The 56,561-nt window shown below is 72.4% G+C and carries 46 protein-coding genes and 1 tRNA gene (1 of these 47 running past the window's edge); 17 read left to right on the top strand and 30 right to left on the bottom strand.

The features are described from left to right. On the top strand, positions 1–2,724 hold the 3' portion of the coding sequence (uvrA, locus tag ACFWI8_RS23530; protein WP_387094853.1) for an excinuclease ABC subunit UvrA. It extends 228 nt beyond the left edge of the window; 2,724 of the gene's 2,952 nt are visible here — the last part of the coding sequence; its start codon lies beyond the left edge, outside the window; it ends in the stop codon at positions 2,722–2,724. A 145-nt stretch (positions 2,725–2,869) separates the two neighbouring features. Then, positions 2,870–6,319, top strand: coding sequence for a phosphodiester glycosidase family protein (locus ACFWI8_RS23525; RefSeq protein ID WP_387094851.1), 3,450 nt, complete (start codon positions 2,870–2,872; stop codon positions 6,317–6,319). A 51-nt stretch (positions 6,320–6,370) separates the two neighbouring features. Here the strand turns inward: ACFWI8_RS23525 and uvrB are convergent, their stop codons facing one another. Continuing rightward, positions 6,371–8,482: an excinuclease ABC subunit UvrB gene (gene uvrB / locus ACFWI8_RS23520; RefSeq protein ID WP_387094849.1), complete on the bottom strand. Its 2,112-nt coding sequence runs from the start codon at positions 8,480–8,482 to the stop codon at positions 6,371–6,373. A 183-nt stretch (positions 8,483–8,665) separates the two neighbouring features. On the opposite strand from uvrB, the gene ACFWI8_RS23515 reads away from it, so the two are divergent. After that, the gene (locus ACFWI8_RS23515; protein ID WP_387094847.1) at positions 8,666–9,643 is read left to right on the top strand and encodes a glycerophosphodiester phosphodiesterase; all 978 of its coding nucleotides are present in this window, start codon (positions 8,666–8,668) and stop codon (positions 9,641–9,643) included. Between the two features lie 38 nt (positions 9,644–9,681). Next, on the top strand, positions 9,682–10,275 hold the full coding sequence (locus tag ACFWI8_RS23510) for a methylated-DNA--[protein]-cysteine S-methyltransferase (RefSeq protein WP_387094845.1): 594 nt from the start codon (positions 9,682–9,684) through the stop codon (positions 10,273–10,275). Between the two features lie 117 nt (positions 10,276–10,392). Here ACFWI8_RS23510 and ACFWI8_RS23505 read toward each other — a convergent pair whose 3' ends face one another. From ACFWI8_RS23505 to ACFWI8_RS23485, 5 genes are all read right to left on the bottom strand, one after another. After that, positions 10,393–11,133, bottom strand: a complete 741-nt coding sequence (locus tag ACFWI8_RS23505; protein WP_387094844.1) for a M23 family metallopeptidase — start codon at positions 11,131–11,133, stop codon at positions 10,393–10,395. Positions 11,134–11,532: 399 nt separating this feature from the next. Further along, positions 11,533–12,285, bottom strand: a complete 753-nt coding sequence (locus tag ACFWI8_RS23500; RefSeq protein WP_387094842.1) for a PIG-L deacetylase family protein — start codon at positions 12,283–12,285, stop codon at positions 11,533–11,535. Positions 12,286–12,319: 34 nt separating this feature from the next. Beyond that, positions 12,320–12,775, bottom strand: a complete 456-nt coding sequence (locus ACFWI8_RS23495; RefSeq protein WP_387094840.1) for a type II toxin-antitoxin system PemK/MazF family toxin — start codon at positions 12,773–12,775, stop codon at positions 12,320–12,322. An 84-nt stretch (positions 12,776–12,859) separates the two neighbouring features. Next, positions 12,860–13,648, bottom strand: coding sequence for a hypothetical protein (locus tag ACFWI8_RS23490; RefSeq protein ID WP_387094838.1), 789 nt, complete (start codon positions 13,646–13,648; stop codon positions 12,860–12,862). After that, positions 13,648–14,937, bottom strand: a complete 1,290-nt coding sequence (locus ACFWI8_RS23485; RefSeq protein WP_387094836.1) for a VWA domain-containing protein — start codon at positions 14,935–14,937, stop codon at positions 13,648–13,650. Before ACFWI8_RS23485 ends, ACFWI8_RS23490 begins: the two co-directional genes overlap by 1 nt. Before the next feature lie 108 nt (positions 14,938–15,045). Between ACFWI8_RS23485 and ACFWI8_RS23480 the strand changes: the two genes are divergently transcribed. Further along, entirely contained in the window at positions 15,046–16,041 is a 996-nt protein-coding gene (locus tag ACFWI8_RS23480; RefSeq protein WP_387094878.1) for a zinc-dependent alcohol dehydrogenase family protein, read from the top strand. A gap of 13 nt (positions 16,042–16,054) precedes the next feature. Here ACFWI8_RS23480 and ACFWI8_RS23475 read toward each other — a convergent pair whose 3' ends face one another. Both ACFWI8_RS23475 and ACFWI8_RS23470 read right to left on the bottom strand, forming a co-directional pair. Further along, positions 16,055–16,495 carry a DUF6224 family protein gene (locus ACFWI8_RS23475; RefSeq protein WP_387094834.1) on the bottom strand — a complete coding sequence of 147 codons (441 nt, stop codon included), beginning with the start codon at positions 16,493–16,495 and terminating at the stop codon, positions 16,055–16,057. A 111-nt stretch (positions 16,496–16,606) separates the two neighbouring features. Then, a complete protein-coding gene (locus ACFWI8_RS23470) occupies positions 16,607–17,248 on the bottom strand; it encodes a uridine kinase (protein ID WP_387094832.1) in 642 nt (213 codons plus the stop codon). 28 nt (positions 17,249–17,276) lie between these two features. Here ACFWI8_RS23470 and ACFWI8_RS23465 point away from each other — a divergent pair, with 28 nt between their 5' ends. After that, positions 17,277–17,645: a VOC family protein gene (locus tag ACFWI8_RS23465; RefSeq protein ID WP_387094830.1), complete on the top strand. Its 369-nt coding sequence runs from the start codon at positions 17,277–17,279 to the stop codon at positions 17,643–17,645. 60 nt (positions 17,646–17,705) lie between these two features. Next, entirely contained in the window at positions 17,706–18,167 is a 462-nt protein-coding gene (locus tag ACFWI8_RS23460) for a hypothetical protein (RefSeq protein WP_387094829.1), read from the top strand. Here ACFWI8_RS23460 and ACFWI8_RS23455 read toward each other — a convergent pair. Beyond that, positions 18,164–18,535, bottom strand: a complete 372-nt coding sequence (locus ACFWI8_RS23455; protein ID WP_387094827.1) for a 6-pyruvoyl tetrahydropterin synthase family protein — start codon at positions 18,533–18,535, stop codon at positions 18,164–18,166. The two genes, ACFWI8_RS23460 and ACFWI8_RS23455, sit on opposite strands and share 4 nt — an antisense overlap. Positions 18,536–18,574: 39 nt before the next feature. After that, a complete protein-coding gene (locus ACFWI8_RS23450; RefSeq protein ID WP_387094825.1) occupies positions 18,575–21,229 on the bottom strand; it encodes an AAA family ATPase in 2,655 nt (884 codons plus the stop codon). Positions 21,230–21,475: 246 nt separating this feature from the next. Between ACFWI8_RS23450 and ACFWI8_RS23445 the strand changes: the two genes are divergently transcribed. The 4 genes from ACFWI8_RS23445 to ACFWI8_RS23430 all read left to right on the top strand — a co-directional run bounded on the left by ACFWI8_RS23445 (position 21,476) and on the right by ACFWI8_RS23430 (position 25,951). Then, a complete protein-coding gene (locus tag ACFWI8_RS23445) occupies positions 21,476–22,729 on the top strand; it encodes an aromatic acid exporter family protein (RefSeq protein ID WP_387094823.1) in 1,254 nt (417 codons plus the stop codon). Positions 22,730–22,873: 144 nt separating this feature from the next. Next, positions 22,874–24,361 (top strand): toxin glutamine deamidase domain-containing protein, encoded by a 1,488-nt coding sequence (locus ACFWI8_RS23440; RefSeq protein ID WP_387094822.1) that lies wholly within the window; start codon positions 22,874–22,876, stop codon positions 24,359–24,361. A gap of 29 nt (positions 24,362–24,390) precedes the next feature. After that, positions 24,391–24,675 (top strand): YrhB domain-containing protein, encoded by a 285-nt coding sequence (locus ACFWI8_RS23435; protein WP_387094820.1) that lies wholly within the window; start codon positions 24,391–24,393, stop codon positions 24,673–24,675. Beyond that, positions 24,668–25,951 carry a YrhB domain-containing protein gene (locus ACFWI8_RS23430; protein WP_387094818.1) on the top strand — a complete coding sequence of 428 codons (1,284 nt, stop codon included), beginning with the start codon at positions 24,668–24,670 and terminating at the stop codon, positions 25,949–25,951. Before ACFWI8_RS23435 ends, ACFWI8_RS23430 begins: the two co-directional genes overlap by 8 nt. Before the next feature lie 81 nt (positions 25,952–26,032). Here ACFWI8_RS23430 and coaE read toward each other — a convergent pair whose 3' ends face one another. From coaE to polA, 5 genes are all read right to left on the bottom strand, one after another. After that, positions 26,033–26,626 (bottom strand): dephospho-CoA kinase, encoded by a 594-nt coding sequence (gene coaE, locus ACFWI8_RS23425; protein WP_387094816.1) that lies wholly within the window; start codon positions 26,624–26,626, stop codon positions 26,033–26,035. A gap of 9 nt (positions 26,627–26,635) precedes the next feature. Then, complete coding sequence (locus tag ACFWI8_RS23420) at positions 26,636–27,589, bottom strand: PAC2 family protein (RefSeq protein ID WP_387094814.1); 954 nt, start codon at positions 27,587–27,589, stop codon at positions 26,636–26,638. A gap of 150 nt (positions 27,590–27,739) precedes the next feature. Further along, positions 27,740–29,242, bottom strand: a complete 1,503-nt coding sequence (rpsA, locus tag ACFWI8_RS23415) for a 30S ribosomal protein S1 (protein WP_387094812.1) — start codon at positions 29,240–29,242, stop codon at positions 27,740–27,742. A 533-nt stretch (positions 29,243–29,775) separates the two neighbouring features. Beyond that, the gene (locus ACFWI8_RS23410) at positions 29,776–31,200 is read right to left on the bottom strand and encodes a lytic transglycosylase domain-containing protein (protein ID WP_387094810.1); all 1,425 of its coding nucleotides are present in this window, start codon (positions 31,198–31,200) and stop codon (positions 29,776–29,778) included. A 117-nt stretch (positions 31,201–31,317) separates the two neighbouring features. After that, entirely contained in the window at positions 31,318–34,032 is a 2,715-nt protein-coding gene (gene polA / locus ACFWI8_RS23405; protein WP_387094876.1) for a DNA polymerase I, read from the bottom strand. A gap of 133 nt (positions 34,033–34,165) precedes the next feature. Here polA and ACFWI8_RS23400 point away from each other — a divergent pair, with 133 nt between their 5' ends. Together ACFWI8_RS23400 and ACFWI8_RS23395 are read left to right on the top strand one after the other, a co-directional pair. Continuing rightward, complete coding sequence (locus tag ACFWI8_RS23400) at positions 34,166–36,475, top strand: FdhF/YdeP family oxidoreductase (RefSeq protein WP_387094808.1); 2,310 nt, start codon at positions 34,166–34,168, stop codon at positions 36,473–36,475. A gap of 13 nt (positions 36,476–36,488) precedes the next feature. Next, positions 36,489–36,986, top strand: coding sequence for a PaaI family thioesterase (locus ACFWI8_RS23395; RefSeq protein ID WP_387094806.1), 498 nt, complete (start codon positions 36,489–36,491; stop codon positions 36,984–36,986). 7 nt (positions 36,987–36,993) lie between these two features. Here ACFWI8_RS23395 and ACFWI8_RS23390 read toward each other — a convergent pair whose 3' ends face one another. The 6 genes from ACFWI8_RS23390 to ACFWI8_RS23365 all read right to left on the bottom strand — a co-directional run bounded on the left by ACFWI8_RS23390 (position 36,994) and on the right by ACFWI8_RS23365 (position 43,299). After that, entirely contained in the window at positions 36,994–37,752 is a 759-nt protein-coding gene (locus ACFWI8_RS23390) for an ABC transporter ATP-binding protein (protein WP_387094875.1), read from the bottom strand. 8 nt (positions 37,753–37,760) lie between these two features. Beyond that, positions 37,761–38,729 (bottom strand): ABC transporter ATP-binding protein, encoded by a 969-nt coding sequence (locus tag ACFWI8_RS23385; RefSeq protein WP_387094804.1) that lies wholly within the window; start codon positions 38,727–38,729, stop codon positions 37,761–37,763. Further along, entirely contained in the window at positions 38,726–40,096 is a 1,371-nt protein-coding gene (locus ACFWI8_RS23380) for a branched-chain amino acid ABC transporter permease (protein WP_387094802.1), read from the bottom strand. Before ACFWI8_RS23380 ends, ACFWI8_RS23385 begins: the two co-directional genes overlap by 4 nt. Further along, positions 40,093–41,016 carry a branched-chain amino acid ABC transporter permease gene (locus ACFWI8_RS23375; protein ID WP_387094800.1) on the bottom strand — a complete coding sequence of 308 codons (924 nt, stop codon included), beginning with the start codon at positions 41,014–41,016 and terminating at the stop codon, positions 40,093–40,095. Before ACFWI8_RS23375 ends, ACFWI8_RS23380 begins: the two co-directional genes overlap by 4 nt. A 111-nt stretch (positions 41,017–41,127) precedes the next feature. Further along, complete coding sequence (locus ACFWI8_RS23370; RefSeq protein WP_387094798.1) at positions 41,128–42,294, bottom strand: branched-chain amino acid ABC transporter substrate-binding protein; 1,167 nt, start codon at positions 42,292–42,294, stop codon at positions 41,128–41,130. A gap of 327 nt (positions 42,295–42,621) precedes the next feature. Beyond that, a complete protein-coding gene (locus ACFWI8_RS23365) occupies positions 42,622–43,299 on the bottom strand; it encodes a response regulator (RefSeq protein WP_311598135.1) in 678 nt (225 codons plus the stop codon). Positions 43,300–43,392: 93 nt separating this feature from the next. Between ACFWI8_RS23365 and ACFWI8_RS23360 the strand changes: the two genes are divergently transcribed. Next, positions 43,393–43,475: transfer RNA gene (locus tag ACFWI8_RS23360), tRNA-Leu, on the top strand. A 54-nt stretch (positions 43,476–43,529) separates the two neighbouring features. Here the strand turns inward: ACFWI8_RS23360 and pyk are convergent. From pyk to ACFWI8_RS23340, 4 genes are all read right to left on the bottom strand, one after another. Then, positions 43,530–44,963 carry a pyruvate kinase gene (pyk, locus tag ACFWI8_RS23355; RefSeq protein ID WP_387094796.1) on the bottom strand — a complete coding sequence of 478 codons (1,434 nt, stop codon included), beginning with the start codon at positions 44,961–44,963 and terminating at the stop codon, positions 43,530–43,532. Between the two features lie 145 nt (positions 44,964–45,108). After that, a complete protein-coding gene (locus ACFWI8_RS23350; RefSeq protein WP_311598132.1) occupies positions 45,109–46,512 on the bottom strand; it encodes a SidA/IucD/PvdA family monooxygenase in 1,404 nt (467 codons plus the stop codon). Continuing rightward, on the bottom strand, positions 46,499–48,028 hold the full coding sequence (locus tag ACFWI8_RS23345) for a pyridoxal phosphate-dependent decarboxylase family protein (RefSeq protein ID WP_387094794.1): 1,530 nt from the start codon (positions 48,026–48,028) through the stop codon (positions 46,499–46,501). The genes ACFWI8_RS23350 and ACFWI8_RS23345 overlap by 14 nt, the downstream gene beginning before the upstream one ends. A gap of 143 nt (positions 48,029–48,171) precedes the next feature. Then, positions 48,172–48,555: a helix-turn-helix domain-containing protein gene (locus ACFWI8_RS23340; RefSeq protein WP_311598129.1), complete on the bottom strand. Its 384-nt coding sequence runs from the start codon at positions 48,553–48,555 to the stop codon at positions 48,172–48,174. 66 nt (positions 48,556–48,621) lie between these two features. Between ACFWI8_RS23340 and ACFWI8_RS23335 the strand changes: the two genes are divergently transcribed. Continuing rightward, the gene (locus ACFWI8_RS23335) at positions 48,622–49,269 is read left to right on the top strand and encodes an NAD(P)-dependent oxidoreductase (RefSeq protein ID WP_387094792.1); all 648 of its coding nucleotides are present in this window, start codon (positions 48,622–48,624) and stop codon (positions 49,267–49,269) included. Here the strand turns inward: ACFWI8_RS23335 and pepN are convergent. Then, positions 49,266–51,770: an aminopeptidase N gene (pepN, locus tag ACFWI8_RS23330; protein WP_387094790.1), complete on the bottom strand. Its 2,505-nt coding sequence runs from the start codon at positions 51,768–51,770 to the stop codon at positions 49,266–49,268. The two genes, ACFWI8_RS23335 and pepN, sit on opposite strands and share 4 nt — an antisense overlap. 191 nt (positions 51,771–51,961) lie before the next feature. Between pepN and ACFWI8_RS23325 the strand changes: the two genes are divergently transcribed. Then, complete coding sequence (locus ACFWI8_RS23325; RefSeq protein WP_387094788.1) at positions 51,962–52,171, top strand: hypothetical protein; 210 nt, start codon at positions 51,962–51,964, stop codon at positions 52,169–52,171. Positions 52,172–52,213: 42 nt separating this feature from the next. Here the strand turns inward: ACFWI8_RS23325 and ACFWI8_RS23320 are convergent, their stop codons facing one another. Further along, positions 52,214–52,552 carry a chorismate mutase gene (locus ACFWI8_RS23320; RefSeq protein WP_311598122.1) on the bottom strand — a complete coding sequence of 113 codons (339 nt, stop codon included), beginning with the start codon at positions 52,550–52,552 and terminating at the stop codon, positions 52,214–52,216. Positions 52,553–52,574: 22 nt separating this feature from the next. On the opposite strand from ACFWI8_RS23320, the gene ACFWI8_RS23315 reads away from it, so the two are divergent. After that, the gene (locus ACFWI8_RS23315) at positions 52,575–52,958 is read left to right on the top strand and encodes a VOC family protein (protein ID WP_311598121.1); all 384 of its coding nucleotides are present in this window, start codon (positions 52,575–52,577) and stop codon (positions 52,956–52,958) included. Between the two features lie 10 nt (positions 52,959–52,968). Here the strand turns inward: ACFWI8_RS23315 and ACFWI8_RS23310 are convergent, their stop codons facing one another. The 3 genes from ACFWI8_RS23310 to ACFWI8_RS23300 are packed head-to-tail and all read right to left on the bottom strand — an operon-like array spanning position 52,969 to position 56,085. After that, complete coding sequence (locus tag ACFWI8_RS23310; protein WP_387094785.1) at positions 52,969–53,793, bottom strand: carbohydrate ABC transporter permease; 825 nt, start codon at positions 53,791–53,793, stop codon at positions 52,969–52,971. Beyond that, positions 53,790–54,779: a carbohydrate ABC transporter permease gene (locus ACFWI8_RS23305; protein ID WP_387094783.1), complete on the bottom strand. Its 990-nt coding sequence runs from the start codon at positions 54,777–54,779 to the stop codon at positions 53,790–53,792. Before ACFWI8_RS23305 ends, ACFWI8_RS23310 begins: the two co-directional genes overlap by 4 nt. Then, complete coding sequence (locus ACFWI8_RS23300; RefSeq protein WP_387094782.1) at positions 54,769–56,085, bottom strand: extracellular solute-binding protein; 1,317 nt, start codon at positions 56,083–56,085, stop codon at positions 54,769–54,771. The genes ACFWI8_RS23305 and ACFWI8_RS23300 overlap by 11 nt, the downstream gene beginning before the upstream one ends. Between the last annotated feature and the right edge of the window lie 476 nt (positions 56,086–56,561).

Raw genomic sequence — 56,561 nt, 5'->3', positions numbered from 1 at the left:
ATCGAGGGTCTCTCCCCCGCGGTCTCCATCGACCAGAAGTCGACCTCGCGCAACCCGCGCTCCACGGTGGGCACGATCACCGAGGTCTACGACTACCTGCGGCTGCTCTTCGCCCGTATCGGGCGACCGCACTGTCCCGAGTGCGGCCGTCCGATCGCCAGGCAGTCGCCGCAGGCGATCGTGGACAAGGTGCTCACGCTCGAGGAGGGCAGCCGCTTCCAGGTGCTGTCGCCGCTGGTGCGGGAGCGCAAGGGCGAGTTCGTCGACCTCTTCTCCGACCTGCAGACCAAGGGCTACAGCCGCGCCAGGGTGGACGGCGCGACGGTCCAGCTGACCGACCCGCCGAAGCTGAAGAAGCAGGAGAAGCACACCATCGAGGTGGTCGTGGACCGCCTCACGGTGAAGGAGAGCGCCAAGCGCCGGCTGACGGACTCGGTGGAGACCGCCCTCGGCCTCTCCGGCGGCATGGTCGTGCTGGACTTCGTCGACCTGCCCGCGGACGACCCGCAGCGCGAGCGGATGTTCTCCGAGCACCTGTACTGCCCCTACGACGACCTGTCCTTCGAGGAGCTCGAGCCGCGCTCCTTCTCCTTCAACTCCCCGTTCGGCGCGTGCCCCGAGTGCAGCGGCCTCGGCAGCCGGATGGAGGTCGATCCCGAGCTGATCGTGCCCGACCCGGAGAAGACCCTGGAGGAGGGCGCCATCCACCCGTGGTCGCACGGGCAGACCAGGGGGTACTTCAACCTGCTGCTCGGCGCCCTCGGCAAGGCGTTGAACTTCCGCACGGACATCCCGTGGGAGGGGCTGCCGCAGCGCGCCCGCAAGGCGATCCTGCACGGCCACAAGTCCAAGATCGAGGTGCGCTACGAGAACCGGCACGGCCAGGAGCGCGCCTACACCACGGCCTTCGAGGGCGTGATCCCGTTCGTCCAGCGCCGGTACGCCGAGGCCGAGACGGACAACAGCAGGGAGCGCTTCGAGGGCTACATGCGCGAGGCACCCTGCCCCGGCTGCCGGGGCACCCGGCTGAAGCCTCTGGTCCTCGCGGTCACGGTGCAGGGCAGGTCCATCGCGGACGTGGCGGGCATGTCGATCAGCGCCTGCGCCGACTTCCTGCGCGAGATGACGCTCACCGACCGCGAGAAGACCATCGCCGAGCGGGTCCTCAAGGAGGTCAACGAGCGGCTCCGCTTCCTGGTCGACGTCGGCCTCGACTACCTGTCGCTCGACCGCGCCGCCGGCACCCTGTCGGGCGGCGAGGCCCAGCGCATCCGTCTCGCGACCCAGATCGGCTCCGGCCTGGTGGGCGTCCTGTACGTGCTGGACGAGCCGTCGATCGGCCTGCACCAGCGGGACAACCACCGGCTGATCGAGACCCTGGTCCGCCTGCGGAACCTGGGCAACACGCTGATCGTCGTCGAGCACGACGAGGACACCATCCGCACCTCCGACTGGGTGGTGGACATCGGCCCGGGCGCCGGCGAGCACGGCGGCAAGGTGGTGCACAGCGGGCCGCTGGCCGAGCTGCTGGCCAACGAGGAGTCGCTGACCGGCCAGTACCTGTCAGGGAAGCGCTCGATCCCCACCCCCGCCGAGCGGCGCCCGGTGGACCGCAAGCGGCAGCTCACCGTGCACGGCGCCCGCGAGCACAACCTCAAGAACGTCGACGTCAGCTTCCCGCTCGGCGTGCTGACGGCCGTCACCGGCGTGTCGGGGTCGGGCAAGTCCACCCTGGTCAACGACATCCTCTACACCCACCTGGCACGCGAGCTCAACCGCGCCAGGGCGGTCCCCGGCCGGCACACCCGGATCACCGGCGACGACCTGGTGGACAAGGTGGTGCACGTCGACCAGTCGCCGATCGGCCGCACCCCGAGGTCGAATCCGGCCACCTACACGGGCGTCTTCGACCACGTCCGCCGGCTCTTCGCGGAGACCACGGAGGCCAAGGTCCGCGGGTACCAGCCGGGCCGCTTCTCGTTCAACGTCAAGGGCGGCCGCTGCGAGAACTGCTCGGGCGACGGCACCATCAAGATCGAGATGAACTTCCTGCCCGACGTGTACGTGCCCTGTGAGGTCTGCCACGGCGCCCGGTACAACCGGGAGACCCTGGAGGTGCACTACAAGGGCAAGTCCATCGCCGAGGTGCTGGACATGCCGATCGAGGAGGCCCTCGACTTCTTCGAGGCCGTCCCCGGCATCGCCCGCCACCTGCGCACCCTGCGGGACGTCGGCCTGGGGTACGTCAGGCTCGGCCAGCCGGCGCCCACCCTCTCCGGCGGTGAGGCCCAGCGGGTCAAGCTGGCGGCCGAGCTCCAGCGACGCTCCACCGGATCCACGGTCTACGTGCTGGACGAGCCCACAACCGGGCTGCACTTCGAGGACATCCGCAAGCTGATCTCGGTGCTGTCGGGGCTGGTCGACAAGGGCAACACGGTGATCGTCATCGAGCACAACCTCGACGTGATCAAGACCGCGGACTGGGTGGTGGACATGGGTCCCGAGGGCGGCTCGGGCGGCGGCCAGGTCGTCGCCCAGGGCACCCCCGAGCAGGTGGCCGCCGAGCCGGCCAGCCACACCGGCAAGTTCCTCCGGGACCTGCTCGGCGACCTGCCGTCCGCCGGATCCCCGGCCGACGACGGGACCACCTCCGGAAAGGCTCCCACCGGCAGGACCTCCACGGGCAGGGGCCGCGCGAAGCGGGCGGCCACCAAGCGGAGCTGACACGCCGTGAGGCTCCTTCGGGACCGGTGGGGTTGTTCCCCCGGAGTTCTCGTCGGCCCTCTGGTATAGACCGGTTCTCCTTGGAACGCTGAGCCGTTGTCGGCGCGGTGCGCGCCGACAACGGCACGCGTCCTAGGGAGTTCCTGTGTCAGGAATCGCCGCGCGCTTCAGACCGCGCGCCCGTTCACTGCTCGTGCTGGGGGTGGCCTCGGCGCTCGCGGTCCTGTCCACGCCACCGCCGGCCATGGCCGCCCCGGCGCCGGCCCTCGTCCGCGTCGTCCCCGCGTCGGTGGCCGACGGCGACGGCATCGAGCTGTCCCGCACCGAGCAACCGGTCGCGCCCGGCGCCGAGCTGACGACCTACCGGCGCCTGGAGTCCGACAAGTGGCTGAGCGCCCAGGCGCTCACCGTCGACCTGACCAGCGAGCTGCGCGTCGACTACCTCGCGGCCGACGAGGTGGCGGAGGCGGCCACGGTCGAGGAGCTGGTCGCGGGCCACGACCCGGGCGAGGGGCGCACCACCGTGGCCGCCATCAACGGCGACTTCTTCGACATCAACGGTTCGAGCGCCCCGCTCGGCCCCGGCGTCGCCGACGGCGAGCTGCGCCACTCGGGCTCCGGCAGCGCCGTCCAGACCGCCGCCATCGGCCCCGACGGCGCGGGCCGCGTCCTGGACCTCTACTTCGACGGCACCCTCACCCTGCCGGCCGGCGAACTCGACCTCACCGGCTTCAACGCGGCCACGGTCCCCGCCGGCGGCATCGGCCTCTACACCCCCCTGTGGGGCGAGGCCGACCGGGCGCTGCCGGTCGCCGGGGCGGCCGACGTCACCGAGGTCGTGGTGGTGGACGACCGCGTGGCCTCGGTGTCCGAGAAGCCGGGCGCGGGCCCGATCCCGGACGGCTCCTACGTGCTGCTCGGCCGGGACGCCGGGGCCCGGGCCCTCGGCGGGCTGGCCGCCGGCGACCCGGTCACCACCGAGTACGCGCCCCGCACCGGCGACGGAGGGCCGCTGCCGCGCACCGCGGTCGGCGGCCGCGGCGTGCTGGTCTCCGAGGGCGAGCCGGTGAACTGGGAGGGGCTGCCGAACAACGCGACCGCCCCGCGCACCGCGGTGGGCTTCTCGCGGGACGGCCAGGAGATGTACGTGCTGACCGTGGACGGCCGGCAGGCGCACTCCGGCGGGGTCACCCTGACCGAGCTCGCGCTGCTGATGGCCGACCTCGGCGCCTACAGCGCGCTCAACCTGGACGGCGGCGGCTCCACCACGCTGCTCGCCCGGGCACCGGGCGACGCCGCGCCCACCGTGGTCAACAGCCCCTCGGACGGTCGGCAGCGCGAGGTGCCCAACGGCCTGGCCGTCACCGCCCCCGAGGGCAGCGGCGCGGTGGCCGGCTACCGGGTCTACACCACCGTCGACCCGGACCTGGCCCCCACCGCCGACCCGGTGCCGGGCGGCCACCCCGAGCGGGTCTTCCCCGGACTCACCCGCCGGCTGACCGCCACCGGGCACGACGAGACCCACGGCCCGGCCGACGACGCCGAGGGCCCGCGCTGGCGCTCATCCCGCCCGTCGGTGGGCGTCGTGGACGGCGACGGCGTGTTCACGGCCCGGCGCCCGGGCACGGTCGAGGTCACCGCCTCCCGGCACCGGGCCGCGGGATCGACGGAGCTGACCGTGCTCGGCGAGCTGACCAGGATCACCCCCACCACCCGACGCGTCGGCCTCGCCGATCCGGACGCCGCCGGCTCCTTCGGGGTGCTCGGCCACGACGCCGCCGGCGGCTCGGCGCCCGTCGAGCCGGCCGACGTCGCCCTCGACTACGACGCCTCGCTGTTCCGGATCGAGCCCGACCCGGCGGCCGGCGGCTTCACGGTGACCGCGGCCTCCGACGCCGCCACCGCCTCGGGACTGATCAGCGCGACGGTGGCCGGGGTCACCACCACCGTGGCGGTGACCGTCGGCCTCCGGGACACCGTGGTGGCCGACTTCGAGGACGCCGACCGCTGGGTCTTCAGCCACGCGCGGGCCGGCGGCTCGCTCACCCCCGAGCCGGCCGGGCGGGAGGGCGCCGGGGTGCGGATGGCCTACGACTTCACGCTCTCCACCGCGACCCGCGCCGCCTACGCGACCCCACCGGCCGACATCCCCGTCCCCGGCCAGCCGCAGAGCTTCACCCTGTGGGTGGAGGGCGACGGCCGCGGCTCCTGGCCCTCGCTGCAGCTGGTCGACGCCCAGGGCGTCGGCCAGGTGCTGCGCGGCCCCCACATCACCTGGGAGGGGTGGCGCCAGATCACCTTCCAGGTGCCGCAGGGCGTGGCCTACCCGGTGTCCGTGCGCCGCTTCTACGTCGCCGAGACCCGGCCCGACACCCGGTACGCCGACGAGATCGTCTTCGACGAGCTGCGCGCCCAGACCCCGCCCGAGGTGGCGCTTCCCGAGACCGCCCGTTCGACCGACCCGCTGATCGGCTCCGCCGCGGACACGGCGGCCAGGGACTGGCGGTTCGCCGTGGTCTCGGACGCCCAGTTCGTGGCGCGGGACCCGGACAGCGACATCGTGGCCCTTGCCAGGCGGACGCTGCGCGAGGCCAGGGCCGCCGACCCCGACTTCGTGGTGCTCAACGGCGACTGGGTGGACGAGGGCTCGCCGGCCGACCTGGCGTTCGCCCGCCAGGTGATCGAGGAGGAGCTGGGCGACGCCCTCCCCTGGTACTACGTGCCGGGCAACCACGAGGTGATGGGCGGCTCCATCGACGGCTTCGAGGAGGAGTTCGGCCCGGCCCAGCTGACGTTCGACCACCGGGGCACCCGCTTCGTCACGCTGGACAGCTCCTCGCTGACCCTGCGCGGCGGCGGCTTCGCCCAGTTGCGCGAGCTGCGGGCGCAGCTCGACGCGGCGGCGCGGGACCGCTCGGTCGACTCCGTGGTCGTGATGTCGCACGTGCCGCCGCGGGACACCACGGTGCGGCCGGCCAGCCAGCTGACGGACCGTCTCGAGGCCGCGCTGCTCGAGCGGTGGCTGGCGGAGTTCCGGCGGGAGACCGGCAAGGGCGCCGCGTTCTTCGGCGCGCACGTGGGCGTCTTCGACGGCTACCGGACGGACGGGGTGCCGTACTTCATCGGCGGCGACGCGGGCAAGGCGCCGGCCGCCGCGCCGGACGAGGGGGGCTTCACCGGCTGGGCGCTGGTGGGCGTGGACCGGGTCCCACCGCACGAGCAGGCCGAGGCCAGGCGGTCGCCCGAGACCCTGCTGCCGGACTGGCTGACCGTGCAGACCAGGCCGCACGTGGACGCGCTCGACCTGTCCGCGCCCGCCACGCTGCGGACCGGCGAGACGGCGACGGCGGGCGCCACGCTCACCCAGCGCCTCGCCACGGGGGACCGTGAGGTCCCGGTGGCCTTCCCGGTCAGCGCCGACTGGGCCGGCTCACGCGGCCTCCACCTGGGCCAGGCCGAGGAGGCCGGACGCGGTGACGTGGCGGCCTTCGATCCGGCCACCGGGCGGCTGACCGCCCTGCGCCCCGGCGCCGTCACCCTCACGGTGACGGTCGGCGGCGTGCGCCGGGCCGCGGAGATCCGCGTCACCCGCTGAGCCGGCCGGGGGGGGGCCGCCGGCGCGGCGGCCCCCACCCCGCCTCGGGCGCTACTTGAGGCCCACCTCCCGCATCTGGCGCAGCTCCTTCTTGAGGTCGGAGACCTGGTCCCGCAACCGGGCCGCGATCTCGAACTGGAGCTCGGCGGCGGCGGCCCGCATCCGGGCGGTCAGCTCCTCGATGGTCTCGGCCAGCTCGGCGGCCGGCCGGTCGGTGAGCTCCTTCTCGCCCCTGCCTCCGGCCCGCGAGGCGGCGGGCAGCGGCGCCTTGCCCTTCTTGGCCCCCTCGGACTTCCGGTAGCCGGTGTCGAGCAGCTCCTGGGTGTCCACGTCCTCGCGGGCGATGGTGGCCACGATGTCGTTGATCTTCTTGCGCAGCGGCTGCGGGTCGATGCCGTTGGCCTCGTTGTAGGCGACCTGCTTGGCGCGGCGCCGGTTGGTCTCGTCGATGGCGCGCTCCATGGCCGGCGTCACCCGGTCGGCGTACATGTGGACCTGGCCCGACACGTTCCGCGCGGCACGGCCGATGGTCTGGATCAGTGAGGTGCCGGAGCGCAGGAAGCCCTCCTTGTCCGCGTCCAGGATGGCCACCAGCGACACCTCGGGAAGGTCGAGGCCCTCCCGGAGCAGGTTGATACCGACCAGCACGTCGTACTCGCCGCTGCGCAGCTCGCGCAGCAGCTCGACGCGGCGCAGGGTGTCCACGTCGCTGTGCAGGTAGCGGACCCGGATACCCAGCTCCAGGAAGTAGTCCGTGAGGTCCTCGGCCATCTTCTTGGTCAGCGTGGTGACCAGGACGCGCTCGTCCTTCTCGACCCGGGTCCGGATCTCGTGCACGAGGTCGTCGATCTGGCCCTCCGTGGGCTTCACGACCACCTCGGGGTCGACGAGCCCGGTGGGGCGGATGATCTGCTCGACCACCCCGTCGGAGCGGGAGAGCTCGTAGGCGCCCGGGGTCGCGGACAGGTAGACGGTCTGCCCGACCCGCTCCAGGAACTCCTCCCACTTCAGCGGCCGGTTGTCCATCGCCGAGGGCAGCCGGAAGCCGTGGTCGACCAGGGTGCGCTTGCGCGAGGCGTCCCCCTCGTACATGGCACCGATCTGCGGGACCGTGTTGTGCGACTCGTCGATGACCAGCAGGAAGTCCTCGGGGAAGTAGTCGAGGAGGGTGTGCGGCGGGGAGCCGGACTCCCGGCCGTCGACGTGCAGCGAGTAGTTCTCGATGCCGGAGCAGGTGCCGATCTGCCGCATCATCTCGATGTCGTAGGTGGTGCGCATGCGCAGCCGCTGGGCCTCGAGCAGCTTGCCCTGCCGCTCCAGGGTGCCGAGGCGGTCGGCCAGCTCCGCCTCGATGCCGGAGATGGCGCGCTCCATCCGCTCGGGCCCCGCCACGTAGTGCGAGGCGGGGAACACGTAGAGGTGGTCGTCCTCCGAGATCACCTCACCCGTGAGCGGGTGCAGGGTGGACAGCGCCTCGATCTCGTCGCCGAACATCTCGATGCGGACGGCCAGCTCCTCGTAGACCGGGAAGATCTCGATGGTGTCGCCGCGGACCCGGAAGGTGCCGCGGGTGAACGCCAGGTCGTTGCGCGTGTACTGGATGTCCACGAAGCGCCGCAGCAGCGCGTCCCTGTCGATCTCCTGACCGAGCTTGAGCGGCACCATCCGGTCCACGTACTCCTGGGGGGTGCCCAGGCCGTAGATGCAGGAGACGGAGGCGACGACCACCACGTCACGCCGGGTGAGCAGCGAGTTCGTCGCGCTGTGCCGGAGCCGCTCGACCTCCTCGTTGATCGAGGAGTCCTTCTCGATGTACGTGTCCGTCTGCGGGACGTACGCCTCGGGCTGGTAGTAGTCGTAGTACGAGACGAAGTACTCCACCGCGTTGTTCGGCAGGAGCTCGCGGAACTCGTTGGCCAGCTGGGCCGCCAGCGTCTTGTTGGGCGCCATGACCAGGGTGGGGCGCTGCAGCCGCTCGATCATCCACGCCGTGGTGGCCGACTTGCCGGTGCCGGTGGCGCCGAGCAGGACGACGTCCTTCTCCCCTCCGCTCACCCGCTTCTCCAGCTCGGAGATGGCCGAAGGCTGGTCGCCGCTTGGCTGATAAGGGCTGACGACCTCGAAGGGCGCCACCGTACGTTCGATGTGAGAAACGGGCCGCATGGCACCAACCGTACGACCAGGCACTGACAACGCGGGCGGGCTGACCGGTCGTCCCCCCGGGTTCAACTCTCGGTAACCGTCGTTCTCCCTCCTCGTTTCCAGGAACGGGGAGGCTCCCCGCGTCCCACCCCGCCCGGGTGCACGGCGTCGCCCGGGTTTCGCCCCGAAGTCAGGAGTCCCCCCATGCCGAAGTTGCGTAAGCCCGCCCCGAAGGGGCGGATCAGCGTGCTCGTCACGGTCGGCGCGCTCGCGCTCCTCGTCCCCGGCGGGGCACTCGCGGTGTCGGCGTCCTCGCTGGCCGCCGAGTCCCCCGAGTCCCCGCCCGCCACCGGGGCGTCGGCGGCGTCCGCGGCCGTGGTCGCGGAGGGCGCGGCGGCCGACCAGGAGCGGGGCCCGCGGCTCGTGGCGCACCGGGGGGCCTCCGGGTACGCGCCGGAGAACACCCTGGCCGCGGCGGACGTCGCCCACGAACTGGACACCGAGTGGGTCGAGACCGACGTGCAGCAGACCGCGGACGGCGAGCTGGTGCTGCTGCACGACACCACGCTCAGCCGCACCACCGACGTCGAGGAGGTCTTCCCGGACCGCGCCCCGTGGAACGTCTCGGACTTCACGGCCGAGGAGATCGCCCAGCTGGACGCCGGCAGCTGGTTCGGCCCCGAGTTCGCCGGTGAGCCGGTGCCCACGCTGGGCGACTACCTGGACCTGCTCGAGGAGAACGGGCAGAGCCTGCTGCTCGAGATCAAGTCCCCGGAGCTCTACCCGGGCATCGAGGAGGACATCGTCGCCGAGCTGCGGGAGGAGGGGTGGCTGCGCGGCCGTCCCGGCGACCGCCTCGTGGTGCAGAGCTTCAACGCCGACTCGGTGCGCACGGTGCACGAGCTCGTGCCCCGGGTGGTCACCGGCTTCCTCGGTACCCCGGCGCTGGCCGACGTGCCCGAATACGCCGAGTTCGTCGACCAGGTCAACCCCCGGTACCGGGACCTGACCGCCGAGTACGTGGCGGGCATCCAGGCCGTCCGTGGCGCGCACGGCAGGCCGCTCGAGGTGTACTCCTGGACGATCAACGACGCCGCCACGGCGACCACGGTCGCCGGACTCGGGGTGGACGGGATCATCACCGACTTCCCGGACCGGGTCAGGGCGGGCCTGGGCGACTGAGCGACCGACTGTCAGTGGGGCGGCCTAGGCTGCCCCACATGAGTCGTGACACGCGCGAGGGGCCCGCGGGGCCCGAGCAGGATCCCCGGCCCACCTGCGCCTGGTCGGTGCGGGAGACGCCCATCGGGCCCCTGCTGCTCGCCGCCACCGAGCGCGGCCTGGTGCTCGTGGTCTTCCACGCGGACGACCGCGCGTCCAGGCGGGCGCTCGCCCGTCTGGAGGGGGTCCTGGGGCGTCGCCCCGTACCGGCGGCGGAGGAGCCGGTGGCCGGCCCGCTCATCGAGGGGGCGTGGTCCGAGCTCGACGCGTACTTCGCGGGGCGGCTGCGGTCCTTCGACACGGCTCTCGACTGGTCGCTCGCGCCCGGCTTCACCGGGCAGGTGCTGCGGGAGCTCGCGGCCTCGGTGCCGTTCGGCGGCGTCGTCGGGTACGGCGAGCTGGCCGACCGGGTCGGCGATCCGGGCGCGGCGCGAGCGGTGGGCGCCGCGATGGGGGCGAATCCGCTGCCGGTGATCGTGCCCTGTCACCGGGTGCTCGCGGCGGACGGCGGGATAGGCGGCTTCGGCGGCGGCCTGGAGACCAAGCGGGCGCTGCTCGCGCTCGAGGGGGTGCTCCCGGCGCCACTGTTCTGAGCGGGGGCCGGAGGCGGCGGAGCCACGGCCGCCCGGCCCCGTCACACCGCGCTGACCCCCCGGGCCTACGGGGGGCCGGGGGGTCAGCGCGTGGTTCGACGGTGGTTCTTCGCCGGCTCAGATGTCCAGGTCGTGCTTCTTGAGGAAGGCGACCGGGTCGACGGCCGAGCCGTAGTTCGCCGTGCTCCGCACCTCGAAGTGCAGGTGCGGGCCGCTCGAGTTTCCGGTGTTGCCGGACTCGGCGATGAGGTCACCGGTCGACACCCGCTCACCCACCCGGACCTCGATCTTCGAGAGGTGGGCGTACTGGGTGTAGACACCGTCGGAGTGCTTGATCACGACGGCGTTGCCGTAGGCGGGGCCGTCGCCGGCGCCGTTGCCGCCGGCCTTGACGACGGTGCCGCCGTGCACGGCGTGGACGTCGGTGCCGACCGGCACCGCGAAGTCCTGGCCGCTGTGCTTGTGGGCCCAGCGGTCACCGCTGTTGCCGAACGTGGCGGTCAGCGAGTAGTCGTCGGATATCGGCGACACCCAGGACTTCTCCGCCTTCTCCTTGGCGGCGGCCTGCGCGGCGGCCTGGGCGGCGGCGGCCTGGGCGGCCTCCTCGGCCTTCGCCTTGGCGGCGGCCTGGGCCTCGGCGGCCTTGGCGGCCGTCTGCTGGGCGTGCGCCTGGCTCTGCGTCGTGTCGGCCAGCTGGCTGGCGGTGTGCGAGGCGAATACGTCGGCGTGGCCGCCCTCGGCCGCCGCCGCCACGCCCGTAAGAGCCACGGAACCGCACACGGCGGCCGTCACGACGGCGGCGACTCGCTTGCGGACACCGAAGATCTTGCGGGGCTGGTTCGCGGTGGTGTTCGGCATGGGGGACCTACCTCTGCGATTCGGGGGGACATCCGGCCAGACCCGAGCGAGAAGCATCAAATCAGCCGGTCGAATCTCATTGATAACGACCGGTTTGCCCGTTTTCAAGGACCGTTGTTACTAGACGACCGCGTAGTGAAAACGAGGGAGGAAAGTCCCTCCACACCCCTCCGTCGAGGGGCCCCACCCCAGAAGAAACGGGCCGGGGCGATCCGCCCCGGCCCGACTGAAGCCCCTCCGACCTGCGCTGTCACCCCCGGGGCCGGCAGGCGTCCGAACCCCCTGCCGTTCTGCCAGGACCCCCGGGCCGAAAGTCCCGGGCCTCTTGTCACATTTCCCTTCTATCGCTTTTCGTAGCTCGTCTGGAGGCTGTGACGAGGGCCACCGGAAAGCCACCGATCAGCGCGGGAAAACCTCGAATCCGACGCAGGGAACGCCGCCGAACCGCTCCGCCACGACGGCCGCCGCCTGGCGGTGGAGATCCCTGGCGTACTCCTCGGGCGGCAGGTCGCTGAGCGCCGCGATGTACGCGCGATGCTCCGCGAGCGAGGCGACCGCACGCTCGAGGGCCGCCTCCCCCACCGCCTGGGCGTGGGTCGGCTCGGGCGAGCCGGCCACGGCGACCCAGCGCACCCCGCCCCAGGTCTCAAGACCGCCCTCTCCCAGCTGGTCCCGGAAGATCCATCGGTTGCCGGCGTCCCCCGCCGCGTCCAGCACGGCCCGGCCCACGATCCGGTGGTCGGGCGTGTTCCAGGCCCGGCCGCCCCAGGTCTCCCGGTGGTTGATGGTGATCAGCAGCTCGGGCCGATGGCGCCGGATGGCCGCGGCCAGGTCGGCCCGCAGCGCGGGGCCCTCCTCGACCACCCCGTCCTGGTGGTCGAGGAACTCCACCTCGCGCACCCCCACCGCCGCGGCGCTGGCGAGCTGCTCACCCTGCCTGATCCGCGCGGACTCGGCGGGGTCGATCCCGTCGATCCCCGCCTCGCCCCTGGTGACCAGCACATAGGCCACGTCCTTGCCCGCCGCGGTCCACTCGGCGACGGCTCCGGCCGTCCCGTACTCCACGTCGTCGGGATGGGCGACGATCGCCAGCGCCCGCCGCCAGTCCACGGGCATGGGTTCCAGGGGCACGATGTCGGACGGGTGGGGCATGGTCCTCGACTCCTCCGCTTCTCGCCGATCGGGTTCAGCGCCAGCCGTGGCGCAGCTGAAGGTTGTGGACGACCTGCTGGAACCTGGCCCGGTCCAGGGCGCACGCCTCGCGCCGCATCCCGTCCGGGTGCACCCGGAGCACCCGGTCCAGGTGCACCCAGGACTCCCGCCCCGAGCGGTCCCAGGGCCCCGAGCCGAGCGGCATCCACTCGCGGTCGTGGTCGCGGTCCTGGCTGGAGAGCTGGACGGCGAGCAGGGTCTCGGCGGCCTGCTCGCGGGCCACCACGAGCACCGGCCGGTCCTTCCCGCGCCCGTCGTTCTCCTCGTAGGGCACCCAGGTCCACACGATCTCCCCCGGGTCGGGGTCGCCGTCCGGCTCCGGCGCGTAGGTGGTGCGCACCGCGCCCACGGCGCGGGGCTCCACCTCGACCGTCGCACCGGGGCCACTCCGGCCGGGGATCTCGTCTATGCCGATGTCACTGCGATCCATGCGCACACGCTATCGCCGCCGACGATCACTCCACCCCAGGGGGACGACGCCGGCACCGCCGTCGTCCCCCTCTGTTTCGACCCGTCAGCCGGCGCCGCCGCGACGGGGGCGGGACAGCAGGTAGCCGCCGGCGCAGGCCAGGGCGCCGAGCACCCCGCCGCCCGCCGTCCACAGCCAGCGGGGGGTCCACCAGCCGCCGCTCCAGCCGCCCTCGGGCTCGGGCAGGGCGGCCAGATAGGGCTCGGCCGCGTCCTCGCCCGGTTCGTCCTCGCCGGCCGGGGGCCCCGCGGCACCGACCGGCAGCAGTGGGGTGGCCAGCTCGCCGCCGCGGTCCGCCGAGCCGCCCGCGTCCTCCACCGCCGTCGTGACCTCGACATCGATCGGCTGCCCGAGGTCGCGCTCCGGGAGCTCGGCCACCGTCACCCGCAGGTAGTAGGCGCCGGGCAGCGGGTCGTCGGACCAGGGCTCGGCCCAGCTCCGCACGGTGCGGATGGTGCAGCTGAGCGTCACGGAGCCGGCGTCTTCCGCCGCCGTGGCGAGCTGCTCGCCCCCGGTGCACGCCTGCCGGCGGCGCAGCCCGTCGTAGACGTCAACCCGCCAGATCGAGGGGCCCGTGCGGTCCACCCTCGGGGAGAAGTCGACGGTGGCCTCGGCGGTGGCCGTCTGGCCCGCCGCGACCGGGAAGGTCCAGTACAGGTAGTCGCCGGCCGAGGCCGTGGCGCCGCCACGCTGCCCCTGGTCGAGGACCGTGGCGGTCCTGAAGTTGGTGCCCGCCTCGGCCGGTATCTCCACGTCCTCCGCGGCGGCAGCCGGCCCGGTTCCGGCCAGCAGCACGGCCGCGGTCAGCAGGGAAAGTCGCGGTGTTCTGCCCATCAGGCCCTCCCCGAAGCGGTTCCCATACGGGCCCACAGGCCCCACACCAGGCCGACGACCAGGCCGACGACCGTCAGCAGCACCAGCGGCACCCAGCCCCTGGCCAGGCCGAAGGCGGCGACGTCGGACGGATCGTCCGACGCCGACACCACGTCGACGGTGAGTTCCACGGGCAGCCCGGGGGTGCGCTCGACGGCGTCCGGCGCGGAGAACGAGCTGCTGACCTCCAGGCACACGACGTCCGGCCCGATCGCTCCGCCCGGCGCCACGTCCGCGTCGTCCACCTCGGGCACCGCGTAGCGCAGCCCCGTGGAGATCACGTCGGTGCGGCCGCTGTCCGCCCCGGTACCGCGCACGAGTTCCCGGCCATCGCCGTCGAGCGCGCGCAGCAGCACGCCGTAGTCCGGGTTGACCGGGCGGTCGGCTGCGACGCTCACCGAGGCGCGCAGCTCCTGCCCCGCCGTCAGTGCCACCTGGTAGAAGCGGTGCTGGTTGAACTCCTCGCGGTCGCTGTAGACGCCGACGCCGAGGTACGGCGCCTCCGCGCAGAGGTCGGCACCGGTCACCGCGGTGGGGGTCTCCACCGGCAGTTCGGCGCGGTCCACCAACTGGTTGAGCCGGTCGGCCAGTCGGTCGGAGTCCTGCACGGCCGTGTAGGTGCCGCCGGTGGCCTCGGCTATGCAGCTCAGCTGCTCGCGCACCGCGTCGTCCAGCGTCAGGCCGAGGGTGTCCACGACCAGGTTGGTGCCGCTGGCGGCCAGTTCGCGGGCGACCACGCACGGGTCCGGCTCGCCGCAGGAGTCCTCGCCGTCGGTGATCAGCACGATCCTCCGGGTCCCCGGCTCGTCGCCGAGGTCCTCGTTGGCGCCGCGCAGCGCGAGGCCGATCGGGGTGAAGCCGGTGGTGGGCCGCAGGGTGGCGACCGCGGTCCTGGCCTCGGTCCTGTCCACCGGACCCACCGGGTAGAGCTGTTCGCTGTCCCGGCAGCCGGCCTCGCGGTCGTCGCCCGGGTTGCCGGCGCCGAGCGTCCTGATGCCGAGGTGCACCTCGTCGGGGACGGCGTCGATGACCTCGTTGAACGCCTGCTGGGCGGCGGCGATGCGGGACTCGCCCCCGCTCATGTCGCGCTCCCGCATGGAGCCGCTCACGTCGAGGACCAGCTCGACCCGCGGCGGTGGCCCCTCCTCGGGCTCGGACTGATCGGCGACCGCACTCGTCGTCAGGGCGCCCGTCGTCAGGACGGCGAACAGGGCGCTGAGAGCCGCCGCCGACCATCGTCTTATGATCATCTTCGGATCCTATTGATCCGTGGCCCGCACTCCCAAAACGCCGTCAGCTCGCCCCGCGCCGGTACCTTGTGCGGCATGGACGAGAACGTGGGCGCGATCCCCACGACCATGCGCGCCTGGGTGGTGCGCACCCCCGGCCGCCTCGACGCGGTGGAGCTGCCGGTGCCGACGCCGGCCGCCGACGAGCTGCTGGTGCGCGTGCGCACCTGCGGCGTGTGCCGCACCGACCTGCACGTCCGCGACGGGGACCTCCCGCCGCACCGGTCCCCCGTCGTGCCGGGACACGAGGTCGTCGGCGAGGTCGTGGCCGCGGGCCCGGACGCGGTGGGGCACCCCGTGGGATCACGGGTCGGCGTGCCGTGGCTGCGCCGCACGTGCGGCACCTGCCGCTACTGCCGGCGCGGCCAGGAGAACCTGTGCCCCTCGTCGCGCTACACCGGCTGGGACGCGGACGGCGGCTACGCCGAGTACCTGACCGTGCCGGCGGCCTACGCCTACGAGCTGCCCGAGGGCTACTCGGACCAGGAGCTCGCCCCGCTGCTGTGCGCCGGCATCATCGGCTACCGGGCGCTGCGCCGGGCCGAGTTGCCGCCCGGCGGCCGGCTCGGGATCTACGGCTTCGGCGGCTCGGCCCATCTCACGGCGCAGGTGGCCCTCGCCGAGGGCGCCACCGTGCACGTGTTCACCCGGGCCCCGGCCGCCCGCGTCCTGGCCCTCGAACTCGGCGCGGCCTCGGCCGCCGACTCCTACGCCCAGCCGCCCGAACCGCTGGACGCCGCCATCCTCTTCGCGCCGGTGGGCGATCTGGTGCCGGTGGCACTGACGGCGCTGGACAGCGGCGGCACCCTGAGCGTCGCGGGCATCTACCTCTCCGCCATCCCGTCGCTGGACTACGAGCGCCACCTGTTCCGGGAGCGGACGCTGCGCAGCGTGACGGCCAACACCCGTGACGACGGGCGGGAGTTCCTGGCGACGGCGGCCGCACACCCGATCAGGACGGCGGTGGTGCCCTATCCCTTCGAGGAGGCGGACCGGGCGCTGGACGACCTCGCGGCCGACCGGGTCAACGGGGCGGCGGTGCTCACCATGCCCGCCGCGGGCTGACACGGACTCACACTCAGAACTCCCCCGAGCGCAGCGTGCGTTCGCGAACCGAGTCGAGGAAGCCCGGCACGTCCTCCATCCTCGTCCCCGTGCACTGCACGATCAGGTCCATCACGTCCCCGGCGGAGAGGGCGCCCACCACGGGATGCACATGGGCCAGTTCGACCCGCTCCTCCATCCGCTTCAGCACGTGGATGGCGAGGTTGAGCTCGGGCACGTGGCTGGTGTGCCCGAAGTCCAGGTTCTTCCTGATCACCCACATCTCCGGGATGATCTGGCCGAAGACGATGATGTGCGCGAGGGCGAACATCGCCCGGGCACACTGCCGGGCGCTCTCCTCCGACTCGTCCTGCAGCGCCCGCACGGCCTCCTCGTCCTCCGCGAGGTGCGCCTGGATCAGCGCCACCGCGTGCAGCACCTCGTCCTTGGTGTACGGTCTCACTTCGCCGTTCATCCGCCGCCCCCTGCTCACCGTCCGCCTATCGCGCGAGTACCCAGTGTGGCAGGTTTGGGACCGGCTGGAGCCGGTTCGCCCCACTTCAGCAGCCTCAGGAGTCGATTCCGGTCACACCGCCCTGACGCCCCAGGCGGGCCGGCGCGGGTCGTCGGCCCTGATCACGACGTCGGCCGCCTCGGCCGGCCGCACCTCCGCCTCGTACCGGTCGAAGGCGGGCAGCGTCCACCGCAGTCCCTCGGCGGTCCTGCGGGCGAGCGCGCCGGGGCTCAGGGCGAGGTGCACGGCCAGGTCGGCCGGAAACCACTGCCCGAGCAGGAACGCGCCGTGGAGCAGCAGCACTCCGCCGGGCGGCAGCGTCACGTAGTCGCTGCGCGTGGCGCGGTCGCGCTCCGCGTCCCACAGGTCGGGCAGCACCCGGCCGGTGCCGTCCGGATCGAGCGGCGTCAGGACCTCGCGCCACAACGCGCCGGTGTCCAGCCACCGTTCGTAGTACGCGTCCGGGTCCTGGCGGCCGAACTCGAAGCGCAACGACGCGGGGCGCAGGAAACCGGCCGCGCCCACCACGAGCGCCGCCCGCCCGCGCACTCGCAACTCGCGCGCCACCTCGCCCGCCAGCGCCCCCGGTTCGGCCGCCGGCGCGCCGTCCACCAGCACGCGCCGCCACGGGCCGCCGTCGCCGGCCGACGCCTCGTCCACACGCGCCGCGAGCTCGCCGGCCAACCGTTCCCAGGTGATCGCCGAAAGACGCATGTCAGTGGCTCCTCCTACCATCGACCGCATGTTGGGTATCGGAACGATTGTGCTGGGTGTGGCGGACGTGCGCCGCGCCGTGGCCTTCTGGAGCGAGGCCCTCGGCTACGTGCCGAGGGACGAGGTCGAGGACGACTGGGCGGTGCTGGTGCCGCCGGACCGCTCGGGGCCCGGGATAGCGCTCGGCCTGAGCGAGACCCCGCCGCAGCGGCACCCCAGGGTCCACCTCGACCTGTACGCGGCCGACGCGGCGGACCAGGCGGCCGAGGTGGAGCGGCTGGTCGCGCTGGGCGCCGAGCGGGTGGACTGGGATCTCTACCCCGAGGACCCGGACTTCGTGGTCCTCGCCGATACCGAGGGCAACAGATTTTGCGTGATCGACACGAGCCACCCGTAGCGGGTCACCGCGGGTCGAGGCGTCCTTCCCTCCGCGTCCCGACGGTCGCACGATAGAGCAATGGACAAGGAGACCGGGCGGGCGCGGCTCGAGTTGTACGTGGAGGCGCTGCGCGCCCGGATGCCCGCCAGTCAGTTCATTCTGTTGATGCGCGCCTTCAACGCCTGGCTGACGGGCGGGGGCGGCATGATGCGGCTGCACCTGGAGTCCGACGAGCAGGAGCTGTTCACGCCCGAGGTGCAGGGCGAGATGCTGACCCTGATGGGCCTGGTCGGCGCGCTCTCCCCGGGCCACGAGGACCGGGCCGACCACGTGGTGGTTGAGCTGGGCGACGGCGAGCACGTCAAGGGCGCCAGGTCGCTGGTGCCGCGGGAGGTCGCCGACGATCCCGAGCGGCTGGCCGAGATGCGCCGCCGCCTGGACGAGGGCGAGCGCCTCCGCAGGGAGCAGCGGGACAGCGACAGCCTGGAGGTCGACGCGATCGCGCGCGCCAGCGGGATGCTGCCCGAGGGCGAGGCCTAGCCTCCCGGTCGGTAGTGGGCCCAGGTCTTGGGGGTCTCGGAGACGCTCACGGTCGTCAGCTCGGGGATCCGGTCGCGCCACGAGTCGAAGATCCACTTGGCGAGCAGTTCGGCCGAGGGCGGCAGGTCCGGACCCAGCGCGTCGTTGAGGTGCCGGTGGTCCAGCGTGTCGTCGAGCCACTTCTTGAAGTCGTCGAGATCCCGGTAGTCGCGGACGAAACCCGTCGCGGAGAGCTGGTCGGCCCGGGCGGAGAGTTCGAGCACGACCACGTAGTTGTGTCCGTGCAGGCGGGCGCAGGGATGCCACGAGGGCAGCCGGTCGAGGACATGGCTGGCCGAGAAGTGGAATTCCTTGGTGATCGTGAACATGCCGATCCCCGCTTCCTGCTCTCGTCGCACTGTAGCCCGTCAGTCCCCGGCCGTCCCCTCCAGGATCCAGCGGTTCAGCGGCACCTCCGTCAGGAAGCGCCGCCGCCGCTCCGCGTCGCCGATGCTGTCCGCCTTCCGGCGGACCTCCGCCCCGGCCCGCCGGAGCAGCGCCTCGGCCTCGGCGTTGCCACCCGCGGCCCGGATCGCCCGGGCGGCGTGCCACAGCACCTCCTCGGTGCGCAGCGCCGGCTTGTCGCCCTCCCGGTCCAGGATCGCCAGGGCCTGCCACGCCACCGCGGCCGCCTCGTCGACGGCGCCGCGCCGCAGCAGCACCCGGGACCGCAGCACAAGGGCGGCGATGGTGCTGCGCGTCATCCCGCTGTGCTCGGTCTCCGCGCAGGTCGCCAGCGCGAGACGCTCCGCCTGGTCGAGGTCGCCGGGCCCGGCCGCCGTCTCCAGCACCACCTGGGCGTAGAGGTTGCGCACGATCGGCACCAGGTTGGCCAGCCAGGTGCGCTCGGTCTCCAGCCAGCCCGCCTCGGCCAGCTCCCGCGCCGCCTCCCGGCCGGCGCCACGCCGGGCCAGGACGGTGGCGAGCAGCGCCGTGTTGTACGCGTGCCAGCCGCTCTCGCCGCCGCGGTCCTCCTCGAAGCTCCTTGCCTCGGTGAGCGCCGCCTCGGCCGCCGCGTCCTCGCCCAGGGCGATGAGCAGCTGAGCCAGGTAGTTGAGGGCGATCGGCAGCTCGGCGCGAAGCTTCTCCGAGCGCAGGCGCTCCACGCAACGGGTCAGCCGGGCGTGGGCCTCGCCGAAGCGGCCGGCGTCGAAGAGGTTGACGCCGAGCTGCATCTGGTTGAGGTTGCGGGCGTGCTGGAGCACCGGGTCGTCCCTGCGGCCCAGGCTCGGCTCGGCCGCGTACATCTCCTCTGCCCGACGCAGCACCTCGATGCCGGCGTGCAGATCGCTCTTCGGCAGCTGCCGCCCGTACTCGACCAGCGTCACGAAGAGCGTGACCTGGTCGCCGCCGCGCTCCGCGAGCTCCACGGCCTCCCGCAGCTTGGCCAGCGAGGGTTCGAGGCCCTGCGTGGCCATGAGGGTCTTGCCGCGCTGCAGGGCGGTGCGGGCCAGCAGCCGCGGATCGGCGAGCCGGCGGGCAGCGGCCTCCGCCTCGGCGGCGAGCGCGTCGATGTCGGGCACGCCGGCGTGCGGTCCCTGGCCACGCCAGCGCACCTCCGTCAGGCTCAGCAGCAGCTCGGCCGCCTCCGCGAGACGCCGGTCCCGGGCGCCGCCGTCCGGCCGCAGCCGCCGGGCGGCCTCGATGGCCTCGGTGCAGTAGCGCTCGGCGTCGGAGAAGGACAGCCCCTCCACGGCCGCCTCCCTGGCCAGGCCCAGGTGGACGTCCGCCGAGTCGGCCAGGCAGCCGGGGCCGCCCTGGCGCAGCTGCGCGGCGAGGTCGAGCCGCAGGGCCCACGGCGGTCCGTCCGCCCCGGCCTGCGGCGCGAGCTCCGTCAGCACCCGCGCGAGGTCGGCGTGTCGGCGCATCCGCTGGGCCGCCGTCAGCTCGGCGTAGATCCCCTCCCGCAGGGCGGCGTGCTCGAACTCGTAGAGGTCGGAGCCGAGCCAGACCAGCCACTCGGGCCGGTCGGCCCGCTCCCTGACGAGGCCGTGGTCCCGCGCCGTCCTGCGCAGCAGCTCGACCGCCTCGTCGTGCGGCACCCCGGTGGCCTCGGCGACGGCCCGGGAGAGGAACGACTGCCCCTGGGCCGCGCCGCTGAGCAGCAGCTCGCGCACCGGCTCGGCGAGACGGTAGAAGCGGCGGCTGATCGCGATCGGCAACTCGGCCGGCAGCGCGTCCTGTTGTCCGAGGCCGGTGGCTCGCACCAGGCGCAGGCACTGCTCGACGAAGATCGGGTGTCCGCCCGTCGCGCTGCTCAGCCGGACGGACAGGGTGGTCGAACCGGCGCCCGGCACCCGCAGCCGCACCAGTTCGGCGACGGCGTCCGCCGGCAGCCCGGCCAGCGGCTCGCGCTCCAGGCGGTCGGCGAACTCCCACCGCTCCAGGAGCTCGGCGACGGCCGGCGCGTTGCCGCCGACCATCCCGTCCCTGGTGCGGTGGCCGAGCACCAGGCTGAGCGGCTGGTCCGGCATGCCGGCGACCAGCCGGTCGAGGACCTGAAGGCTCGTTAAGTCGATGAACTGCACGTCGTCGACGACGATCACCACCGGTTTTCCCGCCCCGGCCTGGGCCAGCAGCTCCCCCGCGACCTGCGCGGCGATCGCCTCCTGCTGCGGCTGCAGGCTGTCCCCTGGCAGGGATCCGGTGCGCAGGGCGGCCTCGGTGACCTCCCGACCCACCGTCATCAGGGGTTCGAGGCCGGGCACGACCATGCCGAGCAGTTGGGGCACGGACCGGAAGGCGGCCGACCCGAGACGCCGCCAGACGCCCTCGACCTCGGCCGGGGGCCGCAGCGCGAGCAGCGCCTCGAGCGCCATCAGGAAGGAGGTGTCGGGGCCGCCCTCGGGGTCGCACCGCACCGAGACGATCCGGCAGCGAGCGTCGAGGTCCGGATCCTCCTCGACCTGCCGAACGAACGCGGCGAGCAGCGCCGACTTGCCCATCCCCGAGCCGCCCTCGACGGCGAGCACCCGCCCCCGGCCGGCGGCGAGGTCGCGCACCATCCCGGAGAGTCTGCTCATCGAGTCGACTCGATCGACAAAGGCGGCCGGCACCATCGTCCTCCCCCATCTCGCCAACGGCGGATCGATGTCGGTGAGCGCACGTTGATCACCGGGGATCACCTTAGACGAACCCGCCCCCCGGCCACAGGGAACCCACGCCCGCCCGGCCAGCGCGCACCGCCACCAATGCCCCCGTTCGTCCGCCTTGTCACGGTAAGCTCGGGCAGCCAGTCGATGGACGCTTCACCACGAAAGGGGTCGGGCGTGCCGGACGTACCGGAGAGCCTGGTCGATCTGGCCAAGCGGGGTGGTGAGCCCGTGGTCGTGCAGACCCTCCGCTCCGCGACCGCGGCGACCCTGGCCTATATCGTCGCCCTCTGGCTCACCAACGTCACGGCCCCGCTGCTCGCCCCGCTCACCGCGCTGCTGGTCGTCCAGGTCACCCTCTTCGCCACGCTCACCGCCGGCGTGCGCCGGGTCAACTCGGTGATCGCCGGGGTCCTGATCGCCACGGCCTTCAGCGTTCTGGTCGGCCTGAGCTGGTGGAGCCTGGGGCTGCTGATCCTCAGCGCGCTCGCCCTAGGTCACCTGGTGCGGGTCGACGAGTTCGTGCCCGAGGTGGCGATCAGCGCCATGCTGGTGCTCGGCGTCACCCAGCACGCGGAGACCGCGTGGGACCGGGTGCTGGAGACGCTGATCGGCGCGGTCGTCGGGCTGCTGTTCAACCTGGTGATCCTGCCCCCCATCTGGGTGCGCCCCGCCGGCGAGGACATCGAGCAGCAGGCGCGCCGGATGCGGGAGTTGCTGAACCGGCTCGGCGAGGAGGCGGACGAGCCCCGCACCCCGGTCTCCCGGATCGCCGCCAAGATGGAGGAGGCCCGCCGCCTGGACGAGGCCATCGCCGAGGTCGACGCCACGCTCACCCAGGCCGAGGAGAGCCTGCGCCTCAACCCGCGCGTCAAGGAGCCACTGCTGACCAGGATCGTGCTGCGCACCGGCCTGGACACCCTGGAGTCCTGCGCGGTGATCCTGCGCACCATGTCGCGCAACCTCACGGACCTGGCCACCCGCCGCACCGACGAGCCGCTGTTCCCGCCCGAGGTGGCGTCGGCGCTGCGCGAGCTGTTCACCTACCTGGCCGGGGCCATCGACAGCTTCGCCACGTTGATCACCAGTCAGGTCAGCAGCGCGGCCGACGAGGCCGAGAAGTTCCTCGCGGTGGAGCTCGACGCCGCCAGGCTGAGCCGGGAGCACGTCGCGAAGCTGCTGCTGACCCGGGTTCAGGAGCATCCGCAGCAGTGGCAGCTGCACGGCTCACTGCTGGCCGACGTCGACCGGATGCTCGACGAGCTCGACATCGAGAAGCGCTCGGCGCACCTGGCCGAGGAGCTGGACCGGATGTCCCGCGAGGAGAGCCGCCGCTACCCCCGGCTGCGCCGCATCGCCGGCACCGCGCGTCGCGCCAGGCGCCGGCTGCCATCACTCCGCCGCGGCGCAGGGGGCGGGGGCAAGGGCTGACGCCGTCGGCCCGAGGCCGGTTCGGCCGGCGGTCGGTGACGCCTGCGACGAACCTGCGACAGGACCCCGGTTGAGTCGGGCACGATCTGGCGTCTACCGTGCCGGGGACACATTGATCTGCTGATCACACGGGGGACACGGAACATGGCACGGCCGTCTGACTGGTCTCCGGTCGACATGGACTCGGACCCGACACCCGGTGACCCGGACGACGTTCGGTACCTCGCCGACGAACTCCAGACCTTCGCCGACGAGGTCGGCGAGGCACTTGGCCGCGTCCGGGGCATGGCCGAGGAGCGGGCCGTCCTGGACTGGGCCGGCCTGTCGGCCGAGGCGTTCCGCGCCGAGTTCGACGGCGTGCCCGGCAATCTGCAGAAGCTCCAGACGTCCTACGACATGGCCGCCCAGGCGCTGCAGACGTACTGGCCGAAGCTGGAGACCGCGCAGGGCATGGCCGACCGCGCCCTGGACCGCGCGATCTCGGCGCAGGCCGACCTCTCATCCGCGCAGGCCGCGCTCTCCGACGCCCAGGACTGGGTCTCCCGGGCCGGCGACGAGGCCGAGCGCCTTGAACGTGAGGGCGAACGCGACGACATCGAGCCGCCCTCCGAGGCCGAGGTCCGCGCCGCCACCCGTGACGCGACCGCCGCCCAGAGCGCGGCCTCCTCCGCCCGGTCCCGCGTGGACGCCGCCGAGGAGGCGCTCTCCGCCGCGCGTGAACTCGCCCGGCAGGCCAAGGAGATGCGTGAGGACGCGGCCCGGGTCTGTGCGGACGAGATCGATGAGGCGTCGGACGCCGGTATCCAGAACCGGCGGTGGTGGGAGGACGCCGTTCACTGGGTGTCCGAGAACTGGGACACCATCGTCGAGGTCTGCAAGGTCGTCGTCGCGGTGCTGGGCATCGTGGTCATGATCATCGGCGGACCGCTGGCCCTGGTCGTCCTGGCGGCGGCGCTGGTGGTGTTGGCCGACACGCTCTACGACTACGCCAACGGCCGCGCGACCCTGTGGGACGTGGCGTTCGCGGCGCTTGACTGCATCCCCGGCATGAAGGGCCTCACCACCCTCGGCGGCCTCGCCATGGGGCTCAGGGGCGGCATCACCGCCCTGCGGGGCGGTCTCCGCGGCATGGGCGTGGCGATGCGCCGCGTCGCGAGCGGGCTCAGGCGGCAGCCGCCGCCCGTCATCCACGCGGGCTCGATGAATCCGGCCGACGCGCAACAGTTCATCAGCACCAACTACCCGTGGCTCAACGAGGTGAACTTCACCGGCTACCCCGGCTACACCCAGAACTGCACGAACTGTGTCGTCGCTGTCGACCGCCGGCTCGACGGCTTCCGGGCGACCGCGGCACCGATGGCGGGTCCCGGATTTGTGAACCAGGCGGCGTTGCGCGCAGAGAGTGTGCAATGGCAGAACGCGACGAGTTACGACGACATCGCCCAGAATCTGATACGCAGAGGAGAGGGGGCGAGAAGCGTCGTGTACATTTCGAGGCCCAACGGTACGGCCCATGTCTTCAACGCGGTCAATTCCCCGCAGGGGATCGTCTTCCTGGACGGCCAGTCAGGCCAGTTGGGGTACTTGGAAGAAGGCGTATCCTCGATATCCCACCTCCCCTATCGGGGCTAGCGCTCCGGACTCCACGAGGGAATATCCACATGATTTCGCAAGACGAAGCGATGCGGATCGCACTGGAATATCTGCAGAATGTCTATCGGAACGAGCAGTACACGTTCGTGATGCAGCCGGAGCTCACGCAGGGATATCGGACCGTGTGGGCCGTGCGCTTCGACACCCAGGAGCATCTGGACACCGGGGACTTCACGAAGGCCCCCATGACGCGCGTGCTCCTGGTGCCGAAGGACGGGTCCACGCCGTGGTGGCCGCCCTCGGCCTGGTCCGTGAGCGAGTTCGAGGCGCAGCTCGGGCCCCGCGATGAGTGACCCCCGGCAGCGGGCCGAGCGGTGGCTCGACCAGACCTACCGGGGCCGGGTCTCGCTGCACGGCCCTGCCCCCGTCCAGGAGACGCCGGAAACCTGGCTCTTCGCCTGTACCACGACCGACGGATCGGCCATGCTCAACGCGTCGCTGGCCGTGCCGAAGAACGCCAGCACGCCGTTCCACCCGGCGACGGACGACCCGGGGGCCGACCTCGCGGCCTTCGACGCCGCGCCGACCCCCCGGGACCCGCTCGCCCAGGCCCGGCGCACCAACGCCCGCGGCTGCGTCCTGGCCATGCACGCGGCGCTGGGCGGCGCGAAGGCGACGCCGCTGCCATGGCGGCCCGAGCACGAGAGCCCGGGCTGGTGGGAGCGGCTGGTGCGCCAGTTCTCGCCCGACGCCGACGTGGTCTCGTTCGACGACTGGAACGAACTGGCCACCGAGGTCGAGGTGTACGGCCCTGACGCGCGGGGGCTGGTGTGGATACGCCGCGAGCTCCACGGGGTGGAGTCCAGCGGCCACCTGCTCTACGCGCACCACACCAAGGGCCAGGTCGCGCTGGTCGACCCGATGGCCGGCCGGCTTGGCCGGACCGAGACGCAGGGTGTCAGAGAGCTCGTCCTGGCGGTGGCCCCCAGCCCCGGCCTGACAGCCGCGCCCGTGGCCGCCGGCCCGCGCTGGCAGACGCCGGCCGAGAGCTTCGACGCGGCGGTCGCCAAGGCCGAGGCCTGGCTCGGCGAGATATACGGCGGGGAGGTGGTCCTCGTCGCCCCCGATCCCGCGGACGAGGGGCCGCGTGGCTGGCTCTTCGCCTGCAACACCAAGAGCTTCGCCGAAACGGGCCACTGGGCGGACGGCATGCTGGACGCCGCCCTGGTCGTCCCCAGGAACACGGCCCAGCCCTTCGCCCTGCCCAACTCGGCGCCCTGGCCCTGGCTCCGCCAGTGGCAGGAAGGCGGCACACCGCCCGTCGCGCCCCCGCAGCCCGGCCCCGCCGCCTGGCTCGCCCCGACGATGAGCCGCCTCGGCGGTGTCCTCTCGACGAGCGACCACGCCGACTGGCCGTCGCTGACCGCCGAGTTGGCGCGCTTCCCCGAGGGCAGCAGGGCGGTGGTCTGGGTCCGCAGGAGCGACGCCCGGGGCCGGGAGTCCGTGGGCCTGCTGCTCAACGGCATGTGCACGGCCGACGGCATCATCCTGCTCGACAGCATGACCGGCGAGTCGGCGTCCCTGGAGACCGAGGGCATCAGGGCCCTGCACCTGATCCGCTACCGCTGAGCGCTCCGCAGGAAGTGCCGCGCCAGGCCACCTCTCATCCGCGGTGCCGTCGTGGCTGGCCTGCTCAGCGGTTCCGTCGCATCAGGCGGCCCCGGCGAGGCGGGGCCACAGCTCGTCGACCTGGCGTTCCAGGTCGTCGAGCGTGCCGTCGTTGTCGAGCACGAAGTCGGCGATGGCCAGGCGCTCCTCGCGGGTGGCCTGGGCGGCCATCCGGGCGCGGGCCTCCTCCTCGGTCATGCCACGAAGGCGCACCAGGCGGTCGAGCCTGGTCTTCTCGGAGGCGTCCACCACGACGACCACGTCGTAGCGGTCCTGGAGCCCGCCCTCCGCGATCAGCGGCACGTCGTGCACGACGACGGCGTCCGGCCCGGCGGCGGCCTGCAGTTCGGCGGAGCGGGCGGCCACCAGCGGGTGGACGATCGCGTTCAGCGCCCGCCGGCGTGCCTCGTCGGCGAAGACGATCTCACCGAGCCGCGCCCGGTCCAACGTGCCCTCGGGCGTCAGCACCTCGGGGCCGAACTCTGCCGTCACGGCTGCCAGCCCGAGAGTGCCGCGGGCGACCACCTCACGGGCGATCAGGTCCGCGTCCACGATCACCGCCCCGCGCGCGGCCAGCAGCCGCACCGCCTCGCTCTTGCCGGCACCGATGCCGCCGGTCAGGCCCACTGTCCGCATGCCCGCAGGCTATCGTTCGCCCTCGCCGTCCTCCCGCTCGGCCAGGAAACGCTCGAAGACCTCGCCCAGTTCGTCCGCCGACGGCAGCTCGACCGGCTCGGCGACCAGGCTGCCTCGGGCGGCGACCCCGGCGATCGCGTCGTACTGCTGCTCCAGGCCGCGCACCACGGCCACCAGCTCCGAGTCGCCCTCGGCCAGCTCGCGCTCGATCTCGTCCTGCGTCTTCAGGGCGCGGCCGCGCAGCGCGTGCGCCGTCTCGGGCAGCACCAGACCGGTGGCCGCGGTGACCGCCTCCAGCACGACGAGCGCCGCGTCCGGGTAGCGGGAGCGGGCGATGTAGTGCGGGACGTGCGCGGCGACGCCGAGCACTCCGTGGTCGGCCTCCGAGAGGCGCAGTTCCACGAGGGCGGCGGCGCTGCCAGGGACCTGGGCCTCGTCGAACATGTTCCGGTGTCCCGGCATCAGCTCGGCCGCCCCGTTGCCGTGCGGAGTGAGGCCGACCGGGCGGGTGTGCGGCACGCCCATCGGGATGCCGTGGAAGGTCACGGCGAGCCGCACGCCGAGGCGCTCGACGATCTGCCGCACGGCGAGCGCGAAGCTCTCCCACTCGACGTCCGGCTCGGGGCCGGAGAGCACCAGGAACGGCTGGCCCGTGGCGTCGTGCAGCAGCCGCAGCTCGATGGCGGGCGTGCTGTAGGAGGTCCACCGGTCGCGCCGGAAGGTCATGGTCGGCCGCCGGGCGCGGTAGTCGATCAGGCGGTCGTGGTCGAACCTGGCCACCGTCGTGTAGGGGCGCCCGTCGAGCAGCTGCTCGATCAGCTGCCCACCGGTCTCGCCGGCGTCGATGAAGCCCTCGAAGTGATAGATCAGCACCGGGCCGGCGCTGTCCGAGCCGCCGGTCGCCTCGTCGACCTGTGCCAGGCCGCGCGGCTCCCATGAGTACAACTCCCGCGGATCGCGCACCGTGACCGCTCCCCTTCCGCTGTTTCGCGTACTCACGCGACAACACCCCACTCCCGCACGGCATTCCCATGGCGGAAACGGGGCGAGGCCCGCACCCCCGAGGGGGTGCGGGCCTCGCCGTCACAACGGTGCGGACCTCGCGGTCTGCGATCAGCTCTGGCCGCCGGCCAGCTTCTCGCGCAGCGCCGCCAGGGCCTCGTCGGACGCCAGCGCGCCCGAGTCCTCGGTCTGCGGCGACGAGTACGAGCCGCCGCCGGAGCCGCTCTGCTGGCCACCGCCGCCCGAGCCGGCGGCCTCGGCCTCGGCCTGGGCGTCCGCCTCGCGGGACTTGATGACCTGCGCCTGGTGCTGCTCGAAGCGGGACTGCGCCTCCGCGTACTGGCGCTCCCACTCCTCCCGCTGCTTCTCGTAGCCGGGCAGCCAGTCGTTGGCCTCCGGGTCGAAGCCCTCGGGGTAGATGTAGTTGCCCTGGTCGTCGTAGGAGGCGGCCATGCCGTACAGGGTGGGGTCGAACTCCACGGCCATCGGGTCGGGCCCGAAGTTCTCGTTGGCCTGCTTCAGCGAGAGGCTGATCCGGCGACGCTCCAGGTCGATGTCGATGACCTTGACGAAGATCTCGTCGTTGACCTGGACGACCTGCTCCGGGATCTCCACGTGGCGCTCGGCCAGCTCGGAGATGTGCACCAGACCCTCGATGCCCTCGTCCACCCGGACGAACGCGCCGAACGGCACCAGCTTGGTGACCTTGCCGGGCACGACCTGCCCGATCTGGTGGGTGCGGGCGAACTGCTGCCACGGGTCTTCCTGGGTCGCCTTGAGCGACAGCGAGACGCGCTCGCGGTCCATGTCGACGTCCAGGACCTCGACCGTGACCTCCTGGCCGACCTCGACGACCTCGGAGGGGTGGTCGATGTGCTTCCAGGAGAGCTCGGAGACGTGCACCAGGCCGTCCACACCGCCGAGGTCGACGAAGGCGCCGAAGTTGACGATCGAGGAGACGACGCCGGAGCGCACCTGACCCTTCTGCAGGGTGGTGAGGAAGGTCTGGCGGACCTCGCTCTGGGTCTGCTCCAGCCAGGCGCGGCGGGAGAGCACCACGTTGTTGCGGTTCTTGTCCAGCTCGATGATCTTGGCCTCGAGCTCCTTGCCGACGTACGGCTGGAGGTCGCGGACCCGGCGCATCTCCACGAGGGAGGCGGGCAGGAAGCCGCGCAGACCAATGTCGAGGATGAGGCCGCCCTTGACGACCTCGATGACGGTACCGGTGACGATGCCGTCCTCGTCCTTGATCTTCTCGATGGTGCCCCAGGCGCGCTCGTACTGGGCGCGCTTCTTGGACAGGATCAGGCGGCCTTCCTTGTCCTCCTTCTGGAGGACAAGCGCCTCGATCTCGTCACCGACGGCGACGACCTCGTTGGGATCGACATCGTGCTTGATCGACAGCTCGCGCGAGGGAATGACGCCCTCGGTCTTGTAACCGATGTCGAGCAGGACCTCGTCCCGGTCGACCTTCACGATGACGCCGTCGACGATGTCGCCGTCGTTGAAGTACTTGATCGTCTCGTCGATCGCGGCGAGGAAGGCTTCCTCGGAACCGATGTCGTTGACCGCAACCTGCGGGGTGGTCACGGTTGTCTCGGTGCTGCTCGTCATGTGGTAAAGGGCTCCGGTACGGACATTCGTAGGCACTGCTACGCCGGAGGCCCAGTATCGCACTGCCGAAGCCGGACAGCCTGAGAAGCGCTCTCCTGGTGGCCCGCGAGCCCGAACGGGCCCTTGAACCGGAGACGCCTCGACAACCGAGGGGACATACAACAGATGCGAGCGCGACCTACTCCGTCCGAGGCGCGCAGGCCCGCGACGCGCCTTATAGCATACGGGCGCATCGGAGCGGGGTCAATGCGCGCTTCGCCCCACGAGGGGCGCTAACGGGCCAAACCAGGCGCTCCTGCCGGAGCGAACGGCTCGAAGGGGCCTCCGTGCCACGTCCGGCGCGCCGTACACCGGGGCCGTCGGCCCGGTCCGGGCGTGGCACGCCCTCCGGCCGGGGATGGCTCGCCGGCGGCGTTCAGGGCGTCCGCCCCCGGTGGAGCGAGCGGCCCGGAGGGCGGGGCCTCCGGGCCTGGTGACGCGGGTCCGAGGGGGAGCGGGGCGCGCTCCCCCTCGGACCGGTGCCCGGGTGGGCCTCAGACCGCCCGGCGGGTCGTGGTGGCCGCCGGCTCCTCGGTGGCCTCTTCCGAGCCGTCCGCGTCGTCAGCCGGATCCTCCGGGTCCGTGGGGTCCTCGGGGTCCTCCGGGTCCCCGCACTCAGCGGGGTCGTCCGGGTTCTCCGGGTCATCGGGGTTCTCGGGGTCCGTCGGGTCGGCAGGCTCCTCGGGGCTCTCCGGCTCCTCAGGGGCGGGAGTGCCGGTCTCCGGGGCCTCGGGGTCGTCGGGGTCCGCCGGGTCCTCGGGGTCGGTCGGGCACTCCGGGTCCGTCGGGTCCGTCGGGTCCTCGGTGCCCGGCTCCTCGGGCTCGGTCGGCTCCTCGGTGCCCGGCTCCTCCGGTTCCTGCGGCTCCTCGGTGCCCGGCTCCCCCGGCTCCTCCGGCTCCTCCGTCCCGGGGTCCTCCTCGTCCTCCTCCGGCGGGAGGTTGATCGAGCCGTCGCTCTCGACGGGCGGCAGAGGGGTGTCCGGCCGGTCGTCGGCGGCCGGGGGCTCCTGCTCGTCGGTGGTGTCCCGGCCGGCCGGGGTGCGGCCGCCGTCCCGGTCCGGGACGGCGGGGTTCCGCGGGTTGCCGGGCCCGGGGCTGGTCGGCAGGTCGCCGTCGCCGTCCGGGACCTCGTGGACGCCGTCGCGGTAGTAGTCGATCCAGGACCTGACCGTCCGGACGTAGTCCCACGAGTGGTTGTAGCTCAGCAGCGCCTGGTCGAGGTTGTCCGAGTCGGCCAGGCTGCGGCCGGAGGCGCACAGGTAGTTGGCCGCGGCCAGGGCCGCGTCGTAGACGTTGTTGGGGTTGGAGACGCCGTCCCCGTTGCCGTCGGCGCCCCAGCGGGCCCAGGTGGAGGGGATGAACTGCATGGGCCCCACCGCCCGGTCGTAGCGGGAGTCGCTGTCCCACTGGCCGCGGTCGGTGTCGAGGATCTGGGCGAAGCCGTTGCCGTCGAGCACCGGGCCGAGGATCGGGGTCGTGGTGGTGCCGTCCGCGTCCACGTCGCCGCCCCTGGCGTGGCCGGACTCGACCTTGCCGATGCCGGCCAGCACCTCCCACTCCAGGTCACAGCCCGGGGTGGTCCCGGCGACCGTCTCCGCGGCCCGCCGGTAGGCGTCGAGGACGGTGGCGGGGATGCCGGCCTCGCTGCGGCCGCCGCCCTCGGCGCCGGCGCCGCCCCCGCCGCCCTCGGCGGTGTCGAGCGGCGGCAGGTCGGTGTGGTACGGCGGGTCGCCCACCTCGTCGGGCTCCTCGACCTCGGCCGGCTCCTCGATGCCGGGGCGCTCGACGGGCTCGGGTGGACCGGCCGTGTCGCTGCCCAGCACGTCGGACGCCTGGGAGGCGGTGAGCGCCGCCATGGCCGCGGCGGCCACGGCGGACCCCGAGATTCCCCTGCGGATCCTGCTGATTCGCAACCCCACGCCTCTTCCCCTCCATCGGCCCTTCGGCGACTCGGTGCGGTGACCTGGACGACAGTACGACAGGTGTCGGTTCCCGGGCCAGGGACCCTACTGGTCTGGAGGGAGGGGCAGTTGGGGTCAGTGGGCCGCGGACTCCCAGTTCTCGCCCCAGCCGACCGAGACGTCGAGGGGTGCGCGCAGCTGGACCGCGCCGGCCATCTCGCGCCGCACCAGCGCCTCCAACGGCTCGCGCTCGCCGGGCGCGACCTCGAGCACGATCTCGTCGTGGACCTGGAGCAGCATGCGGGACGCCAACCCCTCGCGGCGCAGCGCCTCGTCCACCCGCAGCATGGCGATCTTGACGATGTCGGCGGCGGTGCCCTGGATCGGGGCGTTGAGCGCCATCCGCTCGGCCATCTCGCGGCGCTGGCGGTTGGAGCTGGTGAGGTCGGGCAGGTAGCGGCGGCGGCCGAGCAGCGTCTGGGTGTAGCCGATGGCCCTGGCCTCGTCTACCACGTGCTGCAGGTAGTCCCGCACGCCACCGAACCGCTCGAAGTAGGTGTCCATCAGGGCGCGCGCCTCGTCCCGCGCGATGTTCAGCTGCTGCGACAGGCCGAAGTCGGAGAGGCCGTAGGCCAGGCCGTAGCTCATGGCCTTGATCTTGCGCCGCATCTCGGCGTCGACCCGGTCCCGCTCGACGCCGAAGACCTGCGAGGCGACGGTGTCGTGCAGGTCCTCGCCCGAGGTGAACGCCTCGATCAGGCCGGCGTCCTGGGAGAGGTGCGCCATCACGCGCAGCTCGATCTGGCTGTAGTCGGCGGTCAGCAGGGCCTCGAAGCCGTCGCCGACCACGAAGCCGCGCCGGATGGCCCGGCCCTCGTCGGTGCGGACCGGGATGTTCTGCAGGTTGGGGTCCGTGGAGGACAACCGGCCCGTGGCGGCCACGGTCTGCTGGAAGGTGGTGTGGATGCGGCCGTCGGAGGCGATCGTCTTGATCAGGCCCTCGACGGTGGAGCGCAGCCTGGCCTGCTCCCGGTGGCGCAGCATGATCACCGGCAGTTCGTGCTCGGTCTGGGTGGCGAGCCAGGCGAGGGCGTCCGCGTCGGTGGTGTAACCCGTCTTGGTCTTCTTGGTCTTGGGCAGCCCGAGCTCGCCGAAGAGGACCTCCTGGAGCTGCTTGGGCGAGCCCAGGTTGAACTCGTGGCCCACGGAGGCGTGCGCCTCGGTGACCGCCTGCTGGACGGCCGCCGCGAACTGCTGCTCGAGCCGCTCAAGCCAGGCGCGGTCGGCGGCGATACCGGCGCGCTCCATCCGGGCCAGCAGCTCCGAGGTGGGCAGTTCGAGGTCGGTCAGCAGCTCGCTGGCGCCCACGTCCGCCAGGCGGCCGGCGAACGCCTCGCCCAGGTCGAGCACGGTGCGCGCCTGCCGCATCAGCGACTCCGCCTCGGCCTCGTCGTCGGCGCCGAAGGCCAACTGGCCGCCCTGGTCGGCCGGCTGGGCCAGCTCGCGGGCCAGGAACTCCACGCTCAGCCCGTCCAACGCGAAGGAGCGGCGCCCCGGCTGGACGAGGTAGGCGGCGAGCGCCGTGTCCATGGTGATGCCGGCGAGCGCCCAGCCGTGCTCGGCGAAGACCCGGCGGACGCCCTTGGCGTTGTGCACCACCTTGGGGCGCTCGGGGTCGGCGAGCCAGCCGGCGAAGGCCCGCTCGTCGGCCTCGTCGATCACGGCCGGGTCGAACCAGGCGGCCGGGCCGTCCGCGGCGGCCAGTGCGACGGCGTGCACGCTGCCGGCGCCGAGCTTCCAGTCGTCCAGGGTCGCGACGCCGAGCGGGGTCGCGCCGCGCTCCGCCAGCCAGGGCTCGAGGCCGCCCGCGGTCAGCAGGACGCCGTCGACGGTGAACTCGCCGAGCGCGCCCGCCTCGGGCTCCTCGGACCGGCCGGGGTCGACGGCGAACAGCCGCTCCCGGAGGCTGGGGTTGCGGAACTCCAGGGCGTCGAGCAGCACGGTGAGCGCGGACTCGTCGTAGGGCTGGCGGGCCAGGTCGGCGGGGAGGCAGCCGAGCTCGACGTCCCGCGCGAGCTCGGTGAGCACCCGGTTGAGCTTGACCGATTCCAGGTGGTCGCGGAGATTCTGGCCGGCCTTGCCCTTGACCTCCTCGGCGCGCTCCACCAGGCCGTCGAGCGAGCCGAACTGGTTGATCCACTTGGCGGCCGTCTTCTCGCCGACGCCCGGGATACCCGGCAGGTTGTCCGAGGGGTCGCCGCGCAGGGCGGCGAAGTCCGGGTAGAGGGCGGGCGGCAGGCCGTACTTCTCCTGGACCTTCTCGGGCGTGAAGCGGGTGAGCTCGGAGACGCCCTTGGTCGGGTAGAGCACGGTGATCCGGTCGCTGACCAGCTGGAACGCGTCCCGGTCGCCGGTGACGATGGACACCTGGAAGCCCTCGTCCGCAGCCTGGGTGGCCAGCGTGGCGATCACGTCGTCCGCCTCGTATCCGGAGACCGCGAACCGGCGCACCCGCATGGTGTCGAGCAGCTCGCCGATCAGCTCGACCTGGCCCTTGAACTCGTCGGGCGTGGCCGACCTGGTGGCCTTGTACTCCGCGTAACGGTCGGAGCGCCAGGTGGTGCGCGAGACGTCGAAGGCGACGGCCAGGTGCGTGGGCGCCTCGTCGCGCAGCGTGTTCACCAGCATGGAGGTGAACCCGTAGATCGCGTTGGTCGGCTGGCCGACCGCGGTGGTGAAGTTCTCCGCGGGCAGCGCGAAGAAGGCCCGGTACGCCAGGGAGTGCCCGTCAAGCAGCATCAGGCGCGGGGCACTGGGCGGGGCCGCCTCGGCCTTCTCCTTCTCGGACATCTCAGCCTTCCCGGAGCTCTTGTTCTCAGCCACGTGGCCGATCCTCCCATGGACCACTGACAGTCCAGGTTCCGCCGTGGCACGATCGGTGACGAAGATCCGGGGAAGTGATCCGGGAAAGAGGAGTCGCCCCATGGCCGCCAAGCCGCCCGCCGCCGATCCGGTGCAGGACGCACCGAGGGTCGGCGAGCCGAAACACTCCGCGGTCGGGCTGCCGGCCATCGGGCAGGCACTGAGGACGGCCCAGGCGCAGATGGGGGTGCGGCGCACCGCCCTCACCCTGCTGCGGGTCAACCAGCACGGCGGCTTCGACTGTCCCGGCTGCGCCTGGCCCGAGCCGGACAAGCCGCACACCGCCGAGTTCTGCGAGAACGGCGCCAAGGCGGTGGCCGAGGAGGCCACCCTGCGTCGGGTCACGCCCGAGTTCTTCGCGGCCCGTCCGGTGGCCGAGCTGGCGTCCCGCTCCGGCTACTGGCTGGGGCAGCAGGGTCGGCTCACCCACCCCATGTACCTGGCCGAGGGCGCCGAGCACTACGAACCGGTCAGCTGGGAGCGGGCGTTCGCGCTGGTCGCCGAGGAGCTGCGGGCCCTCGACTCGCCCGACGAGGCCGTCTTCTACACCTCGGGCCGCACGAGCAACGAGGCGGCGTTCCTCTACCAGTTGTTCGCCCGGGAGTTCGGCACCAACAACCTGCCGGACTGCTCCAACATGTGCCACGAGTCGTCCGGGTTCGCGCTCACCGAGACCCTGGGCATCGGCAAGGGCAGCGTGCTGCTCGACGACCTGTACCGGTCCGACCTGATCATCGTCGCCGGCCAGAACCCCGGCACCAACCACCCCAGGATGCTCTCCGCGCTGGAGAAGGCCAAGGAGGCCGGGGCGCGGATCATCACCGTGAACCCGCTGCCCGAGGCGGGTCTGGAGCGGTTCCGCAACCCGCAGACGCCGCGCGGCCTGGCCGGCGGCGGCACCGCGCTGACCGACCTCTTCCTGCAGATCAGGCTCGGCGGCGACCAGGCGCTGTTCCGGATGCTCAACGCGCTGCTGCTGCGCCGCCACGCGGACGGCGACGCGGCGGCTCTGGACACCGCGTTCATCCGCGAACACACCCACGGCTTCGACGACTTCGCCAAGGTCGCCGACGAGGCCGACTGGGACGAGACGCTGCGCGCCACCGGTCTGGAGCGGGACGAGATCGAGCGCGCCCTGGAGATGGTGCTCGCCGCCCGGAGCGTCGTGGTCTGCTGGGCGATGGGGCTGACCCAGCACAAGCACTCGGTGCCCACCATCAGGGAGGTCGTCAACTTCCTGCTGCTGCGCGGCAACGTGGGCAGGCCGGGCGCGGGCGTCTGCCCGGTGCGCGGCCACTCCAACGTGCAGGGGGACCGCACGATGGGCATCGTGGAGCGGCCGGCGCCGGAGCTCCTGGCGGCCATCGAGCGGGAGTTCGGCTTCACGCCCCCGACAGCCCACGGTCTCGACGTGGTGGACTCGATCCGCGCGCTGCGCGACGGGCGGGTCAAGGTGTTCTTCGCCATGGGCGGCAACTTCGTGGCCGCCTCCCCGGACACCGAGGTCACCGAGGACGCCATGCGGCGGGCCAGGCTCACCGTGCACGTGTCGACCAAGCTGAACCGCTCGCACTGCGTCACCGGCGCCCGGGCCCTGATCCTGCCGACGCTGGGCCGCACCGAGCGCGACACGCAGGCGAGCGGCGACCAGTTCGTCACCGTCGAGGACTCCATGGGCATCGTGCACGCCTCCCGTGGGCGGCTCAGGCCGGCCGGCGAGCGGCTGCTGTCTGAGCCGGCCATCGTCTGCCGGCTGGCCCGCGCCGTGCTCGGCGAGCGGAGCGCCACACCCTGGGAGGAGTTCGAGGCCGACTACCGGCTGATCAGGGAGCGGATCTCCCGGGTCGTCCCCGGCTTCGAGGACTTCGAGGCCCGGGTCGCCCGCCCCGGCGGCTTCGCCCTGCCGCACGCCCCGCGCGACGAGCGGCGGTTCCCCACCGCCACCGGCAAGGCCAACTTCACCGCCGCGCCTGCTGAGTTCCCCGCCGCGCCCGAGGGGCGGCTGCTGCTGCAGACGCTGCGCTCGCACGACCAGTACAACACCACGATCTACGGCCTCGACGACCGCTACCGCGGCATCGCCCAGGGCCGCCGCGTCGTGCTGGTGCACCCCGAAGACGCGGCTGCGCTCGGCCTGGCCGACGGCGACCACGCCGACCTCACCAGCGAGTGGACCGACGGCAGCGAGCGCACCGCGCCCGGCTTCCGCGTGGTCCACTACCCGACGGCACGCGGCTGCGCGGCCGCCTACTACCCGGAGACCAACGTGCTGGTGCCGCTGGACTCCACGGCCGACGTCAGCAACACGCCCACCAGCAAGTCGCTGGTCGTCAGGCTCACCCCGGCCGTCCCGCGCCCGGACGCGACCTGATAGAACGCACCCCATGGGCGACCACAACGAGCACGGAACCGAGTTCCCACCCCAGATCGTCGAGCAGTGGGCCGGCCTCGGCCTCGACCTTCCCGCGCTGTTCTCCGCCGGCGCCCTCGGCCAGCGGATGGGCGTCCGTGTGCTGACCGCGGCGCCCGAGCGCGTGGTCGGCACCCTGCCCGTCGAGGGCAACACCCAGCCGTACGGGCTGCTGCACGGCGGCGCCTCGGCCGTGCTCGCGGAGACCCTGGGCTCCGTGGGCGCCATGCTGCACGCCGGGCCGAACAAGATCGCGGTGGGCGTGGACCTCAACTGCACCCACCACCGGGCGGTGCGCACCGGCCTGGTCACCGGCGTCGCCACCCCCGCGCACACCGGCCGCACCTCGGCCACCTACGACATCGTCCTCACCGACGACCAGGGCAAGCGGGTGTGCACGGCACGCCTCACCTGCGCGCTGCGGCCCGCCGCCCAGCAGAGCCAGGCGGCGGACCCGACGACGTCCGGCTGAGCCCCGGTTACTCGATGGCCTCGCCCAGGTAGGCGGCGCGCACCCGGGCGTCGGACAGCAACGCCCCGGCCTCGTCGGACATGACGACGGCGCCCGTCTCGAGGACGTAGCCGCGGTCGGCCAGTTGGAGCGCCTGCGAGGCGTTCTGCTCCACCAGCAGTAGCGTCGTGCCCTGCGCGTTGATCTCCCGCAGGATGTCGAAGATCTGCTGCACGATCAGCGGCGCGAGACCCATCGACGGCTCGTCGAGCAGCAGCAGCTCCGGCTTGCCCATCAGCGCCCGGCCGATGGCCAGCATCTGCTGCTCGCCGCCGGACAGGGTGCCGCTGACCTGCTTGCGCCGGTCGGCGAGCCGCGGGAAGAGGGTGAACACCCGGTCCAGGTCCGCCGGATCGGGGCGCTTGAGCCGGTAGGCGCCCATCCTCAGGTTCTCCAGCACCGTCATCCGCGCGAAGACCCGCCGGCCCTCGGGCACATGGCCGATGCCGAACTGCACGAGCTCGTGCGACTTGATGCCGTCCACCCGCTCGCCGCGCAGCAGCACCTGGCCCTGGCGGGGCTGGATCATGCCGGAGGCCGTCTTGAGCGTGGTGGACTTGCCGGCGCCGTTGGCGCCGAGCAGCGCGACCACCTCGCCCTCGCCGACCGTCAGGCTCACGCCCTTGAGCGCCTCGATGGCGCCGTAGTAGACGTGCAGGTCCCGCAGTTCGAGCAGCGGGGTGCCGCCGTCCGTGGCCTCGGCGGACCGCCGTGGCTCCTGCTCCACCTCGGTGCTCACGACTCCTCCTCGCCGTCCGCCGCCGCACGCTTCTCGGCGTCGCCGGTCCTCGCCTCCGGGATGGCGGCCGCCTGGGCCGCGTGCTCGGCCTGTTCGGCCACCAGCTCGGCGACGGCGGCCTGCTCGTCGTCGTCGGCCGGCGCGCCGAGGTAGGCCTCGATCACCGCCGGATCCTGCTGCACCTCGGCGGGGGTGCCCTCGGCGATCTTCTTGCCGAAGTTGAGCACCACCACCCGGTCCGCGACCGACATCACCAGGCGCATGTCGTGCTCGATCAGCAGGACGCTGACGGCCAGTTCGCCGTTGATCCGGCGGATCAGCACCTCCAGGTCCCGCTTCTCGGTCGGGTTGGTGCCCGCCGCCGGCTCGTCGAGGAGCAGTACCTCGGGGTCCGTGGCCAGCGCCCGGGCGATCTCGAGCCGCCGTTGCTCACCGTAACTGAGCGCCGACGCCAGCTCGTTGATCCGACCTTCGAGGCCCACGAAGGACAGCACCTCGTGCGCCTTCCGGTCACTGGCCCGCTCGTCGCGCCGCGCGTTGGGCAGCCCCAGCATGATGGAGACGGCGTCCGTGCGCTGTCGTGTCTCGACGGCGATCTTGACGTTCTCCAGCACGGTCAGCGCGCCGAACAGCCGGATGTTCTGGAAGGTGCGGGCCACCCCCAACCTGCTGATCTTGTGCGGCTTCTGGCCGCGCAGCTCGTGCGCGCCGCCGGCCCGCGGCCGGAAGGTGATCGTCCCCTCCTGCGGGACGTAGGCGCCCGTCAGCGAGTTGAACAGCGATGTCTTGCCGGCGCCGTTGGGGCCGATCACGGCCAGGATCTCGCCGCGCCCCATGCGCAGCGCGACCGCGTCCAGGCTCGTGAGGCCGCCGAACCGCAGCGTCACCCCGGAGGCGTCGAGCACGTCGTCGCCGGCCTGCCGGGTCGCCGCGGCCCGCGCCGCCTCCTGCATCTCCGTGGTCATGACTGCGCACCTCCGGGCTGGGCGCCCAGCGCGTCAGCGCCCGCGGTGCCCTCCTCGGCCATCTTCAACTCGTGCTGCCGGCGCCGCGAGGGCCACAGGCCCTGCGGACGGTAGATCATCATCAGGACCAGCAGCCCACCCAGGTAGAGGAAACGGTCCTGGGGGTCGACGGTGTCCCGCAGGTACTCGGGCAGCCACACCAGGATCGCCGTGCCGAGCAGCACGCCCGGGATCGAGCCCATGCCGCCGAACACCACGTAGGCGAGTGCCAGCACCGACATCATCACCACGAACTGCTCGGGGTTGATGAACCCCTGCTTGCTGGCGTAGATCACGCCTGCCACGCCGGAGGTCGACGCGCCGATGGCGAACGCCAGCAGCTTGAAGCGGACCGTGTCGACGCCCGTGGCGGCCGCCGCCACCTCGTCCTCGCGGATCGCCGTCCAGGCGCGGCCCACCCGGGAGTGTTCGAGCCGGATGAACAGCACCAGCACGATCACGATCGCGGCCAGCTGGACCCAGTAGTAGGGCTGCGGGTCCAACTCCCAGTCGTAGGACCAGAACCCCAGGTCGACCGAGAACTTGTCCAGGCCCTGCGCGCCCCGGGTGCCGCCGGTGAACTCGTTCAGGTTCCTGGCCAGCAGGTAGACGATCTCGTGGAAGCCGAGCGTCACGATGGCCAGGTAGTCGCCGCGCAGCCGCAGCGTCGGGGCGCCGAGCAGCACCCCCGCGATGAGGCAGGTGAGCACGGCGATCGGGATCACCAGGAAGTTGTTCAGCTCGAACGGGGGCTCCACCGGGAGGCCGCCCGTCCAGAAGGCGGCGCTGTAGGCGCCGATCGCGAAGAACGCGATGAAGCCCAGGTCCAGCATGCCGGCCCAGCCGATGACGACGTTCAGGCCGATGGCGACCATCACGTACACGCCGATCTGGTCGACCAGCACCTGCTGCCAGAAGGTGGAGACGAGCAGCGGCAGGATGATCAGGAACACCAGCAGCGCCCCGAGGCCGCCCCAGCGGTAGGCGCGTTGGCCGCGCACCTGTCCCGCCAGGCGCTGGATCGGGCGGGTGATCTCCCCGCCCCACCGCCGGCCCTGGGTGCCCACCTGCTCGCCGTAGAACTCCCGCACCGCCCAGATGCCGACCAGGACGGCCAGCCACACCAGGATGCCGGTGCTCTGGAAGTTCGCCTGGATGGCGTGGAACAGGTCGTTGCGCTCGCCCTGCTCACCGGTCACCTGGGCCATCACCACGGCGAGCACGACCATGCCGAACAGCCGCTGCCAGCGTGGCTGTTGGTACCAGCGGCGCTGTCGGAGCCGGGCCGCCGCCGAGAGCGGCTTGCGGACGCTCACATCGGCACTCATGCCGTCCTCCCCACGCGCTCGCCGAGAATGCCGGTCGGGCGGAACATCAGCACCAGCACCAGGACGGCGAAGGCGCCGACGTAGCGCCAGGCGTCACCCCACAACTCGACGGTGAACGACTCGACCACGCCGAGCGTCAGTCCGCCGAGCATGGCGCCGCGGACGTTGCCGATGCCGCCGAGCACGGCCGCCGCGAACGCCGTGATGCCCGGCAGGAAGCCCATCTGGTAGTCCACCTGGAGGTTGGTGCCGAACAGGAAGCCGGCCACGCCGCCCATCAGTCCACCCAGCACGAAGGTCCGGGAGACCACCTTGTCGATGTCCACGCCCATCAGCGAGGCGACCTCGGGGTCCTGCGCCACCGCCCTGATGCCGGAGCCCAGCTTGGTGCGGTTGACCACGAAGTCCACCGTGACCAGCATCGCCACGCCGGTGACCACGATGATCAGCTGCGTCACGCTCACCGGGGCGCCGAAGAAGTCGAAGAGCCGCCGGTTCTCGTACATGGACGGCATCGGGATCGGGTAACGCCCGAACAGCTTGCCCGCCAGGTTGTACAGAAAGAACGACGCGCCGATGGCCGTGATCAGGAAGACCAGACGTGGCGCGTTCCGTCTGCGAAGCGGCCGATATGCCGCCTTTTCGAGTCCGAACGCGACCAGGCCGCCCAATGCCGCGCCGGCGCAGATGCCGAGCAGCACATACAGGACGGACTGTGGGCCCGACGGATCGGCGACCGGTTCGAGCAGGGTGAGCGCGATGACTCCCCCGAATCCGCCGGACATGAAGACCTCGCTGTGCGCGAAGTTCAGCAGTTGGAGAACACCGTAGACGAGCGTGTAGCCAATGGCGATGACGGCGTACAGCGAGCCGAGCACCACACCCAGGACAAGAACGTCCCAGATATCGGAAAGGGACATGGACTGACTTCCTTGTGGGAACGAACGGCAGCGGGCCTTTCGAGCCAGCGGGGCGGACGGGCCGGCGGGACGGAACGGTTCGCGTCCCCGCCCCACCGGCCCGGGCGGCCGCTAGCCGCCCACCAGCTCCTCGACGGCGCCGACGTAGCCGATCGCGTCGCCCTCGACCTGGTACAGGTAGATCGCCTGCTGGGTGAACTCACCGTTCTCGTCGAACGAGAAGGTCTTGGTCAGTCCCTCGTACTCCGCGCCGGCCAGCGCCTCGTACAGCGCCTGCCGGTCCACCGAGCCCTGGGCGCTCAGCGCCGCGATCTGCTCGATGATCATGTTCGCCGCGTCGTACGACTCGGCGGAGTACGTGCCGGGGGCCACGCCGAACTCGGCCTCGTAGCGCTCGGCGAACGACTGGGTGGCCTCCTCCTGGGTGGCGTCCGTGCAGGGGCAGGTCAGGTAGAAGCCGTCCACCGCGCCCCCGGCCAGGTTGATCAGCTCGTCGTCGTTCGAGCCGTCGCCCGACATCACGATGCCCTCGTAGCCCGCCTCGTTCAGTCGGGTCGCGAACGGCGCCAGCGCCTCGTAGTACCCCGCGTAGATCAGCGCGTCGGCACCGGACTCCACCACCGAACGGGCGGCGTTGCCGTAGTCGACCGTGTCCGCCGGCACGCTCTCCCGGGTCACCGAGAGGCCGGCGGCGCCCAGGTCGGCCTCCGCGACGTCGGCGAGGCCCTCACCGTACGGGGTCACGTCATCGATCACGACCACGTTGTCCACGCCGTCCGTGCCGGCCAGGAACTCGGCCATCGCCGCGCCCTGGGCGTTGTCGTTCGGCACCGCGCGCAGGAACGTCGGGAAGCCCTGCTCGGTCAGCGTCGGGTTGGTCGCCGACGTGGACACGGCGGCCAGGCCGGCCTGCCCGTAGAGCGGCGCCGAGACGTTGGTCGGGCCGGAGAACGCGGGACCGACGACCGCGACCACGTCGCTGTCGTCGATCGCGCTCTGGGCGGCCGTGGTGGCCTGCGTCTCGGAGCCCTGGTCGTCGGCCGCGAAGTACTCCAGTTCGAAGTCGTAGTCGCCCGACTCATTCGCCTCGTTGATCGCGAGTTGAACGCCGTTCTGCATATTCTCGCCGAGGCCCACGTTCTGCCCGGAGAGCGGACCCTGGTAAGCGATCTTGTAGGTCGTTCCGTCGCCGTCACCACTGTCGCCGCCACAGGCGGTGAGCACGAGCGCGCCGGCCACCACGGGTATCGCGAGCCGCGCGATGGATTTGTTGAGCACTTCCAAAACCCCCTGGAGCGAGCCAGACGTGTGTCGTCACCGCACAGCTCCCATGCGCAAGGCACACCGGTGCGGCGTGCAGCGGAATCTATTGCCCCGTGTGCTGCGCGAACACACCACAGCGACAGATGTGATCGCCTCGTGACCTCTGGCACATGCCGGAAACAGAACACGCCTCACCGGTCACCGGACGATCCATCCAAGATCCACTCATCCCGGACCGAGTGTTCCCTCCCGCAAAAGAGCGCGCCCGGGGCAGGGAACCCCGGGCGCGCTCTGACCCGTAATGTGGTGAATTAACAGGCAGTTAACTCATGGCCGAAACCACTACTTCTGCTGCTGCTTCTGCCGCTTCTCCTCGGCGTCCTGAATGACCGCCTCGGCCACCTGGTGCATGGAGAGCCTGCGGTCCATCGAGGTCTTCTGGATCCACCGGAACGCGGCCGGCTCGGTGAGGCCGTACTGCGTCTGCAGCACGCTCTTCGCCCGGTCGACCAGCTTGCGGGTCTCGAGCCGCTGCGCGAGGTCGGCGACCTCCTTGGAGAGGCTCCTGAGCTCGTTGAACCGCGAGACGGCGATCTCGATCGCCGGCACCACGTCGCTCTTGCTGAACGGCTTCACCAGGTAGGCCATGGCCCCCGCGTCCCGCGCCCGCTCGACCAGGTCCCGCTGCGAGAACGCGGTCAGCATCAGCACCGGCGCGATGGACTCGGAGGCGATCTTCTCGGCGGCCGAGATGCCGTCCATGACCGGCATCTTCACGTCGAGGATCACCAGGTCGGGCGTGAGCTCGCGGGCCAGCTCCACGGCCCGCTCACCGTCCCCCGCCTCGCCGACGACGGTGTACCCCTCCTCCTCCAGCATCTCCTTGAGATCGAGCCGGATGAGGGCCTCGTCCTCGGCGATGACGACGCGGGTGGTGTTCGGCGGGACATGAGCGGTGTCCGCCTCGGTGGTGGCCTGGGCCGGAGTGGTGGGCTCGTCGGGGACGTCGGGGGTGCTCACGATGCTCCTCGTTTCCTGCCTGATGGGGCACTCACGAGAGTACCCATTCGTCACCGCGGCGGCTGAGCCGATACACTCGCCGAGCGCTCCCCCGCCGGGTTGGTGGAACGGCATACACGGAGGTCTCAAACACCTCTGCCCGAAAGGGCTTGCGGGTTCGAATCCCGCACCCGGCACCCCTCCCGCCCCGCACCCGCCCGGGAAACCCCCCGGCCCCGCCCCCTCGCGCCTCAGCGCGGTGAGTCGTCCTCACCCACGTGGTGGACCCGCACCAGGTTGGTCGTGCCCGGGGTGGCGGGCGGCGAGCCCGCCGTCATCACCACGATCTCGCCCTTCCGGCAGCGGCCGCTGTTCAGCAGCCGCTCGTCCATCTGCCCGACCATCTCGTCGGTGGTCTGCACGGTGGGCACCAGATGGGTCTCCACGCCCCAGGTCAGGGTGAGTTGGGCGTAGGTGGCGGGGTCGGGGGTGAAGGCGACCACGGGGATCGGCGAGCGGTAGCGGGCCAGCCGGCGGGCCGTGTCGCCGCTCTGGGTGAACGCGACCAGCAGCTTGGCGTCGAGGAAGTCGCCCACCTCGGCGGCGGCCCGGGCCACGGCGCCGCCCTGGGTCCTCGGCTTGGTCGACTCGGTCAGCGGCGGCAGCCCGCGGGAGAGCATCTCGTCCTCGGCGGCGGCCACGATGCGGCTCATGGTGCGGACGGTCTCGACCGGATAGCGGCCGACGCTGGTCTCGCCCGAGAGCATCACCGCGTCGGTGCCGTCCATGACGGCGTTGGCCACGTCCGACGCCTCGGCGCGGGTGGGCCGGGAGGACTCGATCATCGAGTCGAGCATCTGGGTGGCCACGATGACCGGCTTGGCGTTGCGCCGGGCCAGCGCGACGGCTCGCTTCTGGACCAACGGCACGGACTCCAGGGGCACTTCGACCCCCAGGTCGCCGCGGGCCACCATGATCCCGTCGAAGGCGTCGACGATGTCCCGCAGGTTCTCCTCGGCCTGCGGCTTCTCGATCTTGGCGATGACGGGCAGGAAGCGGCCCTCCTCGGCCATCACCCGGTGCACGTCCTTGATGTCGTCACCGGAGCGCACGAAGGAGAGGGCGATGACGTCCACGCCGGTGCGCAGCGCCCAGCGCAGGTCCTCGACGTCCTTGCCCGAGAGGGCAGGGACGGAGACCGCGACGCCCGGGAGGTTGAGGCCCTTGTGGTCCGAGACCAGGCCCCCCTCGACGACGACGGTGCGCACCTCGGGCCCCTCGACGGCGGACACCTCGAGCGCGACCCGACCGTCGTCGACGAGAATGCGCTCGCCGACCGAGACGTCTGCGGCGAGGCCCGGATAGGTGGTGCCGCAGCGGTTGTGGTCGCCGGCCACGTCCTCGGTGGTGATGGTGAATTCGTCGCCGGTCTCCAGGAGGACGGGACCTTCCCCGAAGCTGCCGAGCCGGATCTTGGGCCCCTGGAGATCCGCGAGAATTCCGACGCTACGCCCCATTTCCTCTGCGGCCCGGCGGACCCGCTGGTAGCGCAGCTCGTGCTCGCGGTGGGCGCCATGGCTGAGGTTGAGCCGCGCCACGTCCATTCCGGCTTCGACGAGCGCCACGATGCGCTCATATGAGTCGGTAGCTGGCCCAAGTGTGCAAACGATTTTTGCTCGGCGCATAGGCCAACTGTAGGAGTTACCAGCGAGTAGCGGGCTATGCGAAAGTGACCACACGACGGCCATATTTTAAAGAGGAGACCCACAACTCACAGAATGAGCATGGGTCCGCTCTTTTGAGCTCCGCTTTATGGGTAACTCATCTCGCCTAACGAAAAGGAGAGTGCCCCCTCCCCCGGGTCGCAAACTCCGGGGTGCGCCGGCGCACGGTGTCCGCGCGCAACCCGAAGGTGGTGAACGCTGCCCGTTCGGGCAACGAGTAGCAGCGCTCGCCGGTCAGCGCGTTCAGGATGACGGCGCTGCGGTGGGCCAGCAGCCCCAGATCGGGCGCGCCGACGCCGTGCGTGTGCCGCTCGGCGTTCAGCACGAAGATCGAGCCGGTGACGGCCGGGTCCAGGTCGAGCCGGTAGTCGGGGTGGATCCGGGGCCGGCCCGCCGCGTCCCGCCGGAGCGCCTGGTCGAGGGCGGGCAGCAGCGGGTCGAGCGACCGCTCGCGGTAGCCGGTGGCCAACACCAGGGCGCCGGTGGTGAGCCGGGAGCGCTCGCCCTGCTCCTCGTGCTCCAGGTGCAGTTCGATCCCGGTGGTGCCGAGGCGCCCCGCCGTCCGGACGCTGACGCCGGGGACGAGCACGGCGTCCGGCCAGGCCCCGTGCACCGAGCGGCGGTAGAGCTCGTCGTGGATGGCGGCGAGCGTCTCGTGGTCGATCGCCTTGTGCAACTGCCACTGCCGGCGCACCAGTTCGTCCCGGGTGGACTCCGGCAGCCCGTAGAAGTAGCGGGCGTAGTCGGGCGTGAAGTGTTCGAGCCCGAGCCTGCTGTACTCCATCGGCGCGAACGCCGGCGTGCGGCTGAGCCAGTGCAGCCGCTCGTGCCCCTCGGGGCGGCGGCGCAGCAGGTCGAGGAAGATCTCGGCCCCCGACTGCCCCGAGCCGACGACGGTGACGTGGTCGGCGGCGAGCAGCCGGTCGCGGTGGTCGAGGTAGTCGGCCGAGTGGATCACCGGGATGGTGGTGGTCTCGGCGAGCGGCCGCAGCGGCTTGGGGATGTGCGGGGCCGTGCCGATGCCGATGGCGATGTTGCGGGCGTGGGCCCGGCCGACGGCCTCGGCCTCGCCCTGCGGGCCGAGGCGGGTGAAGTCCAGGTCGAAGACGGCGTTCTCCGCGTTCCACCGGATGGCGTCGACCTGGTGACTGAAGTTCAGCCCGGGCAACTGGCGGGAGACCCAGCGGCAGTAGGCGTCGTACTCGGCGCGGTGGCTGTGGAAGCGCTCGGCGAAGTAGAAGGGGTAGAGGCGCTGTTGGTGCCGCAGGTAGTTGAGGAAGCTCCACGGGTTGGTGGGGTCGGCGAGGGTCACCAGGTCGGCGAGGAAGGGGACTTGGAGGGTGGTGCCCTCGATCAGCAGTCCGGGGTGCCACTGGAAGTCGGGGCGCCGCTCGTACCAGGCGCAGCGGAGCCCGGGGATCGGGTAGCTCAGTGCGGCCAGCGACAGGTTGGCGGGGCCGACGCCGATGCCCGCGAGGTCCAGCGGGGCTTCGATCTCATTGGTGGTCATCGCCGGGGTCTCTCTGGGTCGTGACATCGGTGCCGGGTGCGCCGTCCGAGCCGTCATGCTGGTCGAGGACGAGCTTGATCAGCGCGGCGAGGTCGCTGTGGTGGACGTGGGGGTTGAGCAGGGTCGCCTTGAGCCAGAGGGCCGGGGCGCCGCCGCCGGGGCGGCGGACGGTGGCGCGGCCGAGCACGGCGCGCCCGTCGACCAGCAGCCGGCGCCGGACGGCCGCGACCTGGGCGTCGGTGGCGCCGGCGGGGCGGAACAGCACGGTGCTGATGGTCGGTCGGGAGTGCAGTTCGAGCCCGGGTTCGGCGGCGACCAGGGTGGCGAGGTCGGCGGCCGCGGCGCAGACGCGGTCGACGAGGGCGGCCAGGCCCGTGCGGCCGAGGGCGCGTAACGTCACCGCGATCTTGAGGACGTCGGGTCGGCGGGTGGTGCGCGGGGAGCGGCCGAGGAGGTCGGGCAGCCCGGCCTCGGTGTCGTCCTCGGCGTTGAGGTAGTCGGCGCGCTGGCCGAGCGGGGCGAGGGCGGCCGCGTCGGGCACGGTCAACACCCCCGCGGCGACGGGCTGCCAGCCGAGCTTGTGCAGGTCGAGGCCGACGGTGTCGGCGCGGTCGAGGCCGGCCAGCCGGTGCCGGTGGGTGGGGCTGAGGAGCAGCGGGCCGCCGTAGGCCGCGTCGACGTGCAGGCCGACGGGCCGTCCGCCGTGCCGCGCGGCGGCGACGGCGTCGGCGAGCGCGGGCAGCGGGTCGATGGCGCCGCTGTCGGTGGTCCCCGCGGTGGCCACGACCAGCGCGGGCGCGGGGCCGGTGGGGACGCACGCCAGGGCGTCGAGCCCGAGCAGCGCCTCCCGCACGACGGCCGGGTCGAGGACGCCGGCGGGGGTGGGCAGCACGTGGGGGGCGGGCAGGCCGAGCAGCCAGGCGGCCCGGTGCACGCTGTGATGGGCGTTGGCCCCGCAGATCACCCGGAGCGGGCGGTCGGCGGTCCCGGCGAGGTGTTCCCTGGCCAGCAGGGTGCCGAGGAGGTTGGACTCGGTGCCGCCGGTGGTGATCAGGGCGTGCGGCTCGGGTCCTGTGGGGTGGACGAGGGCGGCGAGCTCGCGGCTGATCCGGTCCTCGAGCTCGGAGGCGGCCGGCGCCTGGTCCCAGGAGTCCAGGGACGGGTTGAGGGCGCTGGCTGCCAGGTCGGCGGCGACGGCCACGGCCAGCGGTGGGCAGTGCAGGTGCGCGGCGCAGTGCGGGTCGGCCGGATCAGCGGCGCCCTCGGCCAGGGCGCGCACCAGTTGGTGGAGCGCGGGGCCGACGCCGGCGCCGTGGGCGGGGAGCGCCGGCCCGGGGGCCGCCTCGGCGAGCCGGTCACGCACGCGCCCCGGGCCGCCGGCCGGCAGCGGACCGCAGCGTGCGGCGGCGCCCTCGGCGAGCGCGCCGAGCACGGTGTCCAGCAGGGGACGGAGGGCACGCGGGCCCGAGGTGCCGCCCGCGAGCAGGCTGGGGTCGTGCGCTGGCAGCGCGAGCATGGGCTGACCTCTTCCGATGGGGCGTGGCGGTGCCGCACGCCGGGACAACGGCCACAAGCTACGCCGCGCCCGCGCGGTAGGTGCCCGGCTTTCCCCGCGTTCCCCCGAAGGAGGGACAGGGCCGGATCCGCGCCGCCGCCCGGTTACCGGGCCGTGGCCTCGGCGTGCTCGGCGTCGTAGGCCTCGCGGGCGTCGAGGAGCTCGTCCCAGTGCCGCGCCGTCCAGTCGCAGACGGTGGCGTAGAGCTCCATCAGGCTGTGGCCGAGCGGGGTGAGCCGGTACTCGACGCGGGGCGGGGACTGTTCGACGGTGCGGGTGATCATCCCGTCGCGTTCGAGGGCGCGCAGCGACCTGGTGAGGACCCGCGGCGTGACGCGGGCGAGGGGGACGCGGAGTTCCGAGTAGCGGCGGGGTCCGGTCCTGAGGCAGGCGAGGACGAGGCCGGCCCATTTGTCGCCGAAGCGGATCGGTACCAGGCCGGACGGGCACAGCTCCTCGAACATGTCGGGTGGCAGCGGTTCCCTCATGCGGTCACGGTAACCGGGCGGCCGGTATCCCGGGAGATACCGGGGTGGGCGCTACGGTCCGGCGCCATGACTGAGTTGGTGGTTTTCGGGGCCGGCGGCAGGGCCGGCCGGCGGACGGTCGACGAGGCGCGGCGGCGTGGCCTCGGGGTGACCGCGGTGGTGCGGGATCCGGCGGCGCATCCGGGGCTCGCGGCCGATGGGGTGCGCGTGGCGGCGGGGGACGTCACGGACGCGGCGCGGGTGGCCGAACTGGTGGCCGGGCACCAGGCCGTGGTGTCGGCGGCGGCCGCCTACGGTCCAGGCAGCGATCCGGACGCGTTCTTCCCGGACTCGACGCGGGCGCTGCTCGGGGCGGTGCGGTCGGCCGGGGCGCGGCGGCTGCTGGTGGTGGGTCTCGGCGCGCTGCTGCCGGACGCCGCGGGCCGGCCGTTGCTGGAGTCGCCGGCGATCCCGGCCGAGGCACTGCCGTTCTGCCGGGCGCACGGCGCCGGTCTCGAGATCCTGCGGACCGAGGGCGGGGACGTCGACTGGCTGTATCTGAGCCCTTCCGGTCTGTTCGACGAGGAGGGCGGGCGGACCGGTCGTTACCGGGTCGCCGACCACGGCGGCGATCTGGCGGACCGGATCAGCTACCAGGACCTGGCGGTGGCGCTGCTCGACGAGATCGCCGAGCCGCGCCACCACCGGATCCATCTCGCGGTGACGGCCGGCTAGCCGGCGGCGCGCACGGCCAACGCCCGCCGAAGGTCGTCAAGTTGGTCGGCGAGGGCACGGCGCAGGGCGGGCGTGGGCCCGCCCTCGCGCAGGGCCTGCTCGCCGAGGGTGAGGGTGCGCTCGTCGACGATCCTGGGGAACGCGTTCCGGCCGGCGGCCACCGCGAGGGAGTGGCCGCGGCGCTCGGCGAGCGCGATGGCCGCCGGGAAGTAGCGCTCGACGTGGTCGCTGAGGAGCGCCCGCTGTTCCGGCTGCCAGAAGCCCTGGGCCGTGGCGACGAACAGGTAGTTGGAGAGGCGGTCCGCGGGGTCGAACATGGCCTCCCAGGCAGCGGCCTTGGCGGCCGGTTCCGGGAGGGCGGCGCGGCAGCGGGCGGCGCCCTCCTCGCCGGTGGCGCTGGGGTCGCGCCGGGCCTCCGCGGCGATCTCCGCCTCGTCGGTGGCGCCGAGCACGGCGAGCCGGTGCAGCAGCTGCCAGCGCAGCTCCGGGTCAAGCCCGGGGCCGCCGGGGACGGTGCCCGCCGCCCACCAGCGGCGGAGGGTGTCGGGCGCGGTGGCGGCGCCGATGAGGGTGCGGACCGCGATCAGCCGGCGGGCCGGGTCGCCGCCGTCGGCGGTGCGCTCCAGGATGTCCTCGGCCAGCTCGGTGAGGGTGCCCAGGGCCGCGGCCCGGCGGTCGTCGGGCAGGTACTGGTCGGCGACCCGCCCCCTGGCGAAGTCGAGCACGCCCTGGAGCAGGGCGGTCGACGTCTCGCCCGGGAGGTGGCCGCGGGCGGCCTCCAGGTAGGCGCCGGGGTCGAGTTCGCCGTCCCTGACCATGTCGCGGGCCGCGTTCCACACCACGCTGCGGCTGAGCGGTTCCGGGAGCGAGCCGAGCGCGCGCCGGGCGGTGGCCCAGGAGTCGGGGTCGAGCCTGACCTTGGCGTAGGTGAGGTCGCCGTCGTTGACGATCAGCAGGTCGGGGCGGCGTCCCGGCTGCTCGTGGACGGTGGTGCCGTCGGCGGCGGGCAGCTCGATCTCGACGGCCGGTTCCCGCGCGGTGAGGCGCCGCTCGCCGGCGGCGTCGTAGGCGCCGAGGCGGAGCCGGTGGGGGCGGCCGCCGGTGTGGTGGACGGCGACCCGCCAGGCCTCGTCGGTGACGGTGACCTCGGGCGTGAGGGTGTCGGGTCCTGTGGTGCGCAGCCAGGCGTCGGCCCACTGGTGGACGGGGCGGCCCGATGCCTCGGCCATGGCGTCGATGAAGTCGGCGAGGGTGGCGTTGCCGAAGCGGTGGCGGGCGAAGTGGAGGTTGATGCCGGCGAGGAAGGCCTCGTCGCCGAGCCAGGTGACGAGCTGGCGGAGGGCGGAGGCGCCCTTGGCGTAGGAGATGCCGTCGAAGTTGGTCCAGGCCGAGGCGGTGTCGGGCACGGCGTCCGGCTCGGGCGCGACGGGGTGGGTGGAGGGGCGTTGGTCGGCGTCGTAGCCCCAGCTCTTGCGGGTGACGGCGAACTCGGTCCAGGGCCGTAGCGCGGTGGCCTCGGTGAGGATCTGGTAGCCCATGAACTCGGCGAAGGACTCGTTGAGCCAGGTGTCGTCCCACCAGCGGAGAGTGACGAGGTCGCCGAACCACATGTGGGCCATCTCGTGGGCGATGACCACACCGCGGACCTCGCGCTGGGTGTCGGTGACGGCGGAGCGGAAGACGTACTCGTCCCGGAGGGTGACGAGACCGGGGTTCTCCATGGCGCCGGCGTTGAACTCGGGGACGAACGCCTGGTCGTAGGAGTCGAACGGGTAGGGCTCGTCGAAGACCTGGTGGTAGCGGTCGAAGCAGCGGCGGGTGATGTCGAGGATCTCCTCGGCGTCCTTGTCCAGGTGGGGGGCGAGGGAGCGCCGGACGTGGAGGCCGAAGGGCAGGCCGGCGTGCTCGGTGCGGACGGAGTGGTAGGGGCCGGCGGCGACGGCCATGAAGTAGGTGGCGATGGGCGGGGTGGTGGCGCAGCGCCACCGGCCCGGGCTCTCCTCGGTGGCGATGCCGTTGCCCAGCACGGTCCAGCCGCCGGGCGCGGTGACGGTGACGTCGAAGACGGCCTTGAGGTCGGGCTGGTCGAAGGCGGCGAAGACCAGCGGCCCCTCGGTCATGCAGCACATGCTGTACAGGTAGGTCAGGCCGTCCTCCGGGTCGGTGAAGCGGTGGACGCCCTCGCCGGTGCGGGAGTAGGGCATGTCGGCCTCGACCCGCAGCTCGTGCTCGCCGGCGGTGAGGCCGGTCAGCGGCAGCCGGCCGTCGGCCAGGGCGGCCGGGTCGAGCGGCCGGCCGTCGAGGGTGACGCGACGCAGCGTGGTGGGCCGCAGCTCGACGAAGGTGTCGCCCGCGTGGCGCGTGGTGAAGCGGATGACGGTGGTCGAGGGGAACGTGTCCGCGCCGTCGGCGGCCTGCCTGAAGTCGAGGTCGACGGTGTAGCGGTGCACGTCGAGGAGCGCGGCGCGATCTTCTGCTTCGGTACGGGTGAGTGAGGCCATGGTGGTCATGCTGCCCCACCCGCCCCGGCGGTCGCAGTGGCTTTACGGGCGGCCGTGCGCGGCCGCGAAGTCGTCGGTGCCCTCGCCGCCGGGATCGCTTCGACGGCATCGGGACGATTGCGGCCGGATGTGGGCTCCCCCACCCGGCCGTCGACCGTTACGGTGCCTTCACCTGAGCGAGGGAGATGTGCGTGAAGCGTGTGATGGCCGGCGTCCTGTTGGCGGGCGCCCTGATGTGGACCGGCTTTTCCGGGACTTCCTCCGAGCCGACCGCCGGGTCGGAGGAGGTCACCCCGTCGGACGAGGGGCAGGCGTACTGCGGTGGCAATCCGTCGCCGCCGGCGACGTGCGCGCCGACGGAGCTGACGATCGTGCCGGCAGACGCCGGCCGACAGCAGTAGCTCCGGTCGAGCGGCCGAGCCGGCCGGCCTGCCCGTAAGGCATCAGGTCGGCTCGGGGTCGCCGCTGTTCACGTGCTCGTTGGCGATCGTCTCGTGGTGCCTGATGACCTCGGCGATGATGAAGTTCAACAGCTTCTCGGCGAAGGCCGGATCGAGCTTGGCGCTCTCCGCCAGCTGGCGGAGGCGGGCGATCTGCCGGGCCTCGCGCGCCGGGTCGGCGGCCGGGAGGTTGTGCTCGGCCTTGAGACGGCCGACGCGCTGGGTGCACTTGAAGCGCTCGGCGAGCATGTGGACCACGGCGGCGTCGATGTTGTCGATGCTGTCGCGCAGCGCGGTCAGCTCCGCGCGGACGCTCTCGTCGAGCTGGGTGCTGCTGTTCATGCGTCCACCCTATGCTGCGAGCATGATCGCGACTCTGCAGTCCACGGTGATCGACTGTCCCGACCCGGCGGCGCTTGCCCGCTTCTACCGGGAGATCCTCGGTGGGGAGGTGGACGACTCGGACCAGGACTGGGTGTGGCTGACGCCGCCCACGGGCGCCAGGTTCGCCTTCCAGAAGGTGTACGGCGAGTACCGGCCGCCGCGCTGGCCGGACCCCGACCATCCGCAGCAGTTCCACCTGGACTTCGACGTCCCGAGGATCGAGGACATGGCCGAGGCGCAGGAGCGGGTCCTGGCGCTGGGCGCGACGCTGCTGCACGACAGCGGCGGGGAGCGGAGCGGCTTCCGGGTGTACGCGGACCCGGCGGGCAAGCCGTTCTGCCTGTGTTACGGGCAGAACGGCTGAGCCACGGCGGTCAGCGGATGGCGCCGGCGGCCAGTCCGCCGGCGAGCCGCCGCTGCACGAGGACGAAGAACACCAGCACGGGCAGCGTGATGAGTGTGGAACCGGCCATCACCGCGCCCCAGTCGGTGCTGTACTGGCCGAAGAAGCGGTGCAGCCCGACGGCGGCGGTGTAGTTGCCGTCGTCCTGCATGAACGTGAAGGCGAAGACGAACTCGTTCCAGGCGACGATGAAGGCGAAGATGCTGGTGGCGACCAGCCCGGGGGCCACCAGGGGCAGCAGCACGCTGCGGAACATCCGCCACCAGCCGCAGCCGTCCAGGTAGGCGGCCTCCTCGACCTCCCTGGGCACGGTGGCGACGAAGCCGCGCAGCGTCCAGATCGCGAACGGCAGGGAGAACGCCAGGTAGACGATGGTGAGGCCGAGCAGACTGTTGAGCAGGTCGAGGCTGCGCATCTGCAGGAACAGCGGGATGACCAGCGCCTCGAGCGGCACCATCTGCACGACCAGGATCATCACCAGCACCTTGGTGCGCATCCGGAACTGGAAGCGGGCGACGGCGATGGCGGCGAAGAGCGCGAGCGCCCCCGAGAGCAACACCGTGCCGATGCCGACGAGCGCCGAGTTGGCGAGGTAGCGGCCGAACTCGCCGGTGTCCAGGACGTACCGGAAGTGGTCGAGGGTGAACCCGGAGGGCAGCACGGCGGATCCGCGGTGGTCGGCGCCCGGGTCGAAGGCCGAGGAGACCATCCAGTAGACGGGGAAGAGTGTGAAGCCGAGCAGCGCGACGACGGCCACGCCGAGCCCGAGCCGCCCCGCGGTCGACGTGTGGTTCACAGTTCGTCCCTCTCATTGGACAGGGCCCTGACGTACCCCACGGTGATGGCGAGCAGCAGCAGCGTCAGCAGCACGGCGATGGCCGAGCCCATGCCGTACTGGTTGCGGCTGAAGGACTGGATGTAGGACCAGACGCCGAGGTTGAGCACCTCCTGGTTGGAGCCGGCGCCGCCCGGCATCAGATAGATCTGGGCGAAGACCTTGAAGTCCCAGATGGTCGACAGAATGGTGACCACGAGGAAGACCGGCCTGATCGTGGGGACCGTGATGCGCCAGAACCGCTGCCAGGCGTTGGCGCCGTCGACGATGGCGGCCTCGGGCAGCTCCCTGGGGATGGTGAGGAGCGCCGCGAACACGGTGATGGCCACGAAGGGGAAGCCGTGGTGGACGACGTTGAGCGCGGCGATGGCGTAGAAGGACCAGCGGTCGGTGAACCAGTTGGTCTCCCTGGGCTCGATCACGCCGAGGCCGTCGAGGCCGCCGCTGACCACGCCGTTGAGCGGGTCGAAGACCCAGATCCAGACGTAGGTGCCGGTGACCGCGGGCATGGCCCAGGCCATCATGATCACGCTGGAACAGATGACGCGCCAGACGCGGCCGAGGCGTTGCAGCAGCAGCGCGACGAGGGTGCCGACGACGACGGTCAGCACGACGCAGGTCACGGCGAAGAGCACGGTGTTGGGCAGCACCGTGCGCCACAGGAACGAGTCGCCCAGGATCTCGCGGTAGTTGTCGAAGCCGGTGTAGTTGCTCTCGCCGGTGTTGATCTGCCGCAGGCCGTAGTCCTGGAACGAGAGCAGCAGGACCCTGACCAGGGGCCAGAAGAGCAGGACGGCCAGCACGGCGAGCGCGGGCGTGAGGAGCAGCCAGGGACGGAGGGCGCGCGTCCAGGGAGCACGCCTGGCCCCGGAGGCGCGCGGGCCCGCGGGGGCGCCGGCCGGAGCCGGCGCCCGCTCGCGGTCCGATCGGGTGAGCTCAGCCGCCAAAGGTCTGGTCCATGGCCGCCGCGGCGTCGTCCGCCGCCTGCTGAACACTCTTGTCGCCGGAGAGGATGGACTGGAGCATCTGCGGGATCACCTGCTCGCCCTGGATCGCCCCGTACTGCTCGGTCACCGGCACGCTCGCGCCGGCCTCGGCCATCTGCTGGGCGAACGGCGCCACCAGCGGGTCGTCCTCCTGCTGCACGGCCTCCAGCAGGGACTGCTGTCCCGGGAAGTAGCCCGAGGACTCGGCCCACTGGTTGGCGAAATCGCCGGTGCTCATCAACTCGATGAGCTGCCAGGCGAGTTCGGGCTCGTCACTGCTGAAGTCGCCGAGCAGCGAGCCGCCGACGAAGGAGGGGCTGAAGCCGCTGGTCTGCCCGGGGATGGGCACCACGCCGATGCGGTCGGCCCACGAGGCGTCCGCCTCCAGCAGGGTGTTGACGGTCCAGTTGCCGTTGATGATCATGGCGGCCTCGCCGTTCTGGAAGCTCTCCAGCTGGTCCGTCTCCAGCCAGGTGCTGGCCGCGGCCACCGACAGTTCGTCCTCGGTGGCGAGCGACGTGTAGAACTCGATGCCCTCCACGGCCTCCGGGGAGTTGATGGTGGACGCCCACTGCCCGTCCGAGCCCTGCTCGGCGATCTGGCCCCCGGCCCCCCAGATGAAGGCGTCCACGCTGTACTCGCCGCCGCCGATCACGGGGAACGGGATCATGTCCGGCTCCAGCTCCTTGAGCTGGAGCGCCACCTCCCGCAACTCCTCCCAGGTGGTGGGGGGTTGCAGATCGTGCTCGGCGAACACGTCGGCCCGGTACATCAGCGACCTCGTGCCGGCGTACCACGGCATGCCGTAGACGGCGCCGTCCACCGTGGCAGCCTCGGAGAGCGCGGGCACCAGGTCGTCGGCGAGGCCGCTCTCCTCGATGTTGCCGGCGAGGTCGGTGAGCGCCCCCGCGGCGCCGAACTCCGGCGCCCAGGTACTGCCCATTTCCGCCACGTCGGGCAGCTCGCCGCCGGCCATGGCGGTCGTGATGCGGTCGTGGGCATCGGCCCACTGGATGAACTGCACGTCGAGCGTCGCACCGGTCTGCTCGGCGAACGCGGCCTGCAGGTCCGCGACATAGGGCTCGGCGTCGGGGTTGGTCCCCTCCATGATCCACAGCTCGATCGTGGTGCCCTCGCCCGAGCCGTCACCCTCTTCGTCACCACCGCCGCCACAGGCGGTCAGCGCGCCGAGCGACAACGCGGCGACCCCGGCGACCAGACGCCGGCGGCGGGCAAGGGGGGAGGCACCCCCGGGAGTTCGCAACATGACCTGTCCCCTCCTGACGGCGCACACGCTTCGACGACCAGCGAGATCACCGGCCGGCTGAGGGTTGATTGTGACAGCGCGCACTTCACCCGATCCAGGCCCGCGGATCACGGAACGGCACCGTTTGTGGACTGGACCACTGACACGACGGCCGTCACGGGCGGGTCTCTCCCCCCCCCACCCACCCGCCCTTATCCGCGCTCCGCGCGAGGACAGCCCTGCGGGCCGGGGCCGTGCCGGCTTCGCCGCCGGACTGCGGCGCTCCGCGCCGGTGTTTCCCCCACCCACCCGCCCTTTCGCGCTTCGCGCGGGAGCGGGCCGAACCGCGCTGCGCGCGGTGCACGGCCCGCAGGGCCGTGGGCCCGCGGCGGCTGCGCCGCCGGGCCACCCGACCCCCACCGCGCGACGACCCGCCCGGAGGGCGGTGGGTGGGCGCGGCACGGCCGCCAGGCCGGCACGGCCGCCAGGCCGGCACC

Source organism: Streptomyces sp. NPDC127098, from assembly GCF_042722465.1.
In the GTDB taxonomy this organism is placed as follows: domain Bacteria; phylum Actinomycetota; class Actinomycetes; order Streptomycetales; family Streptomycetaceae; genus Streptomyces; species Streptomyces millisiae.
The sequence above is the reverse complement of the archived record's forward strand: the minus strand, read 5'-3'. Positions and strand labels throughout refer to the sequence as shown.

What these genes read in the sequence shown, in the direction of transcription:
- uvrB (WP_387094849.1), bottom strand. Translation starts at nt 8,482, where the DNA reads ATGCGGCCCGTTTCTCACATCGAACGTACGGTGGCGCCCTTCGAGGTC.
- ACFWI8_RS23515 (WP_387094847.1), top strand. Translation starts at nt 8,666, where the DNA reads ATGCCGAAGTTGCGTAAGCCCGCCCCGAAGGGGCGGATCAGCGTGCTC.
- ACFWI8_RS23510 (WP_387094845.1), top strand. Translation starts at nt 9,682, where the DNA reads ATGAGTCGTGACACGCGCGAGGGGCCCGCGGGGCCCGAGCAGGATCCC.
- ACFWI8_RS23505 (WP_387094844.1), bottom strand. Translation starts at nt 11,133, where the DNA reads ATGCCGAACACCACCGCGAACCAGCCCCGCAAGATCTTCGGTGTCCGC.
- ACFWI8_RS23500 (WP_387094842.1), bottom strand. Translation starts at nt 12,285, where the DNA reads ATGCCCCACCCGTCCGACATCGTGCCCCTGGAACCCATGCCCGTGGAC.
- ACFWI8_RS23495 (WP_387094840.1), bottom strand. Translation starts at nt 12,775, where the DNA reads ATGGATCGCAGTGACATCGGCATAGACGAGATCCCCGGCCGGAGTGGC.
- ACFWI8_RS23490 (WP_387094838.1), bottom strand. Translation starts at nt 13,648, where the DNA reads ATGGGCAGAACACCGCGACTTTCCCTGCTGACCGCGGCCGTGCTGCTG.
- ACFWI8_RS23485 (WP_387094836.1), bottom strand. Translation starts at nt 14,937, where the DNA reads ATGATCATAAGACGATGGTCGGCGGCGGCTCTCAGCGCCCTGTTCGCC.
- ACFWI8_RS23480 (WP_387094878.1), top strand. Translation starts at nt 15,046, where the DNA reads ATGCGCGCCTGGGTGGTGCGCACCCCCGGCCGCCTCGACGCGGTGGAG.
- ACFWI8_RS23475 (WP_387094834.1), bottom strand. Translation starts at nt 16,495, where the DNA reads ATGAACGGCGAAGTGAGACCGTACACCAAGGACGAGGTGCTGCACGCG.
- ACFWI8_RS23470 (WP_387094832.1), bottom strand. Translation starts at nt 17,248, where the DNA reads ATGCGTCTTTCGGCGATCACCTGGGAACGGTTGGCCGGCGAGCTCGCG.
- ACFWI8_RS23465 (WP_387094830.1), top strand. Translation starts at nt 17,277, where the DNA reads ATGTTGGGTATCGGAACGATTGTGCTGGGTGTGGCGGACGTGCGCCGC.
- ACFWI8_RS23460 (WP_387094829.1), top strand. Translation starts at nt 17,706, where the DNA reads ATGGACAAGGAGACCGGGCGGGCGCGGCTCGAGTTGTACGTGGAGGCG.
- ACFWI8_RS23455 (WP_387094827.1), bottom strand. Translation starts at nt 18,535, where the DNA reads ATGTTCACGATCACCAAGGAATTCCACTTCTCGGCCAGCCATGTCCTC.
- ACFWI8_RS23450 (WP_387094825.1), bottom strand. Translation starts at nt 21,229, where the DNA reads ATGAGCAGACTCTCCGGGATGGTGCGCGACCTCGCCGCCGGCCGGGGG.
- ACFWI8_RS23440 (WP_387094822.1), top strand. Translation starts at nt 22,874, where the DNA reads ATGGCACGGCCGTCTGACTGGTCTCCGGTCGACATGGACTCGGACCCG.
- ACFWI8_RS23435 (WP_387094820.1), top strand. Translation starts at nt 24,391, where the DNA reads ATGATTTCGCAAGACGAAGCGATGCGGATCGCACTGGAATATCTGCAG.
- ACFWI8_RS23430 (WP_387094818.1), top strand. Translation starts at nt 24,668, where the DNA reads ATGAGTGACCCCCGGCAGCGGGCCGAGCGGTGGCTCGACCAGACCTAC.
- coaE (WP_387094816.1), bottom strand. Translation starts at nt 26,626, where the DNA reads ATGCGGACAGTGGGCCTGACCGGCGGCATCGGTGCCGGCAAGAGCGAG.
- rpsA (WP_387094812.1), bottom strand. Translation starts at nt 29,242, where the DNA reads ATGACGAGCAGCACCGAGACAACCGTGACCACCCCGCAGGTTGCGGTC.
- polA (WP_387094876.1), bottom strand. Translation starts at nt 34,032, where the DNA reads ATGTCCGAGAAGGAGAAGGCCGAGGCGGCCCCGCCCAGTGCCCCGCGC.
- ACFWI8_RS23400 (WP_387094808.1), top strand. Translation starts at nt 34,166, where the DNA reads ATGGCCGCCAAGCCGCCCGCCGCCGATCCGGTGCAGGACGCACCGAGG.
- ACFWI8_RS23395 (WP_387094806.1), top strand. Translation starts at nt 36,489, where the DNA reads ATGGGCGACCACAACGAGCACGGAACCGAGTTCCCACCCCAGATCGTC.
- ACFWI8_RS23385 (WP_387094804.1), bottom strand. Translation starts at nt 38,729, where the DNA reads ATGACCACGGAGATGCAGGAGGCGGCGCGGGCCGCGGCGACCCGGCAG.
- ACFWI8_RS23380 (WP_387094802.1), bottom strand. Translation starts at nt 40,096, where the DNA reads ATGAGTGCCGATGTGAGCGTCCGCAAGCCGCTCTCGGCGGCGGCCCGG.
- ACFWI8_RS23375 (WP_387094800.1), bottom strand. Translation starts at nt 41,016, where the DNA reads ATGTCCCTTTCCGATATCTGGGACGTTCTTGTCCTGGGTGTGGTGCTC.
- pyk (WP_387094796.1), bottom strand. Translation starts at nt 44,963, where the DNA reads ATGCGCCGAGCAAAAATCGTTTGCACACTTGGGCCAGCTACCGACTCA.
- ACFWI8_RS23350 (WP_311598132.1), bottom strand. Translation starts at nt 46,512, where the DNA reads ATGACCACCAATGAGATCGAAGCCCCGCTGGACCTCGCGGGCATCGGC.
- ACFWI8_RS23345 (WP_387094794.1), bottom strand. Translation starts at nt 48,028, where the DNA reads ATGCTCGCGCTGCCAGCGCACGACCCCAGCCTGCTCGCGGGCGGCACC.
- ACFWI8_RS23340 (WP_311598129.1), bottom strand. Translation starts at nt 48,555, where the DNA reads ATGAGGGAACCGCTGCCACCCGACATGTTCGAGGAGCTGTGCCCGTCC.
- ACFWI8_RS23335 (WP_387094792.1), top strand. Translation starts at nt 48,622, where the DNA reads ATGACTGAGTTGGTGGTTTTCGGGGCCGGCGGCAGGGCCGGCCGGCGG.
- pepN (WP_387094790.1), bottom strand. Translation starts at nt 51,770, where the DNA reads ATGGCCTCACTCACCCGTACCGAAGCAGAAGATCGCGCCGCGCTCCTC.
- ACFWI8_RS23320 (WP_311598122.1), bottom strand. Translation starts at nt 52,552, where the DNA reads ATGAACAGCAGCACCCAGCTCGACGAGAGCGTCCGCGCGGAGCTGACC.
- ACFWI8_RS23315 (WP_311598121.1), top strand. Translation starts at nt 52,575, where the DNA reads ATGATCGCGACTCTGCAGTCCACGGTGATCGACTGTCCCGACCCGGCG.
- ACFWI8_RS23300 (WP_387094782.1), bottom strand. Translation starts at nt 56,085, where the DNA reads ATGTTGCGAACTCCCGGGGGTGCCTCCCCCCTTGCCCGCCGCCGGCGT.